Origin of the sequence: Bacillus sp. GbtcB10 (genome assembly GCF_019091365.1) — a bacterium.
In the GTDB taxonomy this organism is placed as follows: domain Bacteria; phylum Bacillota; class Bacilli; order Bacillales; family Bacillaceae; genus Bacillus; species Bacillus altitudinis.
In genome coordinates, this window is sequence record NZ_JAGXJP010000003.1 from 632,576 (window position 1) to 690,246 (window position 57,671).

Consider the following 57,671-nt stretch of genomic DNA (forward strand, 5'->3'; position numbering starts at 1 on the left):
GCTTCCATTTCTTTTTTTGATTCTTTATCGATCGTCACCTTTTGTGTGCGCTGATTTTTCAGTAAGTTCCAAAAGTACAACCCGATGACGATACCAAAGAACAGTTGTATGAATAATACGATTCCTGTCCAGCTCAATCGGTGCTCCCTCCTTCATCTATCGTTATGTATTGGTTTCTGTCTGCTAGTATTTCCTAGAGCTGGACGGAATAAACACAACTTCCACGATAAATAAAAAACTCCTGAATCAAACGATTCAGGAGTCATCAAACGGGCTTATGCCGATGTTTTTGTATCTTTATTCACGACTGTACCGTCTTTTAAGACAAGACGAGGCGGCTCACCATCAGCAACCGTTTCACCAGTAATGACACATTTCTCAATATCATCACGAGATGGAAGATCAAACATCACATCAAGCATGATGCCTTCAATGATGGAGCGAAGACCACGAGCTCCTGTTTTACGCTCAATTGCTTTTTTCGCAATTTCGCTAAGAGCATCTTCTTCAAACTCAAGCTCAACATCATCAAGCTCAAGCATTTTTGTATATTGCTTAACGAGCGCATTTTTAGGCTTCGTCAAGATTTCTACAAGTGCTTTTTCATCTAACGGCTCTAGGCTTGCAATAACCGGAAGACGACCGATGAATTCTGGGATTAAACCGAAGCGAAGTAAGTCTTCTGGCAGAACTTTTGATAGAAGGACTTCTTTTTCAAGATCTTCAATTTTATTTTCCGCACCGAATCCAATGACTTTTTGACCTAGGCGGCGTTTGATGATTTGCTCAATGCCGTCAAAGGCTCCACCACAAATGAAGAGGATATTTGTTGTATCAATTTGAATGAATTCTTGATGAGGATGCTTACGTCCACCTTGAGGCGGTACACTAGCGACTGTTCCTTCAAGAATTTTCAAAAGGGCTTGCTGTACACCTTCCCCAGATACATCACGAGTGATAGAAGGGTTTTCTGATTTTCTTGCTACTTTATCGATCTCATCGATGTAGATAATGCCTTTTTCAGCTTTTTCTACATCATAATCTGCTGCTTGGATCAGCTTTAGTAAAATATTCTCTACGTCTTCCCCAACGTAACCTGCTTCTGTTAAAGACGTCGCATCTGCAATCGCAAATGGAACATTTAAAATACGTGCAAGCGTTTGAGCAAGTAATGTTTTACCGCTTCCTGTAGGTCCAATCATAGAAATGTTACTTTTCGAAAGCTCAACATCATCAATCTTACTGTTGGAATTAATCCGCTTGTAATGGTTATAAACCGCTACAGCTAAGGATTTCTTCGCATTCTCTTGTCCGATGACATATTCATCAAGAATTTCCCGGATTTCATGAGGTTTCGGAACATCCTTGAATTCAACTTCTTCCTCAGTACCGAGCTCTTCTTCAACTATTTCCGTGCAAAGCTCGATACATTCATCACATATATATACGCCAGGTCCTGCGACCAGTTTACGCACTTGATCTTGCGTTTTTCCGCAAAACGAGCATTTTAATTGACCTTTTTCCTCGTTGAATTTAAACATTCTTTCACCCCTTATTCTTCTTCACTTGCCTGTAGCTAACAGTCAGCTACCCTTCTGGGTCCAGTATGTATGCATTTTACCATACTTTCCTAAAAGACGGTAATGATGTGTTTGTAACACTGCACATTGAGATATGTATGACAGAAAGATGCGACTTACACTATCGTTTCCAAAAGAAGCGATGATAAGTCAAAAATTGTACAAAACAAGGCACGAGTCACTCGCGCCCTGTTTTATTATTATGCACCATATTAACGGTTTTCTACAAGAAAATCAATTGCTTTACGAACTTTTAAATCTTCTTTCATTGCTTCAGTAGAACCGATCGCTTGTTTGATATTTTCAACTGGCATGTTGTATGCTTCAGCCATTTTTGAAAGTTCTTCTTCCACTTCTTCATCAGACACTTGTAGGTCTTCTGCAGCAGCAATTGCTTCAAGAGTAAGATTAGATTTTACGCGTTTAGCAGCATCTTCTTTCATTTGCTCTTTTAGCGCATCTTCATCTTGTCCAGAGAACTGGAAGTAAAGCTCAAGGTTCATCCCTTGCATTTGAAGACGTTGTTCGAATTCTTTCATCATGCGGTCTAGCTCAGTGTCAACCATCGCTTGAGGAACGTCAACTTCCGCATTTTCAGAAGCTTTTGCTACTAGCTCTTCACGAAGTTTGCCTTCTGCTTCGTTTTCTTTTGCTTCTTCAAGACGTTTCTTCGTTTTTTCAGTTAATTCAGCAATCGTTTCAACTTCTTCATCAACATCTTTAGCGAACTCATCGTCAAGTGTTGGAAGTTCTTTTGCTTTGATTTCATGAATTTTTACTTTGAATACAGCTGGTTTACCTGCAAGGTCTTCAGCATGATATTCTTCTGGGAATGTCACTTCAACGTCTTTTTCTGCACCTGCTTCAAGACCAACCAATTGCTCTTCGAAACCAGGGATGAATGAACCAGAACCTACTTCAAGAGAGTAGTTCTCAGCTTTTCCGCCTTCGAATGCTTCTCCATCAACGAATCCTTCGAAATCTAGAACAACTGTATCGCCGTTTTCGATTGCGCCTTCTTCTTTGACAACAAGCTCAGCTTGACGGTTTTGCATAGCTTTTAACTCTTCTTGGACATCTTCATCAGATACAGATGTGTCGTCTTTTTCTACGTTAAGACCTTTGTAGTCACCAAGTTTTACTTCTGGCTTCACTGTTACTTTTGCAGTGAAGATTAAGCTTTCGCCTTTTTCGATTTTCTCAACATCGATTTCAGGGCGGTCAACCGGCTCGATACCAGCTTCGTCGATTGCTTTTGGATATTCAACTGGAAGAAGAATATCTAGTGCATCTTGATAAAGAGATTCTACTCCAAAACGCTGCTCGAAAAGACCACGTGGTACTTTCCCTTTACGGAATCCAGGGATTGATACTTGCTTAACTACTTTCTTAAATGCATCATCAAGTGCTTTGTTAAATGTTTCAGCGTCAACTTCTACTGTTAAGACACCTTCGTTACCTTCTTGTTTTTCCCATTTTACTGACATGTGTGTTTCCCTCCAAAAATCTATTCAGATTGTGCGTTGTTACATTCTAAAGCATCATAAAGACTTCGTCCAATCAAAAACCACGCACTCCGCTAAAGAAGCGGTCTTATGTATACAACATTTGACTTGATTATACATAACGTCTTTCAACCGTTGGAATCTTACAACCGCACGATATATGCACAAATACAACCATTATATTATAACATAACAAGTCCGTCTTTCAACTAAATCGACAAATTACAAATAAGAAATTTCTTCAATATCTTTCAGCATTGTACAAGCTTCTCTCAGCTCTCGTTCGTTAAAATCATACAATAAATGCAATTCTTCGAGATCAATCTCGATCCCATGCATTTCATAGCCGACTTTATGAAGTGCCGCAGCCCAAAGATTCGGATCCGTATATTTAGGAAGAAATGGATATAGCACAAATAAGTGCCGGCGCCATAACTCTTCAACTCCTTGGTAAAGGGTTGGGTTCTCATTGCCGAGTGTGTCATCGAGCTTTCGAAGGACTTGCTGAAGCAGTGGCATTTGCTCTGGCTTGACAGCCTCAGAAGGAACAAGCGTTAAAGAATCACCGAACTTCGTCACATGAACCGGCTTTGCCACATCATGATCTGACAGAAGTTGCAGGATCAATGATTTGACCAAAGGGTTTCCATCAGGCTTTTGTAGGATCGTATTTAATAGACCCATATGCGGCGTGATGTTTCGGTCTTTCAGCGAATGGATGAACTGCACCTGCTCTTCTGGCCGCTCGAGCATTTCATCTATATTGATTTCTCCGCTGCCTTCCTCGTCTTCGTCTAAAATCTCTTCTGGTGATTCAATCATCTTTCTGCTAAATTCAAGCAGTTTATAAAAATGCTCCGCGCTTTCTGCTGGAAGGTGATTTTCTTCAAGGACAGCCTCAATTGTTTGTTTGACTTCCTCGTACTCTTTCAGCTGAATTAAGATGGTCATATATACTTGAAGCACAGTGAAATAGTGTCCATATCCTTCATGTAGCATCTTTTCACATACTCGCTTTGCATCCTGCAGCTCACCAAGCTCTAGAAAACAAATCGCCATACCGAGATGAATATCGGATTCTTCATCGTCATCATACGATTTCGCTTCTGAAAATAAGTGAAGCGCCTCTTGATACTGTTTATCTTTTAATGCTGCCATTCCTTTTTCAATCAGTCTTTCTTTCAGACCAGGAAACAAAATGACATTATCTTTCTTCTTGTCATGTTTCATGCTTACGTTCCTTTCGGGCGCATATTTTTTATCAGTTTACCAACGAAGGTTAGTAAACACAAGTAACGAGAGGTTTTCATGCAAAAAAGAAGCCGTCACACCACGGGGACGGCTTCTCGTTGTTTATGCACGCAGCCAGCTGCTACGTTTCTCTTCAAATGCTTGAATCTCATCTTCTAGTAACAATGTTAATGAAATCTCATCATAGCCATTCAGGAGCATTTCTCTCCAGTGTGGATCTACATCGAAAGGAGTAACATTCCCTTCATGGTCTTGAATCTGTTGTTTTTCCAGATCAACTGTCATTTCAAATCCTTTGTTTTCATATGATGCAGCAAACGTTTTCCACACATCATAATCAAGGCGGATTGGAAGCATCCCGTTTTTAAAACAGTTTTGATGAAAAATATCGGCGAAAGATGGGGCAATGACAATTTTGAAACCATAATCATCAAGTGCCCAAGGCGCATGTTCCCTTGATGACCCGCAGCCAAAGTTTTCGCCTGCGATCAAAATAGAGGCTCCTTCATAAATCGGCTGATTGAGTTCAAAATCTGGATTCGGACTACCATCTGCTAAATATCGCCAGTCAAAAAAGGCAAATCGGCCATATCCTGTTCGTTCGATTCTTTTCAAAAACTGTTTCGGAATGATTTGATCTGTATCTACATTTATACGGTTAAGCACAGCGGCTTTTCCTTTATGAGTGACTAAAGGCTCCATCTATGACACAACTCCTTACACGACTGTTTTCTCTTGATTAAACTTCCTGACATCGACAAATCGGCCATGTATGGCAGCCATTGCAGCCATTGCCGGGCTGACAAGATGCGTTCTTGCACCCTTCCCTTGACGTCCCTCAAAGTTACGGTTTGATGTAGATGCACAGCGTTCACCTTCTGGCACCACATCGTTATTCATGCTGAGGCACATACTACAGCCAGATTCTCTCCATTCAAATCCTGCTTCTAGGAAAATTTCATGAAGACCTTCTTCTTCTGCTTGCAGTTTGACACTTTGTGAGCCAGGAACCACAATCGCTCTGACATGATCAGCTACTTTTTGTCCTTCAATCATAGAAGCGGCTTGGCGTAAATCAGTCATTCTTGAGTTCGTACATGAGCCAATAAACACATGCTCAATCGTAATATCTTCAATACGCTGATGCGGGTGAACCCCCATGTATTCATAAGCACGTTTTGCTTCTTTTTGGTCATCTTCTTGTGCAAAATCTTCAGGTCCTGGAATTGCTGCATCCACAGGGAGCACCATTCCTGGGTTAATTCCCCACGTGACCATTGGTGAAATATGATTTCCATCTAAAACAATGGTTTTATCATAGGTCGCACCCGGATCTGTTCTTAGTTCTTTCCATTCTTTTATCGCTGCTTCAAAATCTTCACCCTGCGGTGCGTATTTGCGTCCGCGGCAATATTCAAAGGTCACTTCATCAGGTGCGATCAATCCTGCTCTTGCGCCTGCTTCAATTGACATATTACAAACGGTCATCCGCTCATCCATTGACATGTTTCTGAATACTTCCCCAGTGTATTCAATGACATAACCTGAACCGAACTTCACGCCATGTGCGCCAATGACTGCTAAAATGACATCTTTGGCTGTTACCCCTTTTTGAAGCGTTCCGTCTACTCTAATTTCTAGTGTCTTCGGACGCTGTTGCCAAAGTGTTTGTGTGGAAAGCACATGCTCAACCTCACTTGTGCCAATCCCAAAGGCAAGTGCACCAAATGCGCCATGTGTAGATGTATGACTATCTCCACATACGATTGTTTTTCCCGGAAGTGTTAAACCAAGCTCAGGTCCAACGACATGAACAATTCCTTGGTCTACACTGTGAAGGTCAGCTAGACGGACCCCGAATTCAGCACAGTTGCGCTCTAGAGCACTGACTTGCTTCTTCGCAATCTCATCTTTTATCACAAATCGATTCACAGTCGGAATGTTGTGATCCATCGTCGCAAATGTGTTTTGTGGTCTTCGCACCTTGCGCCCTTTTTGTCTTAATCCTTCAAATGCTTGAGGTGACGTCACCTCATGCACCAAGTGCAGATCAATATATAAAAGGTCTGGTTTTCCCTCGCCATTTTTGACAACATGCTGATCCCATATTTTTTCGATGATTGTTCGAGGCATAACCCTTTTTCCTCCCTCTACCTAATTCAACAAGATTTCTATTTATACAATGGTTTTCGTACGTTGTTTGAGTGCATCTACAACGGCTTTCGTGATATCATCAGTCGTTTCATACGTTCCCTCTTTTGATGCTAGGTCCTTTGTTCGTTTGCCAGAGGCAAGAACGGCTTCCACAGCTGCTTCAATTGCAGCCGCTTCTTCTTCTAAAGCAAAGGATGTTCTAAGCAAGCTGGCTGCTGACAATATAGTAGCCAGAGGGTTTGCGACATTTTGCCCCGCAATATCGGGTGCTGAACCATGAATCGGCTCATATAAATGTAGGCCGGTGCTTGATAAACTAGCAGATGGCAGCATGCCGAGTGAGCCAGTAATCATAGATGCTTCGTCACTTAAAATGTCACCAAACATATTCTCTGTCACGATGACATCAAATTGAGCGGGCTTATAAATAAGTTGCATCGCAGCATTATCGACGAGCATGTGCTCATATGCGACATCTGGATACTGGGATGCAACTTCTTCTACCGCATCCCGCCATAGTTTACTCGAAGCGAGAACATTTGCTTTATCCACAGACGTTACTTTTTTCCGTCTCGTTAACGCCATGTCGAACGCTTCTTTTAATACACGAACAATCTCTTCCTTTGTATAAAGAAGTGTATCAACCGCAGCTTCTTTTCCTTCATCATCCGTGTAGCGCTCACTTGGTTCGCCAAAGTAGAGGCCTCCAGTTAATTCACGAACGATGACGAAATCTACTCCGCTAATGTGATCTTGTTTTAACGGTGAAGCCTCACTCAAGCTATCAAATACTTTGACAGGGCGGATGTTCGCAAATAAGTCCAGCTGCTTGCGAATGGAGAGCAAGCCTTTTTCTGGGCGAAGTTCTGGCGGGTTTTGATCCCACTTTGGTCCGCCAACGGCTCCTAATAAAATCGCATCTGCGCTTTTGCACACTTCTACTGTTTCTTTAGGGAGCGGATTGTTTTTTTCATCTATCGCTATACCGCCAATGAGAGCTGTTTCAAATTCAAATTCGTGTTGAAATTGAGCCGCTGTCTCTTTCAGGACAGCGACGGCTGATGTGACGACTTCCGGTCCGATTCCATCGCCGGGCAAAAGTGCAATTTTCTTTTTCATGAGTCCCTTCCTCCTTTCTTATGAGATGGCGTGATGTTTCTCAATTTCTATTAGGTTTGATTTAAAGATTAAATGTCTATTCACTGCATTGACGTAAGCTTTAGCCGATGCTTCCAGCACATCTTGCGCTACACCGCGTCCTGCTGTTTCTTTTCCTTCTATTGAAACAGTGACATATACTTCCGCTAGTGCGTCTCTGCCTTTTCCATTGGATTGAATACGATAATCTAGCAAATGAATTCTTTCCTCCATACAGCGCTCAAGCGTGTTGTACACAGCTTCTACACTGCCTGCACCTGTAGCTGCTTCTTGAATGACTTCCTGCGTTTCTTGATTTTTAAGAGAGACTGTCGCTGTCGGCATTTGCTCTGTCCCATAATGAACTTGAAGACTTTCAAATTCATAGCCGATTTTACGGTCTGCTACTTTTTCTTCTAATATAATAGAGATCAAATCATCATCTGTGATCTCTTTCTTCTTCTCTGTTAAGTTCTTAAAAGTTTCGAAGAACTTATTGATTTCTTCTTCAGTCAATTTAAAGCCAAGTGTTTTTAAGCGGTCTTTAAATGCGTGTCTTCCGGAGTGTTTACCAAGGACAAGCACATCTGTTGTGACGCCTACAAGCTCTGGAGAGATAATTTCATAGGTTGTTTTTTCTTTGAGGAATCCATCTTGGTGAATACCTGATTCATGGGCAAATGCATTGTTTCCAACGACTGCTTTATTACGCGGTACAATCATACCTGAGTATTTGCTCACTACATCACTTGTGCGCTTAATTTCATTCAACTGAATGGTTGATTCGACTTGGTAAAAGTCTTTGCGAATATGAAGGGCAACTGCTATTTCTTCTAAAGCAGCATTCCCTGCGCGCTCTCCAATACCGTTGACAGCTGTTTCAATTTGATCTGCTCCATTTTCAATGGCAGCAAGTGAGTTCGCTACAGCCATTCCTAAATCATCATGACAGTGTGCTGACAAGATGACTTGATCGATATTTGGAACGTGTTCCTTCATATATTTAAAGATATTTCCGTACTCTTTTGGTGCTAGGTATCCAACAGTATCAGGCAAGTTAATGACACTTGCGCCTGCGTCGATCACTTTTTCTACAATTTCTGCTAGGAAAGAAAGATCTGTCCGGCATGCATCTTCTGCTGACCACTGAACAACTGGGAAGCGCTCTTTCGCGTATTTCACCATTGAAACAGCTTGTTCAACCACTTCTTCACGTGTTTTCTTTAGTTTATGCTTGAGGTGAATGTCAGAAGTCGCAATAAAGACGTGTATTCTTGGTTGAGCTCCATCTTTTAATGCGTCCCATGCAGCATCAATGTCACCTTTCACACATCGTGCAAGTCCTGCAACTGAACAGTTCTTAATCGTTCTTGCAATTTCTTGTACGCCTAAGAAATCCCCTCGGGATGAAGCGGGAAAACCCGCTTCAATGATATTAACCCCAAGGCGCTCAAGCTGCTTAGCAATGATTAGCTTTTCTTGTGCATTTAAGTTCACTCCTGGTGATTGCTCTCCATCTCGAAGTGTTGTGTCAAAAAAATTAATTTTTCGCACCGACGCTCACCGCTTCCTTTTTCTTTCCTTGTTTAACGAAAGGCATCATTTCACGAAGCTTTCTTCCGACGATTTCAATTTGGTGCTCATTTTCATTTGCATTGATCGCATTGAAACGTGGACGATTCACTTGGTTTTCAACAATCCATTCTTTCGCGAATGTTCCGTTTTGGATGTCAGTCAAGACTGCTTTCATTGATTCTTTTACTTTTGCATCCACAACGCGTGGTCCTGATACGAAGTCACCCCATTGCGCTGTATCAGAGATTGAATATCTCATACCTTCTAATCCTTCTTCATACATAAGGTCAACGATCAATTTCAGTTCATGCAGACACTCGAAGTATGCAAGCTCTGGCTGATAACCAGCTTCTGTTAATGTTTCAAAACCTGCTTTAACTAATGAAGTAAGACCTCCACAAAGAACTGCCTGCTCACCGAATAGATCCGTTTCTGTTTCTTCTTTAAATGTTGTTTCAAGAACGCCCGCTCTTGCTCCGCCGATTGCTTTTGCATAAGCCAGTGCTTTGTCTTTCGCTTGACCTGATACATCTTGATAGATAGCAAATAGTGCAGGTACACCAGCGCCTTGCTCATATGTTCTTCTTACAAGATGTCCTGGACCTTTTGGAGCCACAAGATACACATCTACGTCACTTGGAGGAACAATTTGATGGAAGTGAACGTTGAATCCGTGTGCGAATACAAGTGAATTACCTGCTTCTAATTGATCTTTGATTTCTTCATCATATACTTTCTTTTGCTGCTCATCTGGAAGTAATACCATGACGACATCTGCTTGTGCTGCTGCTTCTTTTACTGTGAATACTTGATGGCCGTCTTCTTGTGCTTTTGTATAAGATCCGCCTTTTCTCACACCGACAATCACATCTACGCCGCTCTCTTTTAAGTTCAATGCATGTGCATGACCTTGTGATCCGTAACCAATGATAGCTACCTTTTGACCATTTAATACGTTTTCTTGAATATCACCGTTATAATATACTTTTACCATTTGACTCTCTCCTTTTGTTTAGACAATTGAAATTGTTTTATTTGTTTGCGGCTTTTGCTGATTATCTCTCGCAAAGGCCGTGGTGCCAGTTCTGGCGACTTCTTTAATGCCGTATGGCTTAAGTAATTCAATGAGTGCTTCAATTTTTGAAGACTCACCTGTCACCTGAATGACGACACTCTCTCTGCTCACATCTACAATAGAAGCTCTAAAAGGTTCAATGACCCCTGTGATTTCCATTCTAGATGCTGGTGCAGATACGACTTTTATCAAAGCCAGCTCTCGCTGAACGATTGATTGGTTTGTAATATCCGTTACTTTGAGGACATCGATTTGTTTGTTCAGCTGTTTTGTCAGCTGTTCGATGTCTTTCTCCTGGTCTACATGGACGACGAACGTGATGCGTGATACATCTTGAATCTCAGAATGGCCGACCGTAATGCTTTCAATATTGTAGTGTCTTTTAGTAAAAAGGCCTGTGATTCTGTTCAGTACGCCTGATCGATTTAATACAGTCAACACAATAATTCTTTTCAAGGTTTCACCCCCACCATCTCATGAAGTCCTTTCCCCGGTGCTACCATCGGGAATACTTTCTCATCTCTCGCTACATTGACATCGATGAAAACAGGCTCTCTAGAGGTTAAGGCTTCTTCGAGTTTTTCTTGCGCCTCTTCGTCTGATGAGATTCTGATCCCTTTAATGCCATAAGCTTCAGATAATTTCACGAAGTCTGGCTGCTCTGAAAATTTAGAATGTGAGTAGCGTTCTTCGTAAAAAATTTCTTGCCATTGTCTTACCATTCCAAGACTGTGATTATTCAGAACAATCACTTTCACTGGAAGGTTCAGCTCACGGATAACGGCAAGTTCTTGCAGGGTCATTTGAAAACCTCCGTCTCCTAAAATCGCCACAACCGTTGCCTCTTGATCAGCTAGCTGCGCGCCAATCGCTGCCGGTAAACCAAATCCCATTGTGCCAAGCCCACCAGATGTCACCCACTTATCGGCATTTTCAAATGGATAGAACTGTGCAGCCCACATTTGGTGCTGTCCGACATCAGTTGCCACAATGGCTTCACCTTTTGTAAATTGATGAATGTATTCGATCAGCTTTTGAGGTTTAAAACCTTCAGCTTCGTTTTCAACGTACCAGAGTGGATATTCTTCCTTCCACTGATTTAGCTGGCTCTTCCACTCGTCTGATTCACCTTGTTTCCCGTCCTGCTTGATCAGTTCTTGAAGCACTAGCTTACTGTCACCAACAACTGGGATATGGGTGTGAATGTTTTTACCAATTTCCGCTGGGTCGATATCAATATGAGCCACCTTCGCATGCTTTGCAAAATGATTGAGGTTGCCGGTTACCCTGTCATCAAATCTCGCTCCGATTGAAATGAGTAAGTCACATTGATGTAGTGCCATGTTCGCTGCATATGTGCCGTGCATACCCGCCATTCCTAGGAATAGAGGATGCTTTGCCGGGAATCCACCAAGCCCAAGCAATGTATGGGCGACAGGGATTTGCTGCTGCTCTACATATTGCCTTAATTCTTCCGACGCTTTGCCATGAAGAACGCCAGCTCCTGCTAGAATAACTGGTTTCTTTGCTCTGCTTACAGCTTCTACTAACTTGCGAATTTGCAAATAATTCGGCTCAATTTTCGGCTGATAACCAGGCAAATCAATTGGCTGATCGTATTCAAATGTCCCTTCAATACCAGCGACATCTTTTGGAATATCAATCAAGACTGGACCAGGTCTGCCGGTTGTTGCGATGTGAAATGCCTCTTTAATGACACCCGGTAACTCTTCTGGACGTCTCACTTGATAGCTGTGTTTTGTGATTGGCATTGTGATACCAAGTACATCTGCTTCTTGGAATGCATCTGATCCAATGACTGAGGTTGCCACCTGTCCAGTGAAGATAACCATAGGTAGTGAATCAATCATCGCATCTGCAATTCCTGTGACTAGGTTTGTTGCCCCCGGTCCTGATGTGGCAATAACAACGCCTGGTTTACCAGATACTCTTGCGTATCCCTCCGCTGCGTGAATCGCTCCTTGCTCATGTCTTGGCAGAACATGAAATAAACCAGAATCGTAAATTTTATCGTAGATTGGTAAAACGGCTCCGCCAGGATAACCAAAAATGACTTCTACTTTTTCTCTTTTGAGTGCTTCAATTAACATGAGTGCACCGTTCATCGTTTGTGGTGCATTTGATTTTTCCGTCTCCATTTGTACATTTGTCCCCATTTGATTTCCTCCTCTTTGTCTTGCTTCAGTCAAGTCCTTTCACCCTTTTCCATTCAAGATAGAGATATGAGACCATATAAAAAAGCCTTCTCACCCCACAATGACACTACTTTTCACTAGGTCAAAGGGGCGAAAAAGCTTTGTTTTTCGCGGTACCACCCTTGTTCACGGCAAATCATGCTGCCGTCTCATGGACATCTTTCATCCATTTTGGTAACGAGTGATGCAATGTCACTCGGTCTGCCCTACTATCATTTCAAGCAGACACTCAGAGGTGAGTTCACTTTAGAAAGTAACACCGGTTTCCAGCTAGCACCGGCTCTCTGTAGATACTGACTCTAAAGCTACTAGTCCTCTTCAACGTTTATCGATATCTATTTAGCTTGCGTGAATGTTCTCATCGGTAAAGACTACTTTTTCTCCTTCTTCAACGACTCGCTTGCGGAATTGTTCAAGAAGTTTGTTTGTGTGGAACCCTGGCTTTCCTTCGCCAATGATACGGCCGTCAACTTTTACAACAGCGATGACTTCGGCAGCGGTTCCTGTCAGGAAGACTTCTTCAGCTGTATACACATCATGTCTTGTGAAAGGTTCTTCTTTCACTTCGTAGCCTAAGTCTTCTGCAATCTCCATGATGGCATTTCTTGTGATGCCTTCAAGAGCGCCGATATAACCTGGCGGTGTATAGAGCTTACCTTTTTTATAAATAAACACATTGTCTGCAGAACCTTCTGCCACGTACCCTTGATCGTTCAGCATCAGCGCTTCACTCACACCGGCCATATGGGCTTCGATTCGGACAAGGATGTTATTCAAATAGTTTAATGATTTCACTTTTGGACTTAGTACGTCAGGACGATTTCGCCTTGTCGGTACCGTCACAATATCAATACCTGTTTCATATAGGTGCTTTGGAAAGATGGCCAGCGGCTCTACAATGATCACTGTGTTGGCTCTCCCGCAGTTGTTTGGATCTAAGCCAAGATCACCGGTCCCTCTTGAGACAACAAGGCGGATATAGGCATCTTTTAGGCCGTTCCTTTCAACTGTATGAATCATTTTTTCAGTGAGCTCCTCAAGTGAATATGGAATGTTCAGCATAATGGATCTAGCGGAATCATACAGGCGATCTAAGTGTTCTTTCATTCGAAAGATATTTCCGTTATATACACGTATTCCTTCGAACACACCGTCACCATATAAGAAGCCATGATCATAAACTGAAATTTTCGCATCCTCTTTTTTCACGAGTTCATCGTTTAAAAAGATCCACTGTTCCTTTTGGTCTTCCATCTTCAGTGAGCACCCTCTCTTTCAAACAAAAAGTAGTTGAATTTTCAGACACTTTATATTGAAGTGTCTCACGCTTACTCTGCGTGTCTGTTTGCTTTTGTTGAACCCATCTTACGCCGCTTTCCATACAGTGTCAACAGCATTTTTAAAATTATTAGACAATTTAGACTAATCAAAATAAAATGTATACGCTTACACCTTTGCTAGACAAGGAATGAAAAAACTTAAAATTTTTTGTATTTTTTCTTCAATTTATTTACTCTACATGAACGGTTTTCTTTTGAACAAGCTTTTGTGATATTTTTTCACATGGTTTTTGAAGAATATTGTGAGATTTCATTGCGTTTGTTTTTTCCTTCAGCATGCCTTTCTAAAGCGTTTTCCTATGAATTTGTGATAGAATGAGAGCATCTAATAGAAGGAGGGCAATACATGGCTAACATCAGAGGTTATATCGGAACGTATACAAAGGGAGACAGCAAAGGAATCTATTCTTTTACTTTAAATACGGACAAGCAGCAGATTGAACAAGTAGAAGTGGCTGCAGAACTTGAAAATCCTACATATTTAACTGTCTCAGATTCTCAAAAGTTTGTGTATGCTGTTGTGAAAGAAGGAGCACAGGGCGGTCTTGCTGCGTATCAAATTGATGCCGACACCGGCGCACTTCGTTTCATCAACCAAGAGCTTGCCGATGGGGCTTCTCCTTGTCACGTCAGCGTGGACAGCCAAACGAAAACGGCGTTTACAGCAAACTATCATAAAGGAACAGCAGAGATGTATGAAATTGATGCTGAAAACGGCTCAGTGATCCGCACACTGTCACAGGCGCAGCATGAAGGCACTGGACCAAACGAAGACCGTCAAGAAAAACCGCACACCCACTTTATGGGTTTGACGCCTGATGAACAATTTGCGGTGGCTGTTGACCTTGGCACAGACGGTATTTATACGTATAAGAAAGAAAACGGCAAACTTGAGCTTGCCCATACATTTGAAACAAAACCAGGCAGCGGCCCTCGTCATATCACATTCCACCCAACGAAACCTGTGGCATATGTCATGACAGAGCTCAGCTCAGAGGTCATTGTACTTCGTTACTTTGAAGATGGTCATTTCGAAGAGATCCAAACGATCGCAACCATTCCTAATGACTTCACAGAGAATAATCAAGGCAGCGCCATTCATGTGTCTTCTGACGGTCAATTTGTGTATGCAGGAAATCGTGGACATGACAGCATTGCCATTTTCAAAGCAGATCATGACGGCAAACTAAGCCTCGTTGAAATTGCTTCATCTGAAGGAAATTGGCCTAGAGACTTTGTCCTTGATCCAACAGAAGAATTTCTCGTTGGTTCAAACCAAGAATCTAGCAACCTTGTGTTATACAAACGTGACAAAGAAACCGGTCGACTCACTGTCTTACAATCAGACATCACCGTTCCGCATCCGGTTTGCGTGAAATTTTTAGGATAATGAAAAAAGCCTCCGTTTAGGAGGCATTAGATTGTTGACAAAGGGCTAAAATGAACTTTATTTTAGCCCTTTGTCTTTTTTTCAGCGTAGTTGAAAACCCTTGAAGTCTAGGAAGAACGAGCACCGAAGCGCAGGACTGACAAAGAATGCGAGGGTTTGTCTACACTTTTAAGAGGCTTTTCTTTAAGCAGACGGCATACCGCCATCTTCAAGCTTTTGATCAATGAAAGACGTATCGCTTTTTTCACCGAACCATTTTCCCAGCCTGTCTTTCGCTTTTCCTTTGACATCGTCATCAATGTACATTGCCACTTGAAGCAGAGCAAATGTGATGGCGCCTAGATCATCTGTGTAGCCGATCCCCACCAATGTATCAGGGACCAGATCAATCGGAAGGATAAAGTACCCTAGCGCCCCAATGATGAGGATTTTCGCTTTAACCGGTACTTCGGGTTTTTGCAATGTATAATAAAGTAATAACACAGCATAGACAAGAGAAACTCCAGCTTTTTGTGCCGTCTTTTTTAACTTTTTCCAAAAGGCATGATCATTAAAATGCTTCTTTGAACGCTTTAATAGTTCTTTTTTCTCAGAACGATTCATCGTATCGCCTCCATATTCAGCATAGCCCTTCCACCTTATTTATACAAGAAATCCACTCATTCGACAAACAAAAAGCAGCAGAAAGCTGCTGCAATCTACTGCTCTTTGTAAAATTTTTCGATCGCCTTATCGATGTATACCCATCCTTTATACGACACATGAATCGTATCCTTAAAGAAATATGGGTCATACTCATGAGAAGTCAAATCTGCGACTTCATACCCATTATCTCGAATTTGACGATTGATTTTTTGATAATAATCTGTACGTCCCTCTTTCGGAAAACCAGTGTAATCATACCATTTTCCGTTGACGGGAATCGTCACAAATAAAGGCTTCGCCCCTGCCTGTTTTAAAATATCCAGCATGATCTGGAAATCTTTATATTCAGGTGATTCTGCATAAGAATTGTCGCGACGAGAATCCTTCATCTTTTTCATGATCGGCTTCAGCTTGCGGTCAAACAGTCTCTGATCAATATAAAACGGGTTGTCCCCTGCTTTTTCAGATCCTAAGACGCTCGCTTCTTTTTCAAGCTCAGTCCATGTTTTCCTTTTCACTGAAGGAGACGGACGAAGCTTGCGCTCATGCCCAGACCCGATCGTATAGTACATGTCTTTCTTTTGAAGCATGCCATAATACATTTTTGCAATTGGAGAAATCGCGCCATAAGCGAATTTGTTCCCAGAAAGCTCTGCTTTAAAAAGTTCTGTGATGACCATGTCGTTCTTTACTGCCTTAAACTTCATGATTCTTTTGATGAGCTCTTTTTTAACAGCTGGATCAATTTCTTTATTATAAGCGAGATCAAGCGCCTGAAGCGCTGAATAGTTAGGAGCAAAGTGATTCTCGTCTGATCCCCATTTGACAAACCACTGCGGGGACACGATAAACACAAGCTTTTTCCCTTTTAATTCATCCATATGCGCTGCAAAGTTCATGGCATGAATTAATGATTGCGATCCACCTTTTCCAACAAGATAAGGTGTAAACCCTTGAGGATTTTCATGAAAGAAATTCGAAGGGTGATATGGATCAAAACGTGATAGTTCAGAAGATCCATAGATCGGCAAATAAGTTGGATCTTTTAGCATTTCATCTTGTAAATAAAGCCCTTGGAACATCCCTGGATCTAATTCTGTGGCTGACTTTTGTAATTTGTCTTTTGGGATCAGATGTGAGAGCCATGCATTTGGTACAAGAAGAACACCAATGAATAGAACAGCCGCTAAAATAAGCGGCCCAAAAAAACGCTTTTTCATTACTTCATCTCTGCCAGCTGCTCAGCAATGTGATTCGGTGTATCCCACACATCACGATCAAATTCTGTAATTGGAACCATAATTCCTAGCTGACTTTCAATTGCCATGAGCAATTCAACTGTACCAAATGAATCAAGAAGACCTTCTTCAAAAATCGCAATCTCTGGATTTTCTTTCACAACGTCATCCTGACAAACCTCTGCAATAATACCGTATACTTGATTTTTAAATTCCATAATTTTCTACTCCCTTATCCATTAATGATGAAATGGTTTTCCTGAAAAAATATAAAAACCGAAACAAATGACGTGGAATGTAATAATGATCGACACAACCATTGTGACCTTATTATCCGGCCACCACTTGTGCTTTTTATTCCACTTCTCAAATAAATTGTAACCGGACATCACAACTGCATGGTATAGTCCGTAAATAATATATTGAAGGGCGAGACCATGCCAAGCACCCATCAATAGAAAGAGGACAAAGTACCCAATATTTGATACAGCCATCCGGTTCTTGATCCACTTCTTCTTTGTCATAAAGAACACAAATCTCATAAACACATAATCTCTGAACCAAAAGGATAGCGACATGTGCCAGCGATTCCAGAAGTCTTTAATATTACGGCTGATAAACGGTTTATTAAAGTTTTCTGGTGATTTAATGCCCATGATATAACTCACACCTACAGCAAATGCTGTATATCCAGCAAAGTCAAAGAACAAATACATACTGTACGCATACATATACGTTAACTGTTGAACAAAGTGACTGCTGCTAATGTGATGAATATTCATGAGAATATACGTGTGAATGAGATAACCAATAATGAACTTATATAAGAACCCAATAAAAATTTTATGAATCCCTGCATATAGAAGGTCACTGTACACTTCCTTTTCAGGCGGTGTATCCATATCCTTTTCAAACCGGCGGTAACGATCGATTGGACCTGATGAAATCGTCGGGAAAAAGACGATGAAATAAACCAAACGGTGAATCGGGATTTTCTTTTTAATCAAGCCGTCTCTTGTCTCGATAATTAACTGAACACCTTTAAATGTTAAGTACGAGATCCCCAAAAAGCTCAGCCAGTTCATTGGCGGCGGTTGATGCGGCTGATGAGTTAAAAAGAACGGTAAAACCTTTGATAGCACAAGCGGCAAAATAGATGCCACCACTGCCATATAGAAGACAGACGCCTTGTTCGCCTTCAACCGGTACGCAAGGTATAGGCGGATGATCAAGACTTGCCATACTGTAAACAAGAACAGCAGCAAAGCGCCATGTGCATCCTTTGAGAAAATAAGCGCGAGTGCCACAACCGTTGCAAACATGTTGTAGCCCTGCATTCTTTTGCCGCGAAGACCAAGAATCATCGTCGGCAAAAGAAGAATACCAATTAGAATGAAGAAAAAGAATGAACTAAACGGAATCATAGAAGAACCTCTTTCGCGATTCTTTTACGGTCAACCTTCCCGTTTGGCGTCATGTACAGCTGCTCAAGATAAACAAACTTTCTTGGAATCATGTACGCAGGCAGTGAATCCGCCATTTCTTTCTTAATCGCACTTGTCAGCTGATATTCTTTTTCAAAGGAATGCTCAGTTGGGACAATTGCTGCAATTAAGTACTCCACATGCCCGTTTGGCTGAAACGGCACAATCACACAAGCATTGACATAGGTTGTCTCGCTTACATGATATTCAATTTCTTCAAGCTCCATGCGGTATCCATGTAGCTTAATTTGATAGTCCAGACGACCGTGGCACGTAATCAAACCATCCTGCGCCACACCTGCGTCACCTGTGCGGTAAGCAGGGCGTCCTTCGTATTCAAAGAACACTTTATCCGTTAAGGCTTGTTCACCTAAGTAGCCTCTCGTGACGCTTGGCCCCACGATGACAATTTCCCCTTTTTCCCCATCAGGGAGTGTCTTGCCTTCTTCATCTAAAATGACGATATCTGTATCCGGTTTGGCATAACCCACTGGTAAAGAATCGTGCTGATCAAGAATCTCCTGCGTGACTTCAATCGATGTAATCGCAACAGTTGCTTCAGTTGGACCATACGTATTAAAGACCTGCGCCTTAGGAAAACGCTCAAGAAGCGCACTTGCTACAGAGACAGGAAGTGCCTCACCGCAGAAAAGGAAAACGTTTAGCTTTGGTAAAAGCTCCCCTGTAAAGGAAGGATCCATTAAGCACATTTGCACAAAGGAAGGTGTGGATGTCCACACTTCAACGTCAGATTGACCAAGCGCTGCAAACATATCCTTCGGCTTATTCACAAGATCTTTCACTAAACAGTAAAGCGTGCCGCCTGATTGAAGCGTTGGATAGAGATCCATCACTGATAAGTCAAAAGAAAACGGCGCTTGATTTAAGAACGTGCGCCCCTCACCAATTGGGAAATCGCGGCACATCCACTCTGTAAAACTTTCTAAATTATTGGCTGTTACCTGAACGCCTTTCGGTTTTCCGGTACTGCCAGACGTGTAAATAATGTAGAAAACATCATCTTGTTGAACCCACTGCGTGGATGGGGGTGCTTCTTTTTCAAGTGCTAAAAGCGATGCCGCACTCTTCACTTCAATATGTTCTTCTACATCTAATACATTCTGCTCATTTGCACATATCAATAGACTGGCTTTTGAGCTTTCAATGATTGAGACGATGCGCTCGACAGGTATGGAGATATCGACCGGAATATAGGGTCTGCCTGATTTCACACTGCCTAAAAAAGAAATCAGCATCTCTGGCTCCATATGACCGTATACAATGACAGGTGCACTGTCAGTTGCGACTGTATCAATCGCACCAGCCATTTGGTCTGATAGACGCCAAAGCTCATCATATGTGATCGAAGCATGTTGAGAAACAAATGCTGGCTGTGTCGGTTTCGTTTGTTGGTATTCATGAATCGTGTGTAATAGTTTCATAGTTTAATCTCCAATTAAAAATCGTTGTAAATGAATGATCCCGTATTTGCTGTATGGAATCCGTAAATAAAGAACAATAATAGCAAAATAAGTAAGTAAAAGCTTGTATATCCTATCCATTTTACAGACTTATTTTCTGATAGCTTTTTGAATAGCATATTGATAACCTCTTTTCTTTTGACACTTATAAAGACGCATGGATCATCAAAAGAGTTTCATATCAAAACATAAAATTTTTAAGAATTGATGAAAAAAAGATGTCCAAAGTATGAACGTGTCTTCGGGCAAAGCTGTCTTATTGTAACAAAGATTTAATGTAATTGAAATGAAATGGAAGCTTAAATTTGCCTTAAAATTGCTGAAAACTGTCGAACAAACGCAAAAGCCACCTAGTTTGACTAGATGGCTTTGATGTTATTTACTTTTTATATTTATTCACTTCGAACATGAGAATGTTGTTGAATACCACATAGTCCTTTTTACTTTCAAAAGGACCTTTGTTGTTGTCATGCTCGTCAATTTCATAAAACCCTGGACCTTCGCCAGCATCACGTTTTTTGTACCATGATAGGAAGGCGTTGACTTCTTTCATTGAAAGGTCATACTCTTTTTGCAAACCATTGACCATTGTGATGATGAGAAGAGCATCGCCGTCTTCATCTGTTTTATCGTCTTTTGGTGGTGTGGTTGGTTCTGGGTCTTTGTCGCCTGGGGTTTCTGTGTTGTTTTCTTGAGGTAATGCGTCTTTTAGAGAAAGTGATATGACAGATTTAAATTTTTCTCTTGCGCGAGGCATATCACCATTTGTGTTTTCTTCTCCCCCAATGATATAAAGATTATCATTGACAATAGCAGCGGAGTGTCCCTTTCTATAAAAGGTTTTAGGTGTTTGAACGCTATACCTTGTTCCTAAAATTACATCATGTACCGATAATCTAGCAGTTCCACCTGTAAGTAAAACTTTATTATTGTAAACAGCTGTCGCATAATACCCCGCTGACCAACCACCTTGCTTTTTCATCCACGTATCTGTGTCAGGATCGTATTCACCGATCATTTTATTTAAAGCCTCTGTCCCTCCAGATAAATATAACTTACCATCTATCTCATTTAACGTTCCGGCAGTCACAATATAATCTAAAGAACTTTTCTTTTCCCATTTTTTCGTGTCTAGGTCATAGCTGTATGTTTTCATTTGATAGTTACCCTCTTTTGCGACAACTAAAATTTTCCCTTTTACACTGCTCGCATATATTCTATATGGTGAGACTTTTGTTTCCAACGGAATATCTTCAAGCTTTTCCCACGAATCATTTTTAGTATTATAAACTTCTACTGTCTTTACTACTCCATCTGTAGACATTCCACCTATGACATATATTTGGTCATTTAAAATTGCCGTAGCAGCCCCATATCTAGGAGTTGGCATTGATGTTTTACTTGACCATTCATTTTTCTCAGGATCATAAACAAAAGTTTGATCTGCACCTTGTCGTTGAGTTGGCCCCTGACCTCCTATGATATATATCTTGCCGTCAACTACGCCACTACTAGCACCAACACGTGCCTCTGGCAAATCTGCTTGTTCTTTCCATTCTACTGTGTCTGCTTTTACTGAATGTAACGGATAAATTAATGACGAGATTAATAGGAAGAATATTAATCCTAATCTTTTCAAGAAAATCACTCCTTAAAATTGTGTACTCAACATTTATCGGTTTTTTCATGACTTTCTTCATACTTTTGTTATATTTTTAATAATTTAACACTTTATTATCTAATACCGATTCACTAATCGTTGTATGTTTATCTATTTTTCTTCCGTTCAACTTTTATTTATTTCAACTTTATCTCCTTCACGATTTCTATAAAGACACGATATTCAGAAACAAATAAAAAAACCCATAGTTTCATGGGTTTCTCATCAGTCCACTATAAGAAAATCCGTCACAAGACAAGCAGGATCCCCGTTTTCATCCAGCCCCCAAAAGCTTGAATACATCCCATCATCGAAGCCTGTTGTAAACATGGCAATGTCCACCTTGTCATGAAAACGGGTGACAAGCCAGTCCCAAGTGTGCTTGTAGTTTTGCTCAAGCGCTTCTTCAAATTCCTCATAAAGATAGAAATCATTGTCCTCTTTATAGCGCTTATCCTCATAAGCTTGTAAATATAGTGCTGCTTCCGCATCCATGAAAGAGCCCATACCCGTATTTACACCGTAGCCGTAAAACTCGTCTTCTTTCAAATGTTTGAGTTCCTGCCCCGCTCTTGTGACAAGCTCCCATTCTACTACTTGCTCGTTTGTAAACTTGATCATTGCATAGGCTATGCGTTCGTCGTCGCTTTCTAACCGCTTAACCATAAGTAGAATAGGATATTTCGCTAGATGAACTTTCCTAGAAAAAGATTGATCTCCCTCTGAAACAAAAGGGTCACAAGCAACGATATGACAGCTCGTGATCTCGATATAGCCTAACTGTTTTGCAAATAATTGGTCACCTTCTGAGAAGTTTGTCTCTTTACCTTTATATAGTAGGTGGTGCGGGATTTATGTTATACATGTGATCATTCCTTTCAAGGAAAACATATAGGTTTGCTTTATACAAACATTTATTAAATTAAACCATTCTTATATACATCTTCAGGTTTTATTGAATTGTTCATACATTTTCTATATCCATACTTATTTATTTCTTTCAACCAAATGCTTTCTATTTCATCTCCTGTAACAGGTTTTTGTACTCCCCAACTTTCACATAATAATCCTATATCTAGTTCTTGTAGTTTTTCTTTAATAAGAATTGCATTCTTATTAAGAAGCATTAGAACCTTTGACAAATTATATTCATGGCCATCAATTAATATTTCTGATGTACCACCAGCTGAAAATTCATCTCTCATAGAGGGACTAACGAGCTGGTATTTAGTTAATAAATAAGAAACGGTTCTTCTATACTTCGGGAAACCTTTTTTATAATTTTTATTACCTTCTATAAATATTTCTGGAAAAAGCACCATGCATTCCGCAATTTTATTGTTTTTCTCCTCTGTTGTTAATGAATTAAATTGTACTATCTTCGGAACCATATCCTCATTTTCGTTCGAATCCAGCCACCATAAGTCTTCACCTTCCCTCAAGTTGGAACGTACAAATTCCTTTATTCTATTTGATTTATCAGTTGAATCTAATACCTTAAATTCATCATAGGTCATATTAATTTTATGTAGGATTGAATTTTCTTTTTGCATATCCATATTAATAAAGAATCTTGGTGAGTGTGTTACCTTTACATCCTCTAAAACATCTTCATATTTTTTATACCGTACATTTATTCTATTCCCATTCATCTGTCCAAAAACAAGATATATTTGATCAGTCACATTTGATTTTAAAGTACCTTCGAAGATACTATTACCTACTGATTGCCAATTTTTATTTTTTGAAAACTTTACTTCCACACCGTACGATCCATTTATAACTATATCAGGAAATGTTTGCTTCCCGGTCTGTTCCACAGTTAATTCACTAGAGATTGAGTTCATTATGTGATATACATAATTTTCAAATTCATCACCTGATTGGTATTCACTCAAGTCATCTGCTTCTGTGATAATTTTACATGTTTCATGTATTAATTTCTCAACATTCATATTTTTACAACTCCCTGTATTCCATTAGATCTTCAATTACGATAGGTATATCGCTAATATCATTTAAAGTTTTTAGAATAGCTATAAGTGTTTCAATTTCAATTCTCTTAGTTTTATTGTTACACATGTCATTTATAGTATTAGGTCTTATTCCTGATGTATTAGCGAAATTATTCCTAGAACATCCTATTTGCTTAAGTAAGTTGTCTAATTTAAAATAAATCATAGTGCTATCCATTTTCCCCTTGCTTTATAACTACAGAAGTTATAAAATATATTTATGGTGCCTATTTGTATATAAACATACTAAATACACTTTACACAATAGTATAACAAAAATTTGAATTTAAGATGGTGGGAATATGTATAAAGTAGTATCACTTTTTAGTGGATGCGGAGGTCTAGATTTAGGCTTTAAAGGTGATTTCACTTTCTTAGGTAATAATTATGAAAAAAATATGTTCGATATCATATGGGCAAATGATTTCTTTTTACAAGCTACACAAACTTATGCTAAAAATATCGGTGATCATATTCATGTCGGAAAAATAGAAGAAGTTTTAGATAATGAAAAAACAACAATTCCTTCCGAAGCCGACGTGGTGATTGGCGGTTTTCCTTGTCAAGATTTTAGTGTAGCCGGTAAGAGAGGTGGAATTACTGTTAAACGAGGAAAACTTTATCTTCAAATGAAAAGAGTTATTGAACACATACAGCCTAAAGTCTTCGTTGCAGAGAACGTAGAAGGGTTAGTGAATATGGAAAAAGGCATTGTTTTAAATACAATCAAAAATGATTTAAGTAGTATATCAGATGGTGACACACAAGTTAACTACAATGTCACTCATCATCTCCTACATGCAGCAGACTATGGTGTTCCTCAAATTAGAAAACGTGTATTTATTGTGGGTATAAGGGAAGATATAGAGGCAAATTACATTCCACCTTGTCCTACACATACAGATAGGTGGATCACAGCCAAAGAAGCGATTGACGATTTATGGGACAAGCAAGAAGATCAAACAATCTATAATCATTCACAAATATCAAAAGCTAAGTTTTATCCTGGAAGAAGAATGCAAGGAAACTCCCAGATAAAAGCTGATGCACCTTCAATTACAATCCGCGCAGAACATCACGGAAATATCGAAGCGCATTATAGAACAACTAATGAAGATGAACCAGAAAATATGGCCTATTGGAGAAGATTAACTGTAAGAGAATGTGCAAGAATACAATCTTTCCCTGATAGTTTTGAATTTCTAGGCGCTGGAACATATACGTATAAACAAGTAGGAAATGCTGTACCCCCTGTATTAGGTTGGCATGTTGCCCAATCTATTCAAAATGTATTATTAGCAAATGATAACCTTAAACTTAATAACAATAACGAGTTGTCTTTTCAATTCTAATTATCAATAGATCTGGTGGCTAACATCAGGTCTATTAACAGTCAATTTCACGTTTCTAATACATTTTGTTGAAAAGAATAGACAAAAAAACCGCTATTGATGTATTAAGGTCAGCGCTTATTTTAAACGTAGACATTAATTATCAACAACGGTTTTTTATAGTACGTCCCAGGAGAGATTCGAACTCCCGACCGACGGCTTAGAAGGCCGTTGCTCTATCCTGCTGAGCTACTGGGACATGTTGTTATGTAGTGTGCTGTGGCGTATTACCTCAGCGACAAGATTTATTATATTACTATTGTTCTTTAAAGTCAACGGTTTTTCGAAAGTTTTTTCATAAGGGGCAAATGCTGCACCCTTATGAAATACCTTCCAATGTGACAGTGTTTTCGAGGTCTTGTATGACGTGACCTTCGTCCGTGAAAAACTGTACGTTTGCTTCGCTTCCATCTAGTGTCAGTATAGCATAGCTGCGCTCTTTGCGCACTCTTGGCAGGTGCACGCTGCCTGGGTTAATGAGCAGTTTTCCTCTTAGCAGTTCACTGCCAGGGATGTGCGAGTGGCCAAAGCAGATAATGTCTGCGCCTAGCTCTTCTGCACGGTAGTAGACTTGAAGCAAGGATTGTTTGATGCCATGCAGATGTCCGTGAGTGAGAAATAGTTTTCCGCCTCCGTCGAGTGGGAGCAGGAGCTCTTCTTCAAAATCGCCCATAAAGTCACAATTTCCTTTGACGACTTTGTATCCTTCGAGTGCTGGGTGGTTCGTTTCGAGTTCTGAATCTCCGCAGTGAATCATCATGTCCACTTCAGCCGCATGCCGTTTGGCAATGGTTTGAAGTTCGTCTGTGAGTCCATGACTGTCACTAATGATGAGTATCTTCATGGCTTCATTCCCCCTTATTCATTTGCGTCTAGCAGTGATGAAAGCTTTTGAAGCGCAACCGCTCGATGGCTGATCTTGTTTTTCTCCTCTGGTGATAACTCGGCCATCGTCTGGTCTTTGTCTTTGACGATGAAAATCGGGTCGTATCCGAAGCCGTTTTCGCCGATCGGTTCTTCGGCGATGAAGCCTTCTACTGATCCTTCTACCGTTTGAGTCTCTTTGCCCGGTATACTGACAGCCAGGGCACATCTGAATCTAGCAGTGCGGTCTTCTTTTTCTATGCCTCGCAGCTCATTCAGCACCTTTTCCACGTTCTCGGCATCGTTTTTATGCTCACCCGCATACCTCGCTGAATAGACGCCAGGTTTTCCGCCAAGGTAATCAATCGACAGACCCGAGTCGTCTGCAATCACCATTTCACCTGCTTTGGCTTGAATGGCCTCGGCTTTGATGATCGCATTTTCTTCAAAGGTATGTCCTGTTTCTTCGATCTCTTCCGTAAATCCGATGTCCGCTAGTGTTTTGACCGTGAATCCTTTTGGCTCAAGAATGGCTTTGAATTCTTTCGCTTTGCCCGCATTGTGCGTTGCGATGATGGCAGTTTTCATCCTGATCAAACCCTTCTCTTTATTCGATAACTTCTCCTGTCACTGCTTTTTGCTTTTCAATTAATTCTTTGATGCCTTTTTCGGCTAAATCAAGCAGTCCGTTTAGTTGTTCTCTTGAGAATGTCGCTTCTTCGCCAGTGCCTTGAAGTTCAACAAAGCGCCCAGCACCTGTCATGATGACATTCATATCCACTTCAGCTGAAGAATCTTCTTCATAATTTAAATCTAACAGAAGTCCCTGTTTAGAATCAATTCCGACGGATATCGCAGCTAAATAATCAGTGATCGGATTTTCTTTCAAAACGCCTTCTGATTGAAGCTTTTGAATCGCTAGTGTCATGGCCACAAATGCACCTGTAATAGATGCTGTGCGTGTTCCGCCGTCTGCTTGAATGACATCACAATCAATCCAAATGGTGCGTTCACCAAGCTTTTCTAAGTCAACGACTGCGCGCAGAGCTCGTCCAATTAAACGCTGGATCTCCATTGTACGTCCTGTGACTTTTCCTTTAGATGATTCTCTTATCGTTCTTTGAGCCGTTGCTCTTGGAAGCATGCTATATTCTGCTGTAATCCAGCCTTTTCCTTCTCCTCTTAAAAAAGGAGGTACGCGGTCCTCGATAGATGCGTTACAAATCACCTTCGTATTGCCCGCTGAGATTAAGACAGAGCCTTCTGGGTGCGTAATGTAGCCTGCCTGTATTTCAATTTTTCTTAATTCGTCGTATTGTCTTTCATCTAATCTCATGTTTTACCTCCGTTACAATATACATTCCGCGCGGGTGTCAGCGGGGTTCTCCTATTAACTTTGACAACCTCGATCCGTTCTAATCGCTTGGAATAAAAAAGAGGCAGCGAATGTGCATGCCTCTTTTTCTCCATTATATCAATGTGTGACGTTAAAAACTACCTGTATTCACTTGTTCTGGTCTTGAAACTGGCTTTGTGAGTTCTGTTCCTTTTTCGTTCACAAGCTCTGCCTTTCCGTTTACCTTCACAGACACGCTTTTCACATCTGGCAACTCTGTTAATGTCAGCACAATGCTATCAAGAACTTTTTGTGAAATGACTTTTTTCTTTTCATCTGCACTGCCAAAAATGGATTCATTGAAATCAAGTGTCACATGACCGTCTTTTACTTTCGGAACATCATTGAGCTTCACATCTTGATCAAAGTCTGTCAGCAATTGGCTTGTTTTGCTTGGCCCAGAGACGAGCTCATCAATGGCTGCTGTAATTGGATCATCATCGTCTTGTGGTGCTCTTTTGGTCACCGGGACATAGTACGTCTGTTCGTCAGATTCTGCTAAATAGTAGACGGTCACAGGCTTTGTCGATGTCATATCAGCCGCAGCCTCGTGCTGAATATTAATGCCGTCCTCTCTGCTTAAATCATCTGAAATCGGCGTCCCATTCACAGGCATTTCTTTTAATTCATGGCCATTCATCTTTAATTTGACTTTCGCTACCGAATCAAACTGCGTTAATGTCCAAGTGACTGATTGTAAAATGCGCTGTTCGTCTTCTTTTTTATAGTTTTTGAATTCATTTGAGAAATCAACAACCGCAGTGCCATCTTTAATATCGACAGATACGCTCGTGTCCGCCGGCAGCACGGCTCTGAACCCATTTGGCATCAGGTTAGAAATCGGTCCCCCGTCTACGAGGTATTCAAGTGTTTGTTTCGCACTTCCTTCGTTCTTCGGCAGCGGAATGGATTGAGACACAACATATCCATTTTTATCAATTAAATATAATTCTCTCATGACGGTATCTGCTTGCTTCTCTTCTTTTCCTTCTTTCGCTGTTTGTTTCTCTTCTTTATTTTCTTTCACAAACGTGACATTTTGTGGTGGATCAATCTCTGTTTTCGCTTGGTCTGTTTGAAACAATCCGCATCCTGATAAAAGCATGGCTGACGCAATACACGTAACAGCTGCTGTAGTTCCTTTTTTCAGCATACTTCACCCTCCTCTAGTGGTTTGTACTAGTATGTATACGAGCTCCCTCAGAGGATTAGACCCTTTTCATAAAAAAATAACCCACTTCCATGAGAAGTAGGTTATTGCTGATATACGTGTTCAAGCGAAACCGTTTCGACCTTTCCTGGCAGGTAGCCGAACCAGTCTTGAGCGATGTTTTGAAAGTTTTGCTGCTGCCCTGTTGTATAAAAAGTATGAACAGGCTCTTCCTTCGAATCATTTAACAGCCCTTTATATGAAAGAATGGTGCTCGCTTCTCTCGCTGTCTCGTCTCCTGAAGAAATGATGTTGACGCCACTGCCCATAAAGCGCTGAATCGGTTCTTTTAAAATCGGGTAGTGTGTGCAGCCCAGAATGAGTGTATCAATGCCTGTTTCTTTCATCGGTTCAAGAGAAGCTTTTACGACTTCATCTGCTGTATGATCTAAAAACGTACCACTTTCCACAAATGGCACAAGCAATGGACATGCCAAACTTTGAACAGTTAGTCCTGCTTTTAAAGAAAGCAGTGCTTCTTTATAGGCCTCACTTTTGATCGTATTGACTGTGCCGATGACGCCAATATGCTGATTGTTTGTGACCTTGATCGCTGTGCGGGCTCCGGGCTGGATTACGCCAATGACCGGGATATCAAGTGTTGCTTTAATTTCATCAAGTGCTATCGCCGTCGCAGTGTTACACGCAATGACAAGCATTTTAATATGGTGATGTCTTAATAGGTAGTGTGCCATTTCCCATGTATATTGAAGAACCTCTTCTTCTGCTCGAGGGCCGTATGGACATCGTTTTGTGTCGCCTACATAAATAATCTTTTCTTTTGGCAGTTGTCTCATGATTTCCTTCGCAACGGTTAAACCGCCTACACCGGAATCAATCACGCCGATGGGTTGATCCAACAAAATCGCCTCATTTTCTTTTCATTTGCTGCTGTAGTTTCGTTAAAGATTGGTTGAAAACGATGGCTTCTTCTTCTGAGAAAGCCCCTAGAAGTTCACTGACGTATTCTTGGCGTTTGACAATCACTTCTTGAATGATCCGCTCACCTTCAGGTAATAAATGAATGCGAACCACGCGGCGGTCAGACGGATCTTTCACCCGTTCAACAAGTTCACTTTTTTCCATTCGGTCAATTAAATCGGTTGTCGTGCTGCAAGCCAAATACATCTTTTGTGATAGCTCACCTATTGTCATATCTCCGAATTCATAAAGCCACTGAAGCCCTACAAATTGAGGAGGTGTAATCGTATATTGATTCAGAATTTCTCTACCTTTTTGCTTAATGATTGCAGCAATATGGCGCAATGATTTTTCAATTTCTGCAACATGGCCTGACTCATTCGTTTCCATTTCATTGATACCTCACTATAGCATCTCACTTTGATTAAAACGTACATTCCTATTTTCCTCGTTTTTCAATGAAATTGCAAGAAGAGACTCATGGAAACCATATAGAAATAACCGGCTCCTCCCTGGTGCGGAAGGAAAACCGGCTGACGTTAGAGCTCTAGCTCACCCATACGCAGAAGCTCGACTACGGCCTGTGAACGACCTTTGACTCCTAGCTTTTGCATGGCATTCGAAATATGATTTCGAACAGTCTTTTCGCTAATAAAAAGCTCGCTTGCAATTTCTTTTGTTGTTTTATCTTGGACGAGCAATTCGAATACTTCTCTTTCTCTTTTGGTTAATAGCGGCTTGGATTGAAACTCTTTCTCCTTCAAGTATTGTAACCCTCCTTGCTAAGGTGAGAGCTCTAGTCTCTATAGAATGGGATTCTGTATAGTCGAGATATCATATGCCGGGTACTTGAGGTAGGTGACGTTAAAATCGAGAATTCCCGCAGATGAGCGTCCAATTTCCTCCCCTTCAAGCCGCACAAAAAAGGACGAGTCCCCTATAGAGACATCGTCCTTGATCAAACAAGCTTTTAAAATATCGAAATGGCTCCTGTTAAAAGAGCAATAAGTGTTGTAAACAGGGCTGTGAGTACGGTCCATAGCAGTGCGTACTTTTGCAAATCACCAATATCTTTATTCAGCATACTCACAAGCAGTAATGTTGAAGCCACAAGCGGACTCAGCAAATGGACAGGCTGTCCGATAATAGAGGCGCGCGCAATTTCTACTGGATCAATTCCGTAAGCTGCGCCGGCTTCAGCTAAGATTGGCAGCACCCCGAAATAATACGCATCATTTGAAAGAACAAATGTAAATGGCATACTCGTCAAAGCGACAATGAGTGGAAAAAATGAGCTGTATGAATCTGGAATCATGTAAATGACCAAGTTAGCAATGGACTCCACCATTTTTGTTCCCGAAAAAATGCCTGTGAAAATTCCTGCTGCAAACACAAGGGTAATGACCGTTAAAGCATTTCCTGCATGCGATAAAATCCGCTCACGCTGATCTTCCACTTTTGGATAGTTGATCATAAGCGCAATGACAAAGCCAATGAGAAAGAGTACAGGAATCGGTACGATATCCAATACAAGTGTGACCATGACAGCAATCGTCAGGAAGAAGTTGACCCAAATCAAGTTTGGTCTCTTCATATCTGCAACGCCATCTTCAATTGATGCCGCCAATTCAGGAGAGATCGAGACCTCTTCTTTATACTGAATCTCGGCAACCCCAATGCGCTTCCGTTCTTTTTTTCCAAGAACATACGCTGTAAAAAGGATAAAAAGACCGCCCCCTATCATCGTCGGGAGTAATGGAATGAAGAATTCCGCTGCATCTAAACCAAGTGCAGCAATCGCACGAGTAGCTGGACCGCCCCAAGGCGTCATTCCACTCATAATGCCTAGTGATAATAATGAAATCGTCCCTAAAATCAGTGGGTTCATCCCAATTCTTAAGAAAAGTGGCAGCATAGCTGATACGGTAATCATGTACGTTGTCGTTCCATCACCATCTAATGCAACAAGCATAGACAAAATCGCTACCCCAAAAGCAATTTTGACCGGATCGCCTTTCACAAGACGTAAAATCAGTTTGATCAATGGGTCAAACAATCCAGCATCCAGCATGACACCGAAGAATAAGATGGCAAATAACAATAAAGCAGCAGATGGTGCAACGGTCTTGAGTCCATCAAGCATCATGTCCCCTAATCCGCTGTAAAATCCACCGATTAATGCAAAGATGATTGGCACAACGGTTAGAGCCACCACCGGATGCATACGTTTTGTCATAATAAGAAATGTAAAAGTCACGACCATCAAGATCCCTAAAATAGCTAGCACTTCATATCCCTCCATCCTCTTCTTTACACGATCCACAAGCGCCCCTTTTGCACTTGCGGCCCGAAATGTTAGCGCTTTCTATTTCAAGGATATAATAGCTTTTTTTATAATGAAAATATCGATTTTTTCGTCTATTCAATAAATTTTTTTTATAATTAGCCTTGCTGACTTCTTAAAAACTCAATGAATGCTTTCACAACAGACAAATGAAGGGAATCCGGCTGGTACATGAGCCATGTATCTCTTAAAACAGGCTGTCCATCTTTATACGAAAGACCTTTTACAAATAGCTCATCACTTGGTCTGAGGCAAATTTCCGGGACAATGGCATAACCTAAACCATGCTTCACCATCTCTTTTGATGTATCTTGCCTGTCTGTCTCCATTGTCACAAGCGGAGGCATCGTGAACGTCTCCTGCCACCATCTGTTAATCAATCGTTTTAATGAACTATCCGTGTGATAGTCAATGAGCGGCAGTTTCGGAAGGTCCTTTAGCTGTATTTCTGATTTTGAAATGATACAAAGGCGTTCTTTATCAAGCAAAAACCGCTCTCCATTCCAGTCGTAATCTCCTCTTAAAATCCCTAAATGTACACTTGATGTCCCTAATAAATCCATGACTTTTGTGCTCCATCCTGTGTTCACCATAAATTGAACATGTGGATACTGCTTAGAAAACTCTCTTAAAATTTCCGGCAGTTTATATTGAGCAAAGTTACTCGACACCCCTAACCTGATCGTTCCTTTGACCTTTTTTTGCATATTGAGCATGCCATCTTTCGTTTGCTGGAGCTGCTTGAGCATGTCATTTGCGTATTTAGCCAAGTATTCGCCCTCTGATGTAAATTCAATGCCTCGCTTTCTTTTAAAGAAAAGCTTCATGTCAAATTCCTCTTCAAGCTGTTTCAATCGATAACTTAAGGCAGGCTGCGATACAAATAATTTTTCTGCCGCTTTTGTGATGTTCTTCTCTTCATATAGCACCTTTAAAAACCGCCAATCTTTCTCATCCATTGTGTGCCCTCCTTTTGACCTTGTTATAAAAATATTTTATCAGTTTCTCTTAAAATAATGTATTTAACTTATTTCTTATTATACTTTACCATTTTGATTAGATAAATAGTAACTAAACAATTGAGGGTGAGAGCAATGAGAAAAGTTCCAATCACAATCATGCGAGGCGGTACAAGCAAAGGGGTCTTCATTCAAGCAAATGATGCACCTTACGAACACGATGAGCTCGAAGCATTTCTATTAGACATTATGGGCAGCCCTGACCGGCTGCAAGTTGATGGAATCGGGGGCGGTAATTCTTTAACAAGTAAGGTGGCCATTATCGATAAAGCCACTCGTCCAGATGTGGATGTAAACTATACGTTTGCACAAGTCAGCATCAATGAAAGGTTTGTCGACTTTAAAGGAAACTGTGGGAATATCTCATCAGCAGTTGGACCGTATGCCATCATTAAAGGACTTGTCCAAGCAGTTGAGCCTGTCACAACGGTACGTATTTTGAATACCAACACGAATAAAATCATTGTGGCAGAGGTAGAAGTCGAGAATGGAGAAGTGAAATTTGAAGGACAGGCAGAAATTCCAGGAGTGAAAGGAACAGGTTCTCCCATTTATTTATCCTTTGAGAAACCTGAAGGCGCTGTCACAGGTAAAACCTTTCCGACTGGAAACAAAATGGATACGATCCAGACAAAGTTTGGAGAGATTCCGATCTCAATCGTAGACATTGCAAATCCAATCGCCTTTGTCCGTGCCAAAGATATTCAATTAAAAGGAACTGAATTGCCTGAGGAGTTTACAGACGAATTGCTGGATGATTTAGAAGAGATTCGTTCCATCGCTGCTGAAATGTGTCACTTCGCACCAAAAGAACTGGCCACATTACAGTCTCCTGCTGTTCCAAAGCTTGCGATCATCAGCGAGCCTGCTGATTATGTAGATACAAATGGAATATTGAGAAGAGCAGCAGATATGGACATCATCGTTCGGATGCTATCGATGCAAAGACCGCACCAAGCACTTGCCATCACCGGATCTGTCTGTGTGTCAGCCAGCTGTTTCATGGATCAAACGCTTCCGGCACAGCTGTTTCAAGGTCAAGATGATACACTTCGAATTGGTCATCCTGCTGGTATTATGCAAACTGAAATTGATATCTCACAAAATAGAGTGAAAGTCATTCGAACCGCAAGAGAAATCCTAGATGGAGTGGTCTTTACAAAAAAAGACTACATGGTTCAACCTCAAATAAAAAGAGAAGCATAAATGAGACGTCATCATGTCGACAAAGAGCTAAAATGAACTGATTTTAGCTCTTTGTCTTTTTTTCAGTGTGAAGATCTTAAAGCAATCCGTTCTAACATCGAATGCAACGGTTTTATACACACTCATCGAACGAGAAATTGTCTAATTGGGCGGTGCATCAATATCTCCTGCTGAATGGGCTTTTATATGTCCTTGATCATCTTTTAACTGAATATGACCATAACGATTCACACCACAGCAAATCCCTTCCTGCCATGTTTGCTTTTCACGATCTAGTGAAATACGAAGCGGTTGATTCAGCCGATATAATCGTTTGTTATAAAGGGCAGTGAGGGCTTCAAATCCTTCCATTTGCCAGCGTGCATGGTATTTTTCAAAGGCCGCTACCAAATCTTTCACTAGCTGGTCCGCTTTCACCTCAGTCAGTTCTGATAGGCAAACGGTTTTATACGGAACGTGCTCGGGCTTTGTCTCTACATTGATGCCCACACCGATGTAAATGGCGCTACGGTCTGCTTCAATTAATGTGCCAGATACTTTCGCTTCATTAATCAATAGATCATTTGGCCATTTGATCGCCAGCTGATCCTCTGCTCTCATGAGTGGTTTGAGTACATCATAAATCGCGAGTGCCGTCAGCGGGGCAATCGTTGATTGGGTGGAGATATCTACTGGCGGTTTTACTGTCATCGTGACAGCCACATTTCCTGTAGGCGTTTCCCACGGTCTGCCAAGCCTGCCTCTCCCTGCTGTCTGCTGCCGGGCATATACAGCAAATGAAGGGATTTCTCCTTGCTGAATGAGCCTTTTCGCTTCATTATTTGTACTATCAATGGTGTCGTATTGAAAAATCTTCATGTGCTCTCCTTTTGTTTCATCTTCATATGATCTTTTTATTATAACAAAATGAAACATGTGACCGTGATTCTTTAATGTCGCTGGGCCTGAAAAGTCTCTTTTTCCTTTTCTGTAAACGGTACAGGGGCACCGGTGTCTTTACTTATTTGCACCATCGTGACTGAGCCTGTAAAACACGGTTCTTGCTGTTCATTTTCTCCTAAATAATGAAGGATGAGAGAGCTTGATCCAACCTTTTCTGGCTTTACATACACACGCAGCCTCTCACCGATTTCCACTTGCTTGATGTAATCACATTGAAGGTTTGCCACGACCGTAATCGTCTCTCTCGCTCGCTTCATTCGTTTATCTACAATTCCCGTTTTTTGAAAGAAGGCAATCCGCGCCTCTTCAAAATACACAAACGGGGTGACATTGTTCATGTGACCAAACATATCCGTTTCTGAAAAACGGACGGTTGTTTCCACATAAAATCGAAACGATGCCCTCCACTCTTCAAACGGTTCTTCAATATATGACGGCAGCCTCATTTGATCCACTCCTTATTCGCAAACAAAACGCCTCTCCCGTATTGGAAGAGGCGTTTGTTATGTTTTTGCATCCAGCCTCTTGTAAACACTCATCATGATTGGCAAGGAGGACTGAATGTGATGTTATTCTGCGTGATCGCTTCCGAAGAAGTTACGGAAAGCTTGTAATGTTGTATCTCGGTTAAGTGCTGCAATTGATGTTGTGAGCGGGATTCCTTTCGGACAAGCCTGCACACAGTTTTGAGAGTTCCCGCAGTTTGCGAGACCGCCATCACCCATAATTTCTTCTAAACGGTCAGACTTATTCATTGCACCTGTCGGATGTGCGTTAAATAGACGAACTTGTGAAAGCGGTGCAGGGCCCATAAAGGAAGACTTATCATTCACGTTTGGACAAGCTTCAAGGCAGACACCACATGTCATACATTTTGAAAGCTCATACGCCCATTGACGCTTTTTCTCAGGCATTCTTGGTCCAGGTCCAAGATCATATGTGCCATCGATCGGCACCCATGCTTTGACTTTTTTCAATGAATTGAACATACGGCTTCGATCAACCTGCAAGTCTCTCACAACCGGGAACGTTTTCATCGGCTGAAGACGGATCGGCTGCTCTAACTTGTCAATCAGTGCAGTACATGATTGGCGAGGCGTTCCATTAATGACCATGGAACAAGCGCCACATACTTCTTCAAGACAGTTCATGTCCCAGTTGATCGCCGTTGTTTTTTCACCTTTTTTATTGACCGGATTACGTCTGATTTCCATGAGTGCAGAAATGACGTTCATATTCGGACGGTAAGGGATTTCGAATTCCTCATCATAAGGCTTGCCATCTGCTGTATCTTGACGTGTGATAATAAATTGAATCGTATTTTTTTCACTCATCTTATTTCTCCACCTTTTTCTTCGAGTAATCTCGTTTACGAGGTGCAATTAACGATACATCGACGTCCTCATAGTGGAATGCAGGTTTTTGGTTCTTCCCTTTGAACGTAGCCATCGTTGTTTTTAGGAATTCTTCATCGTTTCTTTCTGGGAATTCCGGTTTATAGTGTGCGCCTCGGCTTTCATTCCGGTTGTAAGCCCCAATCGTAATGACGCGTGCCAGCTGAAGCATGTTGTCAAGCTGACGCGTGAAGGCAGCGCCTTGGTTGCTCCATGAAGCTGTATCGTTGATGTTAATATGCTTATAGCGCTCCATCAGTTCTTCAATCTTCTGATCTGTTTTTAAGAGCTTCTCGTTGTAACGAACCACTGTCACGTTGTCCGTCATCCATTCTCCAAGCTCTTTATGAAGCACATATGCATTTTCTGTGCCATCCATGCTAAGGATGTTGTCCCATTTCTCCTGCTCTTTCTTCACGGCACTGTCGAATGTTGCAGATGATAAATCTTCTGCAGACTTTTCAAGACCGCTAATGTATTTCACAGCATTTGGTCCAGCAACCATTCCGCCGTAAATCGCAGAAAGCAATGAGTTTGCACCAAGTCTGTTTCCGCCGTGCATAGAGTAATCACATTCTCCTGCAGCAAACAAGCCTTTGATATTCGTCATTTGATCATAATCAACCCATAAGCCGCCCATTGAATAATGAACAGCCGGGAAAATTTTCATCGGAAGCTTACGCGGGTCATCACCCATGAATTTTTCATAGATTTCAATGATTCCACCAAGCTTAATATCAAGCTCTTTTGGATCTTTGTGAGAAAGGTCTAGATACACCATGTTCTCTCCGTTGATGCCAAGCTTTTGCTCAACACATACGTCGAAAATTTCACGCGTTGCAATGTCACGCGGTACAAGGTTTCCGTATGCTGGGTACTTTTCTTCTAGGAAGTACCAAGGTTTTCCGTCTTTATATGTCCAAACACGTCCACCTTCACCACGAGCTGATTCACTCATGAGACGCAGCTTGTCATCTCCTGGGATCGCTGTTGGGTGAATTTGAATGAATTCTCCATTAGCATAATGAGCACCTTGCTGATAAACGATCGATGCAGCTGATCCAGTATTAATCATGGAGTTCGTTGATTTACCGAATACGATACCAGGGCCTCCTGTTGCCATGATGACAGCATCTGAACGGAAGGATTCGATTTCCATTGTCGTCAAGTTCTGCGCGACAATGCCTCGGCATACTTCCTCGTCATCTAACACAGCACCAAGGAATTCCCAGCCTTCATATTTCGTCACAAGCCCTGCTACTTCATAGCGGCGAACCTGCTCATCTAGTGCATATAATAACTGCTGACCTGTTGTCGCACCAGCAAATGCTGTACGGTGGTGCTGTGTTCCCCCGAAACGGCGGAAGTCCAGTAATCCTTCTGGTGTTCTGTTAAACATTACACCCATACGATCAAGTAAGTGGATAATGGACGGCGCTGCTTCACACATTGCCTTTACTGGCGGCTGATTAGCTAAAAAGTCTCCGCCATATACCGTGTCATCAAAATGCTCATAAGGTGAATCTCCTTCACCTTTTGTATTGACCGCTCCGTTAATTCCGCCCTGTGCACAAACAGAATGCGAACGTTTCACAGGTACGATTGAAAATAGTTTAACAGCTGTTCCCGCTTCTGCTGCTTTGATAGTTGCCATGAGACCAGCTAAGCCGCCTCCGACAACGATGATGCTAGAATTACTCATTGTAGCCCCTCTCCCTCTTCTACTAATCTATTTCCTCTTAAACAAAAGCGAAAATTGCTCTTAGCCCTACATATGAAAGCGCTATAAATATACCTAATGTCACATATGTGGAGATTCTTTGTGAGCGTGGTGAAACTGTAATTCCCCAGCTGACAGCAAATGACCACAAGCCATTAGCAAAGTGGAAAATAGTAGATAAAACGCCGACAATATAGAAACCTAGCATAAATGGAGAGCTTAAAATATTCGCCATCATGTCATAGTTTACTTCAGCTCCAAGCTGCGCTTGAATGCGTGTTTCCCATACGTGCCAAGTGACAAAAATCAATGTGATGATACCTGTAATCCGTTGCAGTCTGAACAACCAGTTTCTTAAGTAACTGAAGCGAGACGTGTTGTTTTGTGCCGTAAAGGCTATGTACACCCCATAAACAGCATGATAGATCAGTGGTAAGAAAATCACGAACAGCTCAAGTGCATATCTGAATGGAAGCTGTTCCATAAAGTGTGCAGCTTTGTTAAACGCCTCTGGTCCATTCGTCGCAAAGTGGTTAATCACTAAGTGCTGTACTAAAAATAGACCGACCGGAATGACGCCAAGCAAAGAATGCAATCTCCGATAAAAAAATTCTTTGTTCCCCGACATTACTTTACCCCCTAGTAAAAAAAGTGCAATTGCTTGAAAATTGTCTTACCCCCGCTTCTTTCAATTGTAAGCACTTTATTCAAATTTATTGACAATTTCATTTTACTCCTATGTCAAAAAAGCGTCAAGAAACCGCGTACATAAATTAAAATTTTCCGAAATTTAAAAGTTTTAAATCAAAATTCGTTTTACTACAATAAGAATTTCTTAGACTTCAGGGAAAACTCTGTCATCATATGCCCACATAAGCTATAATAAATTGTTGAAAGAGGGGAGCCATACAATGAATAAATTCGAATCTAACTTAGAACAGCTAAAAGAAATTGAAGTCAATGGATTTGCCTACGAGCTGATACGCGAAGTTCTGCTGCCTGACATTCTTGGTCAGGATCATTCATCTATGATGTATTTTGCGGGTAAACTGCTTGCTCGTAAATTTCCTCAAGAGTCATGGGAAAAGATCCCCGAATTTTTCCATGATGCCGGATGGGGAACTCTCACGATGGTCCATTCTAAAAAACAGGAAATTGAGTTTGAGCTCGAAGGTCCACTTGTATCGAATCGACTCAGCTATCAAAAGGAGCCATGCTTTCAAATGGAAGCAGGTTTTATCGCTGAACAGATTCAGCTTCTCAATGAGCACGTGGCTGAATCCTATGAACAAGTAAAAAAGCGTGCTGATAAAGTCATTTTAACCGTTAAATGGGATTTAAGAGACCCTAGCTAACACTGCTTATGAAAGGCGAGGACTTTGTGTCACGCCTTTTTTATATACCCTTCTATCATAGCACAGTTGACGTACCGGTTTACGCATGTTTTTCTTTCTTCATATGCTGATGATTTCCAATATAAAAAAGAGGTGTATCTTTTTATGGGATACACCTTTCAGATTGTTGACAAAGGGCTAAAATGAACTTGATTTTAGCCCTTTGTCTTCTTTTCAGCGTGATAGAAAACCTTTGCAGTCTAGGAAAGACGAGTACTGGAGCGGAGCGAATTTGACATTCGTGAGCACCAGTACGCAGGACTGACAAAGAATGCGAGGGTTTGGCTACACGCTGAGAGGTGTATCTTTTTACGGAATACACCTCTTTTGAAGATTTAAGAATGAGCAGCGGCGCTCACCTTTGATAATTCAAACGCATCATGAAGGGCTTCTACCGCTTTCACCATATCTTCACGATCAACGACTGTTGAGACTTTGATCTCAGACGTACTGACCATTTTCACTTGAATGTCTTTTTGAGCTAACACAGCGAACATTTCAGCCGCAACGCCTGGGTTTGAGACCATACCAGAGCCAACGATAGATACTTTGGCTAATTTGCTTTCTGTCTCAATCTGCTCATAACCAAGCGCACCTTTGTATTCTTCTAATACTTCAACTGTTTTAGACAAATCATCCGTTTTCACAGAGAAAGAGATGGAGGTCTGATTGGTGTTTGTGACAGACTGAATAATGATATCGACATTGATATTTTGCTTCGCAAGTGTCGTAAAAATCGTCGATAGCGTTGTTAAACCGCTTGAAAGGCCGCATACCGTCACGCGTGTCATCTGATCTTCAAATGCAATGCCTCTTACAACTAAATTTTGTTCCATGGATGATTCCTCCTCAATTAACGTACCCGATTCATTTTCAATACTAGAACGGACTTCTAGTGGGATTTGATAATTTTTCGCAAATTCGACCGCTCTCGGATGCAGCACACCTGCTCCTAAATTGGCTAACTCAAGCATTTCATCGTATGAAATTCCTGCAAGTTTTCGCGCAGACGGTACATAACGAGGATCTGTTGTAAACACACCTGGTACGTCCGTATAAATATCACATTTGTCCGCTTTGAGTGCCGCAGCTAGTGCCACTGCTGTCGTATCTGATCCACCACGCCCAAGTGTTGTAATATGTAGATCATCCGCAATTCCTTGGAAACCTGCTACAACGACGACTTTTCCCGCACTCAGTTCTTCTTTGATTCTTGCTTCATCGATGTCCACGATTCTTGCATTTCCGTGCACCTTCTCTGTTTTCACCCCAGCTTGCCAGCCTGTAAAGGAAATGGCATCATAACCTTTTGCTTGGAGCGCCATCGCTAATAATGAAATGGTCACCTGCTCACCAGTTGTCAGTAGCATATCCATTTCTCTTTTGCTTGGATCATCTGTGAGTTCTTTCGCTAGGTCTACTAGAACATCCGTTGATTTGCCCATCGCAGACACAACCACGACCACATCATTTCCTGCCTCGCGTTCAGCGATGACTCTCTCTGCGGCATTGCGAATTTTTTCTGTCGATCCAACAGATGTTCCACCAAATTTTTGTACAATTAGTCCCATGTCTACCACCCTTTTTCAAAAGATCACGTGTGAGAGAAGAGGCTGCGGAGACTGCTCTCTGCACTGCAAATAAAAAAGCAATGAGAGAACAAATCTCCCATTGCTTTAAAATCATCATCAAACGATGCAAACAATGAGATAGCCCTCCAAGAAATACATTCTTGACAGCCCTACATTTCTTCAATGTACAGCCAGCGAATAAAATGAGTGGATTTTATTCACTTCGGCGACGCTCCCCTTTCAGCCCTCTTCCTAGATCCCCTCGATCTCTGAAGGCTTACTCTTGAAGTTCGCACCTCTATCTTCAACAAACAACACGTTCATTTATTAAATTAGTCACATCTTAACAGACTTTTGGAAAAAGTACAATCTATTTTTTTAATGCCTCCATTAAAAGTTCAGCCGTTTGTTTCGGAATACCAGCGTCCTGAAAATCCTGGATAGAGGCTTCTTTCATCTTTTTCACAGAGCCAAAATGTTTCAGCAACTGCTTTTTGCGCTTTTCCCCGATACCTGGGACATCGTCTAGAATAGACTGGAATGCATTCTTCCCGCGCAGCTGCCGGTGAAAACTAATCGCAAATCGGTGCACTTCATCTTGAATACGCTGCAATAAATAAAAGGCCTGACTATTCCGTTCGAGCGCAACAATTTCAAGCGTATCACCCATCATAAGATTCGATGTCCTGTGTTTTTCATCTTTCACTAGACCTGCCACAGGAACAGACAGATTTAATTCATTTTCGAGCACATCTATGGCTGCGTTGATCTGTCCTTTTCCTCCATCGATTAAAATCAAGTCAGGAAGCGGCAGTTCATCCTTTAACACCCGGGTATACCGCCTTCTAATGACTTCACGCATGGAAGCATAATCATCGGGCCCCTCAACGGTTTTAATTTTGTATTTTCGGTACTCTTTTTTATACGGCTTCCCGTCTTGGAAGACAACCATAGCGGATACGGGGTCTGCTCCTTGGATATTGGAGTTATCAAACGCCTCAATCCGGTATGGCATATAAATATTGAGTGCATCGCCAAGCTGCTCCACTGCACCAATTGTCCGTTCTTCATCACGCTCTATAAGCGAGAACTTTTCTTTGAGAGCAATTTTGGCGTTTTGGTGGGCAAGTAAAAGCAAATCCTTTTTCTTTCCTTTTTTCGGCTGATGAACATTCGTTTCAAGCAATTGCTCAATCAACTCTTGATCAACGCTGTCCGGCACCAAAATTTCTTTCGGCAGAAAATGGTTGTTCTTTTCATAAAACTGCCCCATAAACGTGAGAAATTCTTCCTCAGGGTCTTGATACATCGGAAATAGGCTGACATCACGTTCGATTAATTTCCCCTGTCTGATGAAGAAGACTTGGACACACATCCAGCCCTTATCATAAGCATAGGCAAACACATCACGATCGGATAAGTCACTCATCGTCATCTTTTGCTTTTCCATCGTTGAGTCAATGTATGCGATTTGATCTCTCAGTTCTTTTGCCCGCTCAAATTCTAATTGTTCGGCCGCTTCTTGCATCTTCTCTGTTAATTCTTTCTTGATTTGCTGATGTCCTCCGTTTAGAAATCTTGTGATTTCGTCGACGAGCTGTTTATTCGTTTCTTCAGAAATGTCATACACACACGGAGCAAGACATTGTCCAAGATGATAATAAAGGCAGACTCGGTCAGGGAGTGTCGCACATTTTCTAAGTGGATATAAACGGTCGAGCAGCTTTTTCGTTTCTCTTGCTGCTTGTACGTTCGGATATGGACCGAAGTATTTCCCTTTATCCTTTTTCACATTGCGGGTGACAACCAGCTTAGGATGACGTTCATTCGTAATTTTAATAAAAGGGTACGTTTTGTCATCCTTGAGCATGACATTGTATTTCGGGTCATATTTTTTGATTAAATTCAGCTCTAAAATAAGTGCCTCAATATTTGAAGAGGTGACAATGTATTCAAAGTCTTCGATTTCACTGACAAGCCGCTGCGTTTTGGCATCATGAGATCCTGTAAAATAAGAGCGGACCCTATTTTTTAATACCTTTGCCTTTCCCACATAAATGATTGTATTTTGTCTATCTTTCATTAAGTAACAGCCTGGTTGATCAGGTAAGACTGACAGCTTTTCTTTGATCAATTTGTTCATATTTTCATCCGTCCTTGTTTTCCTCTTTCACTCCTTCTAGTGTATCACGAACATTTGTTTTATACCACGATGAAAGAAAAGCGGCTCTCGACTATACGAGAACCGCTTTTGAGATCATGCCACGTGGGCATAGATCGGTTTATAGATGTTTGTTTACAAGCTCAGCTAGTGCTTCTTTTGGTTTGAAACCAACAGACGTTTCGACGACTTCACCGTCTTTTAAAACAAGAAGTGTTGGGATACTCATAACGCCGTATTTACCAGCAGTTTCTTGGTTATCATCCACATCAATTTTTACAATTTTCATTTTATCGCCCATTTCTTGATCAAGTTCTTCAAGAACTGGAGCAATCATTTTACAAGGTCCGCACCATGGTGCCCAAAAGTCTGCAAGAACAACACCTTCTGCAGTTTCTTGTGAAAATGTTGCGTCAGTAGCTTTTACGATTGCCATTATTCATTCCTCCAATGTAAATTATGCTTTTTAGTATAGCATCTACCAATGTGACTTGCGAATGAAATGCTTACGAATCATTTTTTATGAAATGAATTAAAAAACAAACCGTATGATCGCACCAATAACAACAATCGCACCGATGATCATCAGAATGGTTCTAAGCATATGACATGACTCCCTTTCCGCTTCATTTACAATGTATGATGCCCCAACATTCTTCTCATCAAACATTGAAATATGCGATCAAGCCAGATCGACGGTCAACATGACAACCGACATAGGCGGCAGATCAATAGTCAGCTCGCCGTGCTTAACAGCAAATTGTCGAAAGTCCGCAGGCTGAACAGAATGAGGATCATCGAACGTGTTGTGTGCATTCATCCGATCAGCAGTCAGCACACGGCCAGTGACCTTCGTTTTTGCATCGATTCCCTCTATCGCAAGAGATACGTCTGCTTTTTCATGGGGATTCACATGACATAAACTAATATGCATCTTGTCAGATGACCGCGAGGCTGACACACTGACTTGAGGAATTTTTTCACCCCGGCGTTCATACGAAGGCGCATTCAATTCTACTTCAAGCGCTTCTTCTTCTTGATGCACTTGAAACATGTGAAATACATGATAGGTAGGTGTCAGGAGCATCTTTTCGTCCTGCGTTAACACCATCGCTTGTAGCACATTGACGGTCTGGGCAATATTCGCCATATGAATCCGCTGGCAATGGCGATGAAAAATATGAAAATGCAAGGCACAGACTAGAGCATCTCTTAATGTGTTTTGCTGATACAAAAAACCTGGATTTGTCCCCGGTTCTGGATCATACCATGTCCCCCATTCATCAATAATCATCCCAATTCGCTTGTCTGGATCATAACGATCCATGATTTTTCCGTGTTCCACGACAAGCCGCTCCATTTCAGACGCCTTTTTCAGCGTTGTAAACCACTCATCCTCATCAAAATCAGTCGCAGACCCTTTTTTCTCCCATGTTCCTGGGACCGTATAGTAATGCAAACTGAGCCCATCCATCCAAGGCGCTGCACGCTCCATTAATACTTTTGTCCAATTCACATCATTTGAATTCGCACCGCATGCGATTTTGTAAATGCGCTGACCAGCAAATTCTCTCACATACGTTTGGTAGCGTTTATATAAGTCTGCATAATACTCTGGCGTCATATTTCCACCACATCCCCAGCTTTCATTACCTACACCAACATACGTCAGCTCCCACGGTTCTTGTTTTCCATTTTGAATGCGCCAATCCGACATAGGTGTCCCTTTAGGAAATGTGATATATTCAATCCATTCTGCTAATTCTTGAACAGAACCGCTTCCAACGTTTCCACAAATATAAGGCTCACATTCAAGTAATTCACACAGTCTCATAAATTCATGTGTACCAAACGCATTTGATTCAACGGTGCCACCCCAATGAGTATTCACCATCGGCTTTCGTTCACTCAGATCACCGACGCCGTTTGCCCAATGATACTCGTCTGCAAAACAGCCCCCCGGCCACCTCAGCACCGGGATATGTAAGGCTTGAAGGGCCTTTAGCACATCAGTACGAATCCCTTCAACATGATCAATCTCTGAATCTTTCCCTACCCAAATTCCGTCATAAATTCCTCTTCCTAAATGCTCTTGAAAGTGTCCATAGATGTGTTTAGAAATGCGTCCAATCACTTCATTGACTTTTACTGTCCCATTCACTTGTAAACCGCCCCTTTGTTTCGTGATAACATACAAAAAAACCCAGAATACCTAGGCATTCTGAGTGTATGAGCGTTAAGAATGGATATTCATCTTTTTTAACTCTTCATTTAAAAGCGGAACGACTTCGAATAAGTCACCAACTATTCCGTAATCAGCGATTTTGAAGATTTCAGCTTCTGGGTCTTTGTTGATTGCAACAATGACTTTACTGTTGGACATACCGGCTAAATGCTGAATAGCTCCTGAAATCCCGCAGGCAATGTAAAGGTCAGGTGTGACGACTTTACCGGTTTGACCAATTTGCAGGGCATAATCGCAGTAGTCAGCGTCACATGCACCACGCGAGGCACCGACTGCTGCGCCAAGTGTTTGGGCAAGTTCTTTCAGCGGTTCAAAGCCTTCTTTGCTCTTGACCCCCCTGCCTCCTGCGACAATAACCTTCGCTTCAGATAAATCTACACCTTCTGATGTTTTTTTAATGACTTCCTTCACGATCGTTCTTAGGTTTTGAATATCGACAGAAACTGGCGTCACTTCTCCGCTGCGTGACGCATCACGCTCCAGCGGTGCCACGTTGTTTGGACGGATAGTAGCCAAAAGCAGACGATCTGTTGAAATGACTTTTTCAAAAGCTTTTCCTGAATAAATCGGTCTAGTGAAAACAAGGTGTTCACCGGTAACGCTTACATCTATTGCATCTGAAATTAAGCCAGTTTGCAGGCGTGCAGCTATTTTTGGTGACAAGTCTTTTCCGATTGATGTATGACCGAAGAGCACTGCATCAGGATTGACTTGATCTAATATTGCTTGAAGCGCCTGCGCAAAACCATCAGACGTATAATAAGAAAGATGCGGGTGCTCGACGATCATCACATGATCCGCTCCATAATAAAGCAGTTCATCCGCTTGGTCTTTGACGTGATCCCCTATTAAAACGCCAATCACTTCACCGCCATCAGCCACCTCGTGAGCGGCAGCAATCGCTTCAAATGTCACATTTCTTAATTTACCGTCACGACTTTCTCCAAGTACAACAACTTTTTTACTCATCCTATAAGCTCCCCCTTGTTCTCGTGATATCGTAAAGTGGATGTTTAGATGACTTTTGCTTCATTTCTTAGCAGGTCTGTCAGTTCCTTGACCTGATCCTGAAGCTCTCCGCTCAACACCTTGCCACCCTCTTTTTTCTCCGGTAAGAAACGTTCGATTGTTTTGATTTTAAATGGCACATCGTCTTCATCTAGATCTAGATCGTCTAATTCCAGTTCTTCTAAAGGCTTTTTCTTTGCCTTCATGATGCCTGGTAACGATGGATAACGAGGCTCATTGAGACCTTGCTGCGCGGTGACCACTAGCGGGAGCTCGGCAGAAATCACTTCCACATCACCCTCTGCATCTCGCTCAATTGAAGCTGAGCCGCCGTCGATTTGAATACTTGTAATGGTTGTGACATATGGAAAACCGAGTAATTCAGCAAGACGCGGGGCCACCTGTCCAGACCCGCCGTCAATCGCTACATTCCCTGCTAAGATCAAGGAAGCTTCTTTATCCTTGAGATAGTGATATAGAATCGTAGAAGCGGAAAACTGATCCCACTCCTCCAAATCATCTTCAACATTTAATAAAACGGCTTGATCGCAGCCCATTGCAAGTGCTGTTCTAAGCTGCTTCTCCGTATCTTCATTGCCAACTGTCACGACCGTTACTTCTCCCCCGTGCTCATCCCGAAGCTGAATCGCTTCTTCAATTGCGTACTCATCATAAGGATTAATAATGAACTCTGCCCCATCTTCTTGAATAGCACCAGACTGAATAGAGATTTTCTCTTCCGTGTCAAACGTACGCTTCATTAAAACAAAAATATTCATTCATTTCTCCCCCTTGTGTCGTACTAATCCCTTATTCCCCTTTAAAATTCGGTTTACGCTTTTCGATAAAAGCTTGGATGCCTTCTTTGGCATCATTCGACTGGAACACTTCAGCAAACTTTTTGGCTTCCAGCTTCATTCCGCCATCATATGAGTACACTTTTGTCGCATTCAATAACTCAAGCACATACTCAAGCGTTTTAGGGCTTTTCGCTGCAAATTTCGCCGCCAATGTTTTCGCTGTTTCCAGCGCTTCTTCCTCTGTTTCCGCAAGTTTTGAAACAAGTCCGCAGGCAAATGCTTCTTCTCCTGTAATCGGCTCAGCTGTTCCCATCATTTCAAGTGCTTTAGCTGATCCAACGTAGCGAGGCAGGCGCTGCGTTCCGCCGAATCCTGGGATAATACCGAGATTTAATTCCGGCAGTCCCAGCTTTGCATCTTTTGTTGCGATTCGAATATCACACGACATCGCCAGCTCAAGCCCGCCGCCTAATGCTGCCCCGTGAATGGAAGCAATCACCGGTTTTGGACATTGTTCAATTCGTTCAAACACTTGCTGTCCTCTGTCTGCAAGGCTGGCATAATCAGACTCTTCCTGCAAGGTCGTAAATTCTTTAATATCAGCACCTGCTGAGAAAAATCTACCTTCTCCATGAATGACAATAGCTCTCACTTCACTGTTTTGTTCAAGCTGATCAAACATGTCATTGAGTTCAGTGAGAAGCTGAGAGGATAAGGCATTTGCAGGTGGGTGTTGAATCGTGATGAGTGCTGTCTGTTCCTCTTGGTGTAAGCTAAGTATTTTTTCCATGTCAATCATCCTTTTTCAATTGTCTTTAAGATTGATGTATTCCGTTTAAGAGAAGATCATGTACACTTTCTGCGAGTGCAGGCAGGTCATACTTTTGATCATTCATGACCCATGTTGTAGCGGTTTCATCAATCGTCCCAAATACCATTTGTCTCGCTAAGCGGACATCTAGATTTTGTCTAAATTCTCCTGTCTTCTTTCCCTCGGTTAAAATGGAGTCGAGCATATTTAAATACCCTTTCAGCACCTCATTGATTTTTTGGCGCAGTTCAAGGTTTGACTGCCTGAGTTCAAGCTGTGTCACAAGGGCCAAATGATGGTCTTGCGATAGCAGGCGAAAGTGTTCTCGAATGAGGAGAAGAAGCTTTTCTTTGGCAGACGGTTTCTTTTGAATATCTGTTTCCATCCGTTCGATGAATTGTCCCATTTTTTCTTTAAACAACGAGATCAGAATATCCTCTTTGTTTTTGAAATAGAGATAAATGGTTCCGTCTGCTACTCCTGCTTGTTTGGCAATCTTTGAAACTTGTGATTGATGGTAGCCGTTCTCTGCAATCACCACAACGGCTGCATCAATAATTTGCATGTACTTCGGTCTTTTCTGCTTCAATGTGCTTCGTCCCTTTCTAAATTGAATGAGCATTCATTCATAACTTTATGTTAAAAAGAAACGAGTGATTTGTCAAGTGATGTTCTTTTTTCTTTTCAACCTTTAGCATACCAGAGCAGACACGTACAATTCAAATCATCCGGCCGCTTGACCGGATGATGCTGGTTCATTCTCTCATTGATCGACTGGTTCTTCTGTTGAAGACGATTGCTTTCTTTTTTCTTCTTCAATTAACACTCTGCGCAAGATTTTCCCTACAGCCGTTTTAGGCAGTGATTCCTTAAATTCGTAGACACGCGGCACTTTAAATGAGGCAATTCTTGTTCTAACAAAACGATCCAGTTCATCCTCTGTTACATAGGCATCCTTTTTCGGGACAACAAAGGCTTTTACTGTTTCCCCTCTATACGGATCTGGAATACCCGCCACAACCACTTCTTGTACAAGCTCATGCTCATAAAGGGCTTCTTCAACCTCTCTTGGGTAAATATTATAGCCGCTCGCGATGATGACATCTTTTTTCCGGTCTACGATATAGAAAAAACCATCCTCATCCATATACCCAATGTCTCCTGTGAAAAACCAGCCGTCTCTTAACACTGCCGCTGTCTCATCCGGCTGATTCCAGTACCCTTTCATGATTTGAGGACCTTTGACGATAATCTCTCCATGCTCATATGGCGCTTTGAGTCCACCCGTTTCTTCACAATAAATACCGGCATCCGTATTCGGCCAAGGGCACCCGATACTTCCTATTTTGTTCGCTCCCCATAAGAAATTGGCATGAGTGACAGGAGAAGTTTCTGAAAGTCCATACCCCTCCACCAGCCTTCCTCCTGTTAGTTTTTCAAAACTCTGTTTGACTTCAACAGGAAGAGCGGCCGATCCGCTTAAGCATGCGGTGATGGATGATAGGTCATACTTCTCAATATTCGGATGATGAAGCAGGGCAATATACATCGTTGGTGCTCCTGGGAACAGCGTCGGTTTCTGTTTTTCAATGGTCTTCAAGGCATCCGCTGCATCAAAACGCGGAAGAAGAATCATTTGATGACCTTCTTTGACTGCAAGGTTTAGCACGGTCGTCATGCCGTATACATGAAAGAACGGAATGATTCCAAGAATCCGCTCTTTTCCGCGGTTCGTTTTATACATCCAGGATGTACACATTTCTGTATTGGCTACTATATTTTCGTGTGTGAGCATGACCCCTTTTGGTAAACCGGTCGTTCCGCCTGTATATTGCAAAACTGCGACATCCTCTTTCGGTTGAAAGGATATTTGCGGAATCTGTTCTCCTGACGACTCTTTCATGATCTGTGAGAAATGATGAATGGAATCACTCTTCTCCACTTGGATGACCATGTTGTTTTTCCTTCGCTGGACAATCGGAAACAATATGTTTTTCGGAAATGGCAAGTAATCTTGTAATTTTGTGATGATCAAATGCTCCATACTTGTCAGCGCTTTCATTTTATAGGCCTTTGGATACAGTAGATCGAGAGTGATCAGCACCTTAGAGCCGCTGTCCTCCATTTGATATTCCAGTTCTTTCTCCGTATAAAGCGGATTGGTTTGAACGACAATGCCGCCTGCTATTAAAACCGCATAATAAGAAATCACCGATTGCGGGCAGTTTGGCAGCATAATCGCTACTCTGTCGCCTTTTTTGACACCGATGTCAATCAAGTGACTGGCTAATTTCAGTGCATCTTCTTGTAACTGCTGGTAGGTGATGTTTTTTCCTAAAAAATGAATGGCTGTATGCTCAGGTGCTGCCTCTGCGGAGCTGAATAAGTAAGATTGCAACGTTTCATTTGGGATGGTGAGTTCGTGGGGAATTTGATTCGGGTAATGCAGAAGCCAACGTTTATCTGACTGCATAAAAACCCTCCTTCCTGAACTTTCGTACTATTTTATTATAGCAAACTTTTCCTTATGGCTGTTTGCTTTTTTCAAATCGAGCTCGTTCCATGACACATCTTCATTTTTTCGACGGTGTTTCTATAGAGGCTCTTTTCCCTTCATGATGCCACTTTTCGTATAATCCACCGATCGCACGAAATGACTCATGGACTCTCTCCACGATCTGTTTATGGATACTAGGGTCATTAGGTAAATGTGTGTGGATGTTGTCCACTTGATATTGTCTCATCATGTCTAGATACACAGTTAGAAAGATGGTGTCTTCTAAAATCCAATAAACGACTTCATCCGCCTCTTTTGTTCTTTTATGAAGCACTTTAATCCCTCGTTCATATTGAATAAGAATATAGCCGGCTGGATCAATTTCAATATAGGGGCTCAAATCATCAAAAAAACCAGTCGTTTGAAAAGGACGTGCAATATACGGTTCATATATGTCTTGGGGAAGAGATGTCTTTTTGAGACAAGTGTCAATGCGCTTTATGAGTTCGTCTTTTTGCAAGATTTGATTCATTCTGATTCGCCGCCTTTGATGAGTGAAAAGCTGTCAAGGTTTTCCCTGACAGCTTTCTAGAATGTATTCTTCATTTTACAGGAACATGTAAACGGCACCAATAACCGCAAAAGTGCAGGCAACTACAATTAATACTTTGGCTAGTTTTTCCATGTCGTCTCCTTAAATGCCGGCTGCTACTACATAAGACAGCCCAACAGAAATAATGAGTGAAATAAACCCGACCGCTCTATTATCATTCTCAATCTCTTTGTCTACTTTAAATCGTGGTGTTAAAAATTCAAAAATGAAATAGCTGACGAGCAGCATCACAAAGCCGTATACGCCCCATCCGACCATTTGAAGAAGCGAGTTGTGCTGGGCGATGGAATGCTGAAAGACATTGGCAATCCCAAAAATCTTCCCGCCGGTTGCCATAGCAACAGCTAAGTTCCCCCGCTGAATCTCTTCCCAGTTTTTATAGGAGGTCACGAGTTCAAATATGGTCAGAAATAAGACAAGACATAGGACGGCCACGCTGTAATAGGCGGCAATTTCCACAAGTTCATTTTCCCAAAAGGCTTTCATGCGTTTTCTCCTTTTTACTTTAATTCGACGATGGTGACGCCTGATCCTCCCTCGCCTTGTTCTCCAAAACGAGCATTTTTTACACTACGGTGCTGTTTTAATAATTCCTGGACCCCTTTTCTCAAGGCGCCAGTGCCTTTACCGTGAATGATCGACACACGCGGATAGCCAGCTAAGACGGCATCATCTAAGTATTTCTCGACTCTGCTTAAGGCATTCTCATACCGCTCTCCTCTTAAATCAAGCTCAAGTGATACATGATAGTCTTTTCCTTTGACCGCCGTGATGGCTTTCTCTTGCTTAAATTCCGGTGCTGATTTGATAAATTCCATATCTTTTTCTTTTACTTTCATTTTCAGAATGCCCATTTGGACACTCCATTCTTTGTTACCCGTTTGTTCGATGAGCGTTCCTTTTTGGCCAAACGTCAGCACTTTGACTTCATCGCCTGGATTTAGCTGTCTTGCTGCTTTTTTCACTGGCTCTGATTTTTTCTTACGGTCAAACTCAGGGACAGCTTCTTCAAGACGCTTTCTCGCATCAATGAGTTCATGTTCTTTGAACGAACGATGCTCACTTTTAATGGACCGAAGCTCTTGAATAATCTCTTCTGCTTCTTTTGTTGCTTGTTCAATTTTTTCTGCCGCTTTTTGTTCGGCTTCTTCCAGCAGTTTGTCCTTTTGTTCATTCCATTCAAGGATTTGTTTTTGCAATTCTTTATGGAGCTTCTCTGCTTCTTTTCTATAGAATTTCGTCTCATGCAGTTCTTCTTCTGCTTGTTTTTTGCTGTCTTCTAATGAAGCAATCATCTGATCGACTTCATTATGTTCCGCATGCATATCTGCTTTTGCACGGTCAATTAAATGATGAGGCAATCCTAGACGCTTGGAAATTTCAAATGCATTACTTCGCCCCGGCACCCCGATGAGCAAGCGATATGTAGGTGATAAGGTTTCAATATCAAACTCTACACTCGCATTTGTGACGCCTTCTCGGTTATACCCGTATGCCTTCAGCTCAGGATAGTGAGTCGTTGCGATGACGCGCGCATTTGTTTGATGAACTTCATCTAAGATGCTCATTGCAAGTGCTGCACCTTCAGCAGGATCTGTCCCTGCACCTAATTCATCAAATAACACAAGTGAATTAGACGTCAAATGCTTTAAGATATCCACAATATTGACCATATGAGATGAGAATGTACTCAAGCTCTGTTCAATAGACTGCTCGTCTCCAATATCAGCAAAGACTTGATCGAATACAGCCACTTCTGATCCTTCTTCGACTGGAATATGAAGACCTGCCTGCGTCATCAGCGTAAGAAGTCCAAGTGTTTTTAAAGTGACGGTCTTACCGCCTGTATTTGGACCCGTGATGACGATCGTAGAAAAATCTTTGCCCAGCTCAATATCATTTGCCACAACCTGATCTCGAGGCAATAGGGGATGTCTTGCCCGTTTTAAATAAATCTCCCCCTGGTTATTCACAGTAGGTTTTGTGGCTTTTTCTGCTTTTGCATATTTGGCTTTGGCGAAAATAAAATCTAATGTCTGAAGTTCATTCACATTATGAAGCAATTCATCAATATGCTCTGACACACTCGCTGTTAGCATTTGCAAAATCTTTTCAATCTCTTGCTTTTCTTTTAGGCGAGTTTGCTGCAAGGTGTTATTTAAATCCACGACCACCTGCGGCTCAATAAAAAGAGTTGCGCCTGAAGAAGATTGATCGTGAACAATCCCCCCATAATTCGAGCGGTACTCTTGTTTTACGGGAATGACAAACCGATCATTACGAATGGTCACAATGGTGTCTGACAGCATTTTCGAGGCAGATTGTGAACGAATCATTGATTCTAATTTATCTCGTACTTTTGATTCTAGTGATCGTAACTGCGTTCGTATGGTGCGGAGTGCAGGCGTTGCGTGATCAAGCACTTCTCCATTATCACCAATACAGCTTTCGATTTCTTTTCTCACGTCTGGCAGTAAAATCAGCGATTCTGCATATGTATGAAGACGGGGTATCTCTACTCCGTCCTCATACATAGAGGTGAGAAAGTGCTTCATGTTTTTTGTGGTATATAACAGCGCCGCAATTTCCATCAGCTCAGCAGGGCTTAATATACTGCCTATTTCTGCTCGTTTGACGCCTCGTCTAATATCCGTTAACCCGCCAAACGGCGCAGATCCTTTTAAACGAATCACATCTTGCGCTTCTGCTACCTCTTCTAGCAGATGCTGAATGCTCTCGATATCTGTGAGTGGTATTAAGTCCTGCGCTTTTTCTTTCCCTAAAGTCGAAGCAGTATAGGACATGACTTTTTCTTTTACTTTATGAAATTCTAATGATGCTAACACTTTTTGTTGCAGCATGGTCCAGCCTCCTAACGACTACCTGTCACGCGTTAAAAACTTTTTCATCTCATTGAGTGAAAATGTATTCACGACATTTGCTTTTGGTGTCCAGCCCTTTCTTGCAGCTGTGACACCGACGTCCATATGATCGAGCATGGCGATGTTGTGTGCATCTGTGTTGATCATGATGTTCACACCCGCTTCGTTTGCTTTCATTAAATGCTCTGTTTTTAAATCCAGTCTTGACGGGTTGCTGTTGAGTTCCAGTGCAGTGCCCGTTTTTTTCGCAAGCTCTATGAGCTGATCAATATTTAAAGCATAGCCGTCTCGTCTACCGATCAAACGGCCAGTTGGATGGGCAATTAAATCCACATGCTGATTATTCAAGGCATTTTCTAGGCGCTCCATAATGACTTCCTCCGGCTGAGAGAAGCTAGAATGAATAGACGCAATGACAAAATCCATGTCTGCTAGAAAGTCATCATCATAATCTAACGATCCATCCGGCAGAATATCCATTTCGACCCCTTTGAAAATGTGAAAATGTTCGAATTCTTGATTCAGCTTGTCAATTTCTTTTGCTTGCAAACGCAAACGTTCTTTTGTTAAACCGTTTGCTACTTTTAAATATTGTGAGTGGTCTGTGATCGCCATGTATTCATAGCCTTTTGCGATACATGCCTCTGCCATTTCGCGAATAGAAAAGGCGCCATCACTCCATGTCGAGTGCATATGAAGATCGCCTTTGATATCTTTTCGTTCTACAAATTGCATACTTTCTTTATACGAATCAATCTCTGCTCCGGTTTCACGAATTTCTGGCGGAATGAGCGGAAGTTGGAAATGTGCATAAAAAGCGCTTTCGTCTTCAAATGTTTTCACATCCCCAGTTTCGATCGTTTCAACCCCATATTCACTAATACGCTCACCGCGCTCCTTCGCAAGCTGTCGCATACGAATGTTATGATCTTTTGAGCCAGTGAAATGGTGCAGCGTTGTTGCAAATTGGTCTGTTGTCACAAGCCGGAAATCTACACTGATTTCAAAATCAAGTGCAAGCATGACAGATACCTTCGTATCACCGCTCGCAATGACATCTTTGACATCATCAAGAGCAACAAGTTGTTCTCTCACTTGTTCAGGGTTATCAGTCGCAATGATGTAATCTAAATCTTTAACCGTTTCACGCGCACGTCTTAAACTGCCCGCTCTTGAAAAACGGATGATTCCCTCCATCTGTTCCAGCGCATCATCAATTCGTTCTGCCACATCTAATGCAAAGCCAATTGGCAGTCGTTCTGGCTGCTTTCCCGCCTCCTCAAGAGCGGCAAGAATCTTTTCTTCTGTTTTTTTGCCAAACCCAGCAAGCGTTTGTACTTTTTCCGCTTCACATGCTTCTTTTAACGACTGTGCATCGTGAACACCAAGCTCTTGGTAGAGCTTAGCAATCTTCTTCCCGCCGAGTCCTTGCAATTTTAAGAGCGGGACAAGTCCTTCAGGCACTTCTTTTTTTAATTGTTCGAGTGTTTCAGACTGTCCTTTTTCGATATACTCTGTGATCACAGCAAAGGTTCCTTTTCCAATGCCGGGTAATGCTAATAGGTCATCTATTTGAGAAAGACTGCGGTCATCTTGTTCCAGTGCCGCAGCTGCTTTACGAAAGGCAGAAATTTTAAAAGGATTATCTCCTTTTAGCTCCATATAAACTGCAATTGTTTCAAGAAGTTTGATAATATCTTTTTTATTCATCTCTCATCCTCCAGCCGCTTTGGCATCTTCCTATATAAATATACAAACTTTCCCTTCATCCGACAACTTTCTGTCATGGAATGAGAAAAAACTTCTCCAAGAAAGGAGAAGTTCTTAAACTCCATACGTCGACCAGAGGTCTTTGACAAGACCGGACAGGTAAGGGGTGCTATTTACGATCACATCTGCTAACATTGATTTGCTCATCATCGTTTGAAGCGCATCGACTGGAAGTAATGCGGCCACAAACAATAGAATAAACACAAATAGATAGGTTTCAAGAAATCCTAAAACAGCGCCAAGCAGTTTGTTGACCTGTTTAATCACAGGGATACTTGCAATGGTTGTGAGCAATCCGCCGATGATAGCGAGCAGGATTTTGGTCAAGATAAACAGAATGATAAACGCAATGGTATTATAATAAGCTGTTTCTAGATTCCCACTAAAGAAAGCAAGCTGCGCTTGACCGCCGCTAAAATTAGGTGCTGGAATCCACGTAAGCTGTGGTGCAAGTGACTGATAAAACAGAGAAGCCACTAAAATAGAAACAACAAAGCTAATCAATTTAATAAATTGAAGAATAAACCCGCGTTTTAGACCGACAAGCGTTCCCATAAGAAGCAAAAACAAAATGATGATATCGATCACGGTAATTTCATTCCTTTTCTTTTAGATGAAGCTCTAGTTTTTCGTATTGCTCTTTTAATTTCAAGTAGTCGTGGACGACATTGACTGCTGTCAGTACAGCTAATTTGTTTATATCAAGGTATGGATTTTTTTCATTGATTTCTCTCATTTTATCATCAACAATTGAAGCAACATGTCGCATATGCATCTTCGTTTCTTGACCGATGATCGTATAGGACTGTCCGTAAATCTCAACTGTTGTTTTCGTTTTACCGCCGTCAGACAACGTTTCTCCTCCATTCCACGAGAATCCTAGTCTCTATCATAACATGTTTAGACATTGAATGGAAAGACGAGCCCTTCCCTGTTATGGTACACTTTAGAAATCAATGATATCAAGGTAAAAAGGAGTTATCCACTGTGCCCCAATCCGTCTTAAAAGCAACATCAGAAGACATGAAAAAAATGAAGAGCGTGTACGCTCAGCATTTAACTGACACTTTGCCGCCAGGCGCTCTATTTCAAGCAAAGGTTCCCGGCTGTACGATTACAGCTTACAAATCTGGAAAAGTGCTGTTCCAAGGACAAAAGGCAGAAGCTGAAGCGAGTCAGTTCAACCATTTACAAGCAGCTGAAACAAAAAGCAAAAAAACACCATCCATCACACAGTACAGCCCACCACCCGGCATTGCTTCCATGTCGGTTATTGGCTCAGATGAGGTCGGTACTGGCGATTATTTTGGACCCATTACGGTCTGTGCGGCTTATGTTGATTCCAGTCAGCTTGCTCTCATGAAAGAGCTCGGGGTGAAAGACTCAAAAGGACTAAAAGATCCGCAGATTATCAACATTGCCAAAGACTTGATCAAAACCATCCCGTTCAGCCTTCTCGTGCTTCGGAATGAAAAATACAATGCGATGCAAGAAAAGGGCATGAGCCAAGGGAAAATGAAGGCACTGCTTCATAACCAAGTCATCACCTCCGTGCTAGAAAAACTGGATGGCAAGAAACCAGAAGCCATTCTCATTGACCAATTTGCCGAACCAGGCATTTATTTCAGGCACCTTGCGGGGAAAAAGATCATTCGGGAGCGTACATATTTTAGTACGAAAGCAGAAGGCATCCACTTATCGGTTGCTGCAGCTTCTATTATTGCAAGGTATGCTTTTTTAATTGAAATGGATAAATTATCAAAAGC

At 41.6% G+C, this 57,671-nt stretch carries 56 protein-coding genes, 1 tRNA gene, 1 riboswitch and 1 other annotated feature (2 of these 59 running past the window's edge); of the genes, 5 read left to right on the forward strand and 52 right to left on the reverse strand.

Translation table 11 applies throughout. The features are described from left to right. The 12 genes from lonB to ilvE all read right to left on the reverse strand — a co-directional run. A protein-coding gene (gene lonB, locus KVT11_RS13490; RefSeq protein ID WP_007501566.1) for an ATP-dependent protease LonB crosses the window boundary here: on the reverse strand, positions 1 to 137 show its 5' portion. 1,525 nt of this gene lie to the left of the window's left edge; only the first 137 of its 1,662 coding nucleotides appear in the window; the start codon lies at positions 135 to 137; the stop codon falls past the left edge of the window. A 138-nt stretch (positions 138 to 275) separates the two neighbouring features. Beyond that, on the reverse strand, positions 276 to 1,541 hold the full coding sequence (gene clpX / locus KVT11_RS13495) for an ATP-dependent protease ATP-binding subunit ClpX (RefSeq protein ID WP_017358145.1): 1,266 nt from the start codon (positions 1,539 to 1,541) through the stop codon (positions 276 to 278). A gap of 251 nt (positions 1,542 to 1,792) precedes the next feature. Continuing rightward, positions 1,793 to 3,067, reverse strand: coding sequence for a trigger factor (tig, locus tag KVT11_RS13500; RefSeq protein WP_025207732.1), 1,275 nt, complete (start codon positions 3,065 to 3,067; stop codon positions 1,793 to 1,795). A gap of 240 nt (positions 3,068 to 3,307) precedes the next feature. Then, positions 3,308 to 4,315 carry a DNA damage checkpoint antagonist DdcA gene (gene ddcA / locus KVT11_RS13505; RefSeq protein WP_008342841.1) on the reverse strand — a complete coding sequence of 336 codons (1,008 nt, stop codon included), beginning with the start codon at positions 4,313 to 4,315 and terminating at the stop codon, positions 3,308 to 3,310. 123 nt (positions 4,316 to 4,438) lie between these two features. Continuing rightward, complete coding sequence (leuD, locus tag KVT11_RS13510; protein ID WP_024718413.1) at positions 4,439 to 5,038, reverse strand: 3-isopropylmalate dehydratase small subunit; 600 nt, start codon at positions 5,036 to 5,038, stop codon at positions 4,439 to 4,441. Between the two features lie 15 nt (positions 5,039 to 5,053). Then, the gene (gene leuC / locus KVT11_RS13515) at positions 5,054 to 6,469 is read right to left on the reverse strand and encodes a 3-isopropylmalate dehydratase large subunit (RefSeq protein WP_007501575.1); all 1,416 of its coding nucleotides are present in this window, start codon (positions 6,467 to 6,469) and stop codon (positions 5,054 to 5,056) included. Positions 6,470 to 6,511: 42 nt separating this feature from the next. After that, a complete protein-coding gene (gene leuB, locus KVT11_RS13520; protein ID WP_039166990.1) occupies positions 6,512 to 7,609 on the reverse strand; it encodes a 3-isopropylmalate dehydrogenase in 1,098 nt (365 codons plus the stop codon). Positions 7,610 to 7,627: 18 nt separating this feature from the next. Beyond that, on the reverse strand, positions 7,628 to 9,181 hold the full coding sequence (locus tag KVT11_RS13525) for a 2-isopropylmalate synthase (RefSeq protein ID WP_008342850.1): 1,554 nt from the start codon (positions 9,179 to 9,181) through the stop codon (positions 7,628 to 7,630). Next, complete coding sequence (gene ilvC / locus KVT11_RS13530) at positions 9,168 to 10,196, reverse strand: ketol-acid reductoisomerase (RefSeq protein WP_007501581.1); 1,029 nt, start codon at positions 10,194 to 10,196, stop codon at positions 9,168 to 9,170. Before ilvC ends, KVT11_RS13525 begins: the two co-directional genes overlap by 14 nt. 18 nt (positions 10,197 to 10,214) lie before the next feature. Further along, a complete protein-coding gene (gene ilvN / locus KVT11_RS13535; protein WP_007501584.1) occupies positions 10,215 to 10,733 on the reverse strand; it encodes an acetolactate synthase small subunit in 519 nt (172 codons plus the stop codon). Continuing rightward, positions 10,730 to 12,454: an acetolactate synthase large subunit gene (gene ilvB, locus KVT11_RS13540; protein WP_008342854.1), complete on the reverse strand. Its 1,725-nt coding sequence runs from the start codon at positions 12,452 to 12,454 to the stop codon at positions 10,730 to 10,732. Before ilvB ends, ilvN begins: the two co-directional genes overlap by 4 nt. A 122-nt stretch (positions 12,455 to 12,576) precedes the next feature. Further along, positions 12,577 to 12,824, reverse strand: a binding site (T-box leader). Between the two features lie 8 nt (positions 12,825 to 12,832). Continuing rightward, positions 12,833 to 13,747 carry a branched-chain-amino-acid transaminase gene (ilvE, locus tag KVT11_RS13545; RefSeq protein WP_072367470.1) on the reverse strand — a complete coding sequence of 305 codons (915 nt, stop codon included), beginning with the start codon at positions 13,745 to 13,747 and terminating at the stop codon, positions 12,833 to 12,835. A gap of 432 nt (positions 13,748 to 14,179) precedes the next feature. Here ilvE and KVT11_RS13550 point away from each other — a divergent pair, with 432 nt between their 5' ends. Continuing rightward, positions 14,180 to 15,223, forward strand: a complete 1,044-nt coding sequence (locus KVT11_RS13550) for a lactonase family protein (RefSeq protein ID WP_008342861.1) — start codon at positions 14,180 to 14,182, stop codon at positions 15,221 to 15,223. A 183-nt stretch (positions 15,224 to 15,406) separates the two neighbouring features. Here KVT11_RS13550 and KVT11_RS13555 read toward each other — a convergent pair whose 3' ends face one another. The 10 genes from KVT11_RS13555 to KVT11_RS21400 form a co-directional block, all read right to left on the reverse strand. Beyond that, positions 15,407 to 15,826, reverse strand: a complete 420-nt coding sequence (locus KVT11_RS13555) for a YkvA family protein (protein WP_116307237.1) — start codon at positions 15,824 to 15,826, stop codon at positions 15,407 to 15,409. A gap of 95 nt (positions 15,827 to 15,921) precedes the next feature. Then, positions 15,922 to 17,088: a D-alanyl-lipoteichoic acid biosynthesis protein DltD gene (dltD, locus tag KVT11_RS13560; RefSeq protein ID WP_116307239.1), complete on the reverse strand. Its 1,167-nt coding sequence runs from the start codon at positions 17,086 to 17,088 to the stop codon at positions 15,922 to 15,924. Beyond that, positions 17,088 to 17,324: a D-alanine--poly(phosphoribitol) ligase subunit 2 gene (gene dltC, locus KVT11_RS13565; RefSeq protein ID WP_017367737.1), complete on the reverse strand. Its 237-nt coding sequence runs from the start codon at positions 17,322 to 17,324 to the stop codon at positions 17,088 to 17,090. Before dltC ends, dltD begins: the two co-directional genes overlap by 1 nt. A gap of 21 nt (positions 17,325 to 17,345) precedes the next feature. Continuing rightward, the gene (gene dltB, locus KVT11_RS13570) at positions 17,346 to 18,530 is read right to left on the reverse strand and encodes a D-alanyl-lipoteichoic acid biosynthesis protein DltB (protein ID WP_025207735.1); all 1,185 of its coding nucleotides are present in this window, start codon (positions 18,528 to 18,530) and stop codon (positions 17,346 to 17,348) included. Further along, positions 18,527 to 20,032: a D-alanine--poly(phosphoribitol) ligase subunit DltA gene (dltA, locus tag KVT11_RS13575; RefSeq protein ID WP_210552109.1), complete on the reverse strand. Its 1,506-nt coding sequence runs from the start codon at positions 20,030 to 20,032 to the stop codon at positions 18,527 to 18,529. Before dltA ends, dltB begins: the two co-directional genes overlap by 4 nt. Before the next feature lie 14 nt (positions 20,033 to 20,046). Continuing rightward, on the reverse strand, positions 20,047 to 20,196 hold the full coding sequence (locus KVT11_RS13580) for a teichoic acid D-Ala incorporation-associated protein DltX (protein ID WP_024427820.1): 150 nt from the start codon (positions 20,194 to 20,196) through the stop codon (positions 20,047 to 20,049). A gap of 254 nt (positions 20,197 to 20,450) precedes the next feature. Next, a complete protein-coding gene (locus tag KVT11_RS13585; RefSeq protein ID WP_116307241.1) occupies positions 20,451 to 21,710 on the reverse strand; it encodes a Kelch repeat-containing protein in 1,260 nt (419 codons plus the stop codon). Between the two features lie 246 nt (positions 21,711 to 21,956). Then, positions 21,957 to 22,583, reverse strand: a complete 627-nt coding sequence (locus KVT11_RS13590; RefSeq protein WP_210552473.1) for a DUF4241 domain-containing protein — start codon at positions 22,581 to 22,583, stop codon at positions 21,957 to 21,959. A gap of 65 nt (positions 22,584 to 22,648) precedes the next feature. Next, positions 22,649 to 23,686 (reverse strand): hypothetical protein, encoded by a 1,038-nt coding sequence (locus tag KVT11_RS13595; protein WP_116307245.1) that lies wholly within the window; start codon positions 23,684 to 23,686, stop codon positions 22,649 to 22,651. Between the two features lie 4 nt (positions 23,687 to 23,690). Further along, positions 23,691 to 23,924, reverse strand: a complete 234-nt coding sequence (locus KVT11_RS21400) for a helix-turn-helix domain-containing protein (RefSeq protein ID WP_047947306.1) — start codon at positions 23,922 to 23,924, stop codon at positions 23,691 to 23,693. 124 nt (positions 23,925 to 24,048) lie between these two features. Here KVT11_RS21400 and KVT11_RS13605 point away from each other — a divergent pair, with 124 nt between their 5' ends. Continuing rightward, positions 24,049 to 25,098, forward strand: coding sequence for a DNA cytosine methyltransferase (locus KVT11_RS13605; RefSeq protein ID WP_116307247.1), 1,050 nt, complete (start codon positions 24,049 to 24,051; stop codon positions 25,096 to 25,098). 164 nt (positions 25,099 to 25,262) lie between these two features. On the opposite strand, the gene KVT11_RS13610 is transcribed toward KVT11_RS13605, so the two are convergent. The 10 genes from KVT11_RS13610 to KVT11_RS13655 all read right to left on the reverse strand — a co-directional run bounded on the left by KVT11_RS13610 (position 25,263) and on the right by KVT11_RS13655 (position 32,831). Then, positions 25,263 to 25,336, reverse strand: a tRNA-Arg gene (locus KVT11_RS13610). 120 nt (positions 25,337 to 25,456) lie between these two features. Beyond that, positions 25,457 to 25,981 carry a YfcE family phosphodiesterase gene (locus KVT11_RS13615; protein WP_008345914.1) on the reverse strand — a complete coding sequence of 175 codons (525 nt, stop codon included), beginning with the start codon at positions 25,979 to 25,981 and terminating at the stop codon, positions 25,457 to 25,459. Positions 25,982 to 25,995: 14 nt separating this feature from the next. Further along, complete coding sequence (locus tag KVT11_RS13620) at positions 25,996 to 26,598, reverse strand: XTP/dITP diphosphatase (protein ID WP_169791232.1); 603 nt, start codon at positions 26,596 to 26,598, stop codon at positions 25,996 to 25,998. 10 nt (positions 26,599 to 26,608) lie between these two features. Further along, positions 26,609 to 27,337 carry a ribonuclease PH gene (gene rph / locus KVT11_RS13625; RefSeq protein ID WP_007501599.1) on the reverse strand — a complete coding sequence of 243 codons (729 nt, stop codon included), beginning with the start codon at positions 27,335 to 27,337 and terminating at the stop codon, positions 26,609 to 26,611. Between the two features lie 151 nt (positions 27,338 to 27,488). After that, positions 27,489 to 28,550 carry a GerMN domain-containing protein gene (locus KVT11_RS13630; protein WP_210552157.1) on the reverse strand — a complete coding sequence of 354 codons (1,062 nt, stop codon included), beginning with the start codon at positions 28,548 to 28,550 and terminating at the stop codon, positions 27,489 to 27,491. Between the two features lie 101 nt (positions 28,551 to 28,651). Continuing rightward, positions 28,652 to 29,470 (reverse strand): glutamate racemase, encoded by an 819-nt coding sequence (gene racE, locus KVT11_RS13635; protein ID WP_155924094.1) that lies wholly within the window; start codon positions 29,468 to 29,470, stop codon positions 28,652 to 28,654. Between the two features lie 7 nt (positions 29,471 to 29,477). Further along, on the reverse strand, positions 29,478 to 29,918 hold the full coding sequence (locus KVT11_RS13640) for a MarR family winged helix-turn-helix transcriptional regulator (protein ID WP_007501606.1): 441 nt from the start codon (positions 29,916 to 29,918) through the stop codon (positions 29,478 to 29,480). 149 nt (positions 29,919 to 30,067) lie between these two features. Further along, positions 30,068 to 30,292, reverse strand: a complete 225-nt coding sequence (gerE, locus tag KVT11_RS13645) for a spore germination transcription factor GerE (RefSeq protein ID WP_003184172.1) — start codon at positions 30,290 to 30,292, stop codon at positions 30,068 to 30,070. A gap of 206 nt (positions 30,293 to 30,498) precedes the next feature. After that, positions 30,499 to 31,815: a CitMHS family transporter gene (locus KVT11_RS13650; RefSeq protein ID WP_017358236.1), complete on the reverse strand. Its 1,317-nt coding sequence runs from the start codon at positions 31,813 to 31,815 to the stop codon at positions 30,499 to 30,501. Between the two features lie 155 nt (positions 31,816 to 31,970). Continuing rightward, complete coding sequence (locus KVT11_RS13655) at positions 31,971 to 32,831, reverse strand: LysR family transcriptional regulator (RefSeq protein WP_007501609.1); 861 nt, start codon at positions 32,829 to 32,831, stop codon at positions 31,971 to 31,973. 135 nt (positions 32,832 to 32,966) lie between these two features. Between KVT11_RS13655 and KVT11_RS13660 the strand changes: the two genes are divergently transcribed. After that, positions 32,967 to 34,097, forward strand: a complete 1,131-nt coding sequence (locus tag KVT11_RS13660; protein WP_017367811.1) for a 2-methylaconitate cis-trans isomerase PrpF family protein — start codon at positions 32,967 to 32,969, stop codon at positions 34,095 to 34,097. Positions 34,098 to 34,238: 141 nt separating this feature from the next. On the opposite strand, the gene KVT11_RS13665 is transcribed toward KVT11_RS13660, so the two are convergent. From KVT11_RS13665 to KVT11_RS13685, 5 genes are all read right to left on the reverse strand, one after another. Next, complete coding sequence (locus tag KVT11_RS13665; protein ID WP_026050129.1) at positions 34,239 to 34,955, reverse strand: biotin--[acetyl-CoA-carboxylase] ligase; 717 nt, start codon at positions 34,953 to 34,955, stop codon at positions 34,239 to 34,241. A gap of 71 nt (positions 34,956 to 35,026) precedes the next feature. Then, on the reverse strand, positions 35,027 to 35,485 hold the full coding sequence (locus KVT11_RS13670) for an acyl-CoA thioesterase (RefSeq protein WP_099496660.1): 459 nt from the start codon (positions 35,483 to 35,485) through the stop codon (positions 35,027 to 35,029). A 123-nt stretch (positions 35,486 to 35,608) separates the two neighbouring features. After that, positions 35,609 to 36,373: a succinate dehydrogenase iron-sulfur subunit gene (gene sdhB / locus KVT11_RS13675; RefSeq protein ID WP_008345969.1), complete on the reverse strand. Its 765-nt coding sequence runs from the start codon at positions 36,371 to 36,373 to the stop codon at positions 35,609 to 35,611. Between the two features lies 1 nt (position 36,374). Further along, positions 36,375 to 38,135 (reverse strand): succinate dehydrogenase flavoprotein subunit, encoded by a 1,761-nt coding sequence (gene sdhA / locus KVT11_RS13680; protein WP_008345971.1) that lies wholly within the window; start codon positions 38,133 to 38,135, stop codon positions 36,375 to 36,377. A gap of 37 nt (positions 38,136 to 38,172) precedes the next feature. After that, positions 38,173 to 38,781, reverse strand: a complete 609-nt coding sequence (locus KVT11_RS13685; RefSeq protein WP_007501622.1) for a succinate dehydrogenase cytochrome b558 subunit — start codon at positions 38,779 to 38,781, stop codon at positions 38,173 to 38,175. A gap of 283 nt (positions 38,782 to 39,064) precedes the next feature. On the opposite strand from KVT11_RS13685, the gene KVT11_RS13690 reads away from it, so the two are divergent. Further along, entirely contained in the window at positions 39,065 to 39,508 is a 444-nt protein-coding gene (locus KVT11_RS13690) for a YslB family protein (RefSeq protein WP_008345974.1), read from the forward strand. A gap of 374 nt (positions 39,509 to 39,882) precedes the next feature. On the opposite strand, the gene KVT11_RS13695 is transcribed toward KVT11_RS13690, so the two are convergent. The 15 genes from KVT11_RS13695 to zapA form a co-directional block, all read right to left on the reverse strand. Then, complete coding sequence (locus KVT11_RS13695) at positions 39,883 to 41,118, reverse strand: aspartate kinase (RefSeq protein WP_135226590.1); 1,236 nt, start codon at positions 41,116 to 41,118, stop codon at positions 39,883 to 39,885. A 131-nt stretch (positions 41,119 to 41,249) separates the two neighbouring features. Further along, positions 41,250 to 41,427: riboswitch (Lysine riboswitch) on the reverse strand. Positions 41,428 to 41,488: 61 nt separating this feature from the next. Then, on the reverse strand, positions 41,489 to 43,261 hold the full coding sequence (uvrC, locus tag KVT11_RS13700; RefSeq protein WP_135226589.1) for an excinuclease ABC subunit UvrC: 1,773 nt from the start codon (positions 43,259 to 43,261) through the stop codon (positions 41,489 to 41,491). Positions 43,262 to 43,400: 139 nt separating this feature from the next. Beyond that, positions 43,401 to 43,715, reverse strand: coding sequence for a thioredoxin (gene trxA, locus KVT11_RS13705; RefSeq protein ID WP_007501629.1), 315 nt, complete (start codon positions 43,713 to 43,715; stop codon positions 43,401 to 43,403). A gap of 246 nt (positions 43,716 to 43,961) precedes the next feature. After that, positions 43,962 to 45,440, reverse strand: coding sequence for an alpha-N-arabinofuranosidase (locus KVT11_RS13710; RefSeq protein WP_144739832.1), 1,479 nt, complete (start codon positions 45,438 to 45,440; stop codon positions 43,962 to 43,964). 75 nt (positions 45,441 to 45,515) lie between these two features. Then, the gene (locus KVT11_RS13715) at positions 45,516 to 46,493 is read right to left on the reverse strand and encodes an electron transfer flavoprotein subunit alpha/FixB family protein (protein WP_017358243.1); all 978 of its coding nucleotides are present in this window, start codon (positions 46,491 to 46,493) and stop codon (positions 45,516 to 45,518) included. Positions 46,494 to 46,537: 44 nt separating this feature from the next. Continuing rightward, positions 46,538 to 47,311: an electron transfer flavoprotein subunit beta/FixA family protein gene (locus KVT11_RS13720; RefSeq protein ID WP_210552158.1), complete on the reverse strand. Its 774-nt coding sequence runs from the start codon at positions 47,309 to 47,311 to the stop codon at positions 46,538 to 46,540. 31 nt (positions 47,312 to 47,342) lie between these two features. Next, complete coding sequence (locus KVT11_RS13725) at positions 47,343 to 48,122, reverse strand: enoyl-CoA hydratase (protein ID WP_210552159.1); 780 nt, start codon at positions 48,120 to 48,122, stop codon at positions 47,343 to 47,345. Between the two features lie 25 nt (positions 48,123 to 48,147). After that, positions 48,148 to 48,732 carry a fatty acid metabolism transcriptional regulator FadR gene (locus tag KVT11_RS13730; protein WP_017358246.1) on the reverse strand — a complete coding sequence of 195 codons (585 nt, stop codon included), beginning with the start codon at positions 48,730 to 48,732 and terminating at the stop codon, positions 48,148 to 48,150. Between the two features lie 174 nt (positions 48,733 to 48,906). Next, positions 48,907 to 50,616 carry an AMP-binding protein gene (locus tag KVT11_RS13735; RefSeq protein ID WP_144739826.1) on the reverse strand — a complete coding sequence of 570 codons (1,710 nt, stop codon included), beginning with the start codon at positions 50,614 to 50,616 and terminating at the stop codon, positions 48,907 to 48,909. Positions 50,617 to 50,716: 100 nt separating this feature from the next. Beyond that, the gene (locus KVT11_RS13740; RefSeq protein ID WP_019744088.1) at positions 50,717 to 51,172 is read right to left on the reverse strand and encodes an Imm63 family immunity protein; all 456 of its coding nucleotides are present in this window, start codon (positions 51,170 to 51,172) and stop codon (positions 50,717 to 50,719) included. 162 nt (positions 51,173 to 51,334) lie between these two features. After that, complete coding sequence (locus KVT11_RS13745; RefSeq protein WP_007501637.1) at positions 51,335 to 51,739, reverse strand: DUF350 domain-containing protein; 405 nt, start codon at positions 51,737 to 51,739, stop codon at positions 51,335 to 51,337. A gap of 14 nt (positions 51,740 to 51,753) precedes the next feature. Continuing rightward, on the reverse strand, positions 51,754 to 54,111 hold the full coding sequence (locus tag KVT11_RS13750) for an endonuclease MutS2 (RefSeq protein ID WP_144740138.1): 2,358 nt from the start codon (positions 54,109 to 54,111) through the stop codon (positions 51,754 to 51,756). A 21-nt stretch (positions 54,112 to 54,132) separates the two neighbouring features. Continuing rightward, positions 54,133 to 55,845, reverse strand: a complete 1,713-nt coding sequence (gene polX, locus KVT11_RS13755; protein ID WP_035391182.1) for a DNA polymerase/3'-5' exonuclease PolX — start codon at positions 55,843 to 55,845, stop codon at positions 54,133 to 54,135. Positions 55,846 to 55,959: 114 nt separating this feature from the next. Next, complete coding sequence (locus KVT11_RS13760; RefSeq protein ID WP_025207758.1) at positions 55,960 to 56,493, reverse strand: CvpA family protein; 534 nt, start codon at positions 56,491 to 56,493, stop codon at positions 55,960 to 55,962. 7 nt (positions 56,494 to 56,500) lie between these two features. After that, complete coding sequence (gene zapA / locus KVT11_RS13765; protein ID WP_008345998.1) at positions 56,501 to 56,758, reverse strand: cell division protein ZapA; 258 nt, start codon at positions 56,756 to 56,758, stop codon at positions 56,501 to 56,503. Between the two features lie 134 nt (positions 56,759 to 56,892). Here zapA and rnhC point away from each other — a divergent pair, with 134 nt between their 5' ends. After that, a protein-coding gene (gene rnhC / locus KVT11_RS13770) for a ribonuclease HIII (RefSeq protein WP_035391180.1) crosses the window boundary here: on the forward strand, positions 56,893 to 57,671 show its 5' portion. Its footprint extends 145 nt past the window's final position; the window shows 779 of its 924 coding nt (coding positions 1-779); its start codon is at positions 56,893 to 56,895; its stop codon lies beyond the right edge, outside the window.

Bases quoted from the DNA above. Each gene is read 5' to 3' on its own strand.
- ilvE (WP_072367470.1), bottom strand. From the start codon at position 13,747: ATGGAAGACCAAAAGGAACAGTGGATCTTTTTAAACGATGAACTCGTG.
- polX (WP_035391182.1), bottom strand. From the start codon at position 55,845: ATGAATAAAAAAGATATTATCAAACTTCTTGAAACAATTGCAGTTTAT.
- KVT11_RS13640 (WP_007501606.1), bottom strand. From the start codon at position 29,918: ATGGAAACGAATGAGTCAGGCCATGTTGCAGAAATTGAAAAATCATTG.
- KVT11_RS13660 (WP_017367811.1), top strand. From the start codon at position 32,967: ATGAGAAAAGTTCCAATCACAATCATGCGAGGCGGTACAAGCAAAGGG.
- uvrC (WP_135226589.1), bottom strand. From the start codon at position 43,261: ATGAACAAATTGATCAAAGAAAAGCTGTCAGTCTTACCTGATCAACCA.
- tig (WP_025207732.1), bottom strand. From the start codon at position 3,067: ATGTCAGTAAAATGGGAAAAACAAGAAGGTAACGAAGGTGTCTTAACA.
- KVT11_RS13605 (WP_116307247.1), top strand. From the start codon at position 24,049: ATGTATAAAGTAGTATCACTTTTTAGTGGATGCGGAGGTCTAGATTTA.
- KVT11_RS21400 (WP_047947306.1), bottom strand. From the start codon at position 23,924: ATGGATAGCACTATGATTTATTTTAAATTAGACAACTTACTTAAGCAA.
- sdhA (WP_008345971.1), bottom strand. From the start codon at position 38,135: ATGAGTAATTCTAGCATCATCGTTGTCGGAGGCGGCTTAGCTGGTCTC.
- ilvC (WP_007501581.1), bottom strand. From the start codon at position 10,196: ATGGTAAAAGTATATTATAACGGTGATATTCAAGAAAACGTATTAAAT.
- KVT11_RS13655 (WP_007501609.1), bottom strand. From the start codon at position 32,831: ATGGATGAGAAAGATTGGCGGTTTTTAAAGGTGCTATATGAAGAGAAG.
- KVT11_RS13615 (WP_008345914.1), bottom strand. From the start codon at position 25,981: ATGAAGATACTCATCATTAGTGACAGTCATGGACTCACAGACGAACTT.
- KVT11_RS13665 (WP_026050129.1), bottom strand. From the start codon at position 34,955: ATGAAGATTTTTCAATACGACACCATTGATAGTACAAATAATGAAGCG.
- KVT11_RS13720 (WP_210552158.1), bottom strand. From the start codon at position 47,311: ATGAATATTTTTGTTTTAATGAAGCGTACGTTTGACACGGAAGAGAAA.
- leuC (WP_007501575.1), bottom strand. From the start codon at position 6,469: ATGCCTCGAACAATCATCGAAAAAATATGGGATCAGCATGTTGTCAAA.
- KVT11_RS13555 (WP_116307237.1), bottom strand. From the start codon at position 15,826: ATGAATCGTTCTGAGAAAAAAGAACTATTAAAGCGTTCAAAGAAGCAT.
- KVT11_RS13695 (WP_135226590.1), bottom strand. From the start codon at position 41,118: ATGGGACTAATTGTACAAAAATTTGGTGGAACATCTGTTGGATCGACA.
- KVT11_RS13745 (WP_007501637.1), bottom strand. From the start codon at position 51,739: ATGAAAGCCTTTTGGGAAAATGAACTTGTGGAAATTGCCGCCTATTAC.
- KVT11_RS13550 (WP_008342861.1), top strand. From the start codon at position 14,180: ATGGCTAACATCAGAGGTTATATCGGAACGTATACAAAGGGAGACAGC.
- ilvB (WP_008342854.1), bottom strand. From the start codon at position 12,454: ATGGGGACAAATGTACAAATGGAGACGGAAAAATCAAATGCACCACAA.
- KVT11_RS13740 (WP_019744088.1), bottom strand. From the start codon at position 51,172: ATGAATCAAATCTTGCAAAAAGACGAACTCATAAAGCGCATTGACACT.
- rph (WP_007501599.1), bottom strand. From the start codon at position 27,337: ATGAGATTAGATGAAAGACAATACGACGAATTAAGAAAAATTGAAATA.
- KVT11_RS13670 (WP_099496660.1), bottom strand. From the start codon at position 35,485: ATGAGGCTGCCGTCATATATTGAAGAACCGTTTGAAGAGTGGAGGGCA.
- dltB (WP_025207735.1), bottom strand. From the start codon at position 18,530: ATGATTCCGTTTAGTTCATTCTTTTTCTTCATTCTAATTGGTATTCTT.
- dltD (WP_116307239.1), bottom strand. From the start codon at position 17,088: ATGAAAAAGCGTTTTTTTGGGCCGCTTATTTTAGCGGCTGTTCTATTC.
- KVT11_RS13690 (WP_008345974.1), top strand. From the start codon at position 39,065: ATGAATAAATTCGAATCTAACTTAGAACAGCTAAAAGAAATTGAAGTC.
- sdhB (WP_008345969.1), bottom strand. From the start codon at position 36,373: ATGAGTGAAAAAAATACGATTCAATTTATTATCACACGTCAAGATACA.
- KVT11_RS13735 (WP_144739826.1), bottom strand. From the start codon at position 50,616: ATGCAGTCAGATAAACGTTGGCTTCTGCATTACCCGAATCAAATTCCC.
- leuD (WP_024718413.1), bottom strand. From the start codon at position 5,038: ATGGAGCCTTTAGTCACTCATAAAGGAAAAGCCGCTGTGCTTAACCGT.
- trxA (WP_007501629.1), bottom strand. From the start codon at position 43,715: ATGGCAATCGTAAAAGCTACTGACGCAACATTTTCACAAGAAACTGCA.
- KVT11_RS13630 (WP_210552157.1), bottom strand. From the start codon at position 28,550: ATGCTGAAAAAAGGAACTACAGCAGCTGTTACGTGTATTGCGTCAGCC.
- KVT11_RS13725 (WP_210552159.1), bottom strand. From the start codon at position 48,122: ATGGAAAAAATACTTAGCTTACACCAAGAGGAACAGACAGCACTCATC.
- dltA (WP_210552109.1), bottom strand. From the start codon at position 20,032: ATGAAACTATTACACACGATTCATGAATACCAACAAACGAAACCGACA.
- clpX (WP_017358145.1), bottom strand. From the start codon at position 1,541: ATGTTTAAATTCAACGAGGAAAAAGGTCAATTAAAATGCTCGTTTTGC.
- KVT11_RS13715 (WP_017358243.1), bottom strand. From the start codon at position 46,493: ATGAGTAAAAAAGTTGTTGTACTTGGAGAAAGTCGTGACGGTAAATTA.
- KVT11_RS13685 (WP_007501622.1), bottom strand. From the start codon at position 38,781: ATGTCGGGGAACAAAGAATTTTTTTATCGGAGATTGCATTCTTTGCTT.
- KVT11_RS13595 (WP_116307245.1), bottom strand. From the start codon at position 23,686: ATGAATGTTGAGAAATTAATACATGAAACATGTAAAATTATCACAGAA.
- leuB (WP_039166990.1), bottom strand. From the start codon at position 7,609: ATGAAAAAGAAAATTGCACTTTTGCCCGGCGATGGAATCGGACCGGAA.
- dltC (WP_017367737.1), bottom strand. From the start codon at position 17,324: ATGGAATTTAAAAATCAAGTATACGGTATTATTGCAGAGGTTTGTCAG.
- ddcA (WP_008342841.1), bottom strand. From the start codon at position 4,315: ATGAAACATGACAAGAAGAAAGATAATGTCATTTTGTTTCCTGGTCTG.